Origin of the sequence: Microbispora triticiradicis, assembly GCF_005864065.1 — a bacterium.
GTDB lineage: Bacteria > Actinomycetota > Actinomycetes > Streptosporangiales > Streptosporangiaceae > Microbispora > Microbispora triticiradicis.
In genome coordinates this window covers 115343-173013 of the sequence record NZ_VANP01000014.1, presented here as the reverse complement: position 1 = coordinate 173013, position 57671 = coordinate 115343, and the positions used below count along the sequence as shown (strand labels likewise).

Below are 57671 nucleotides of genomic sequence, written 5' to 3'. Positions count from 1 at the left end.
GCATGAAGGTCAAACTGCGGACCGCGGGCGAGGCGTGCCTGGCGGGCGTGCCGCATGTCGTCCTCGGCGACGGACGCGGTCCCTCGCCGGTGCTCGCCGCACGGGCCGGAGCAGGAACCACCCTCGTCAAAGGAGCGCGATGACCAGCAGCGTGACCGGCGGTACGACGAGCAGGGCCGAGACCCTGCTGCGCCGGATGGTGGAGGTGCCGTCGCCGACGGGTGAGGAGGCCGAACTGGCCGCCCTGCTCGCGCGCGAACTGCCCGATTGGGGATTCCGCAGTCACATCGACGAGGTGGGAAACGTGATCGGCAGGCGGGGCGACCCCGACGCGCCTATGATCATGTTGATGGGTCACATGGACACCGTGCCCGGCGACATCCCGGTCCGGCAGGAGGGCTCCCTCCTGTACGGGCGGGGCACCGTGGACGCCAAGGGGCCGCTCGCCACGATGATCGCGGCCGCCGCCGCGGCGGACCTGCGCGGCATGCAGGTGGTGGTGGCGGGGGTCGTCGAGGAGGAGACCTTCGGCAAGGGCGCGCAGCACCTCGCCGAGACCTTCCGGCCGGACGTGGCCGTCGTCGGCGAGCCCAACGGCTGGGCCGGCGTCGGCATCGGCTACAAGGGCCGTGTCATGATGCGCTACGACGTCAGCCGGCCGGCGGTGCACACGGCCAGCCCGGAGGAGAAGGCCACCGAGGCCGCGGCCCTCTTCTGGGACCGGGTCCGGTCCTACTGCGACTCCTACTGCGAGGTGGTGGGGGCGGGCGACCGGGCCTTCGACCGTCCCATCCCCACGCTGAACGACATCACCGGCACGATCGAGCAGGCGCTGATGACCGTGTCCGTACGCACCCCGCCGGGGTTCGACCTGGCGGCCTTCGAGCGCTTCGTCACCGACGCCGCGAGGGACGGGACGCTGTACGTCGACGACCGCACACCGCCGGTGCGGGTGGACCCCGCGGGGCCCGCCGTACGGGCGCTGTGCGCCGGCATCCGGCGCCGGGGGGAGCGGCCGAAGCTCAAGCTGAAGACCGGGACCGCCGACCTGAACATCGTGGAGCCCCGCTGGCAGGTGCCCATGGCGGTCTACGGTCCCGGTGACTCCAGCCTCGACCACACCGATCGGGAGCACATCGACATGATCGAGTACGGCAGGGCCGTGGAGGTCCTGCGTGAGGCGCTCGGGATCCTCGCCCAGGCGGAGTGGCGTTGACGGCGGAGGTTCCCGGCGAGATCGTGGCCCGCCTCCGGGAGGCCTGCCTGCGTCTGCCCGAGGCGTACGAGGAGCAGGCGTGGGTGGGCACGCGGTGGCGGGTGGGCAGGAAGACCTTCGCCCACGTGCTCGTGGTCCAGGACGGCCGGCCTCCCGCGTACGCGCGGGCGGCCGGCACGTCCGGGCCGGCGGTCGTGCTGACGTTCCGGTCGTCCGGGGAGGAACTGGCCGCCCTGGGCGGCCTCGGCCATCCGTTCTTCCGGCCGCCCTGGTTCCGCGACATCGTCGGCATGGTCGTCGAGGAGGACGTGGACTGGTCCGAGGTGGCGGAGCTGCTCGCCGAGAGCTACCGCCACCTGGCGCCCAGGAGGCTGGCCGAACAACTGGACCCGCCGCCGGAGCGCTGAACCTCCCCGGCCCCGGCGGCTCGGCCGCCCTGGGGGCCGGGGTCGTCGTCACCCGTACCGTCGTCGCCGGCCGTGGCATCGTCACACGCTCGTGGCGACGAGCGGCTCGCGGAGTTCGGCGAGGTTGGGCCGCTCCTGGGCGAGCCACACGTCGGCGTACTGGGCGATGTCGCGGATGATGGTCCGGCCGATGCGCAGCACCGAGGCCGGCGCGGGACGCGACAGCCCGTTGCGGGGTGAGCGGAGGGCCACCCGCGCGTGCTCCTCCAGCCACAGGAACACGTCGAGGAGCCGGTCACGGGCCTTGGCGCGGGTCGTCGCGTCGAGCTCCGCGGTCGCGATCGCACGGGCCCGGATCCGCACCAGCGAATGGAACTCGTAGCGGGAACCGCCCAGGCCGTCCTCGCTCACCACGTCGAGCATCTGGTGGTCGACCAGGACGTCGAGCAGCCGCTGCGCCTCGTCCTCCGACAGGTCGGCGACCGCGGCCGCCGCCCAGGCCGACACGTGCGACAGGTTCATGACGCTCAGCAGCAGCCACAGCGTGCGGGCCACGTCGGGCAGCCGCTCCGCCGAGGCGACGAGCCGCGCGCCGGTGTCCAGGGAACCGTAGGTCAGCTCGGTGATCCTGCGGTCCTCGTCCGACAGGCGGTCGACGAACCGGTCGAGCCGGTAGGCCGGGCGGGCGTTGAGGCGGGCGCCGGCGGCGCGGATCGCCAGCGGCAGGTGCCCGCAACGCTCCACGACCAGCCGGGCGCTCTCCGGCTCCTGGGCGACGCGCTCCGCCCCCACGAGCTGGGCGAGCAGTTGCACGCCCTCGGCGGTGGTGAGCCCTTCGACGCGGCGCATCGCGACACCGGGCGCCTGGATCATGCTGGGCTGGCTCGTGCACAGCACCACGCTCCCCCGGTCACCGGGCAGCAGCGGCTCGATCTGCTCGTAGTCCGCCACGTCGTCCAGCAGGATGAGCAGGCGGCGCCCGGCGCTGACGCTGCGGAACAGCGTCGCGCGGCCGGACAGGTCCGGCGGGACGCTCCGCTGCGGCACCCCCAGCGCGTGCAGGAACTCGGCGAGCACGTCGGCCGGCTGCCGGGGTTCGGTGCTGCCGCGCAGGTTGGCGTGGATCTGCCCGTCCGGGTAGTGGTCGCGCACCTTGTGTGCCGCGTGGACGGCCAGCGCCGTCTTGCCCACGCCGCCGCGGCCCACCAGGGCGATGACCCGCGGCCGGTCGGCCCGGTCGTGGTTGAGCTCCCGGCACAGCCAGTCGACCTGGTCGAGCCTGCCGGTGAAGTCGCCGACGCCGGCGGGCAGCTGCGCGGGGATCTTCGCCGCGTGCCGGGCACGCTGCGGGAACGGCGAGGGGACGGGGTGCCCGGAGATGATCCGGCGGTGCAGGTCCTGCAGGCGCGCGCAGGGATCGAGGCCGAGGTTGTTGACCAGCGCGGTCCGGCCGGCGCGGTACACCGCCAGCGCGTCGGCGCGCCGGTCGGACAGGTACAGCGCCGTCATGAGCTTGGCGCGCAGATGCTCGCGCAGCGGGTGCTCCTCCACGAGCAGCCTGAGCTCACCCACCAGTTCGCGGTGCCTGCCCATGGCGAGTTCGAGGTCGAGGCACTCCTCCAGCACCGACAGCCTTCGCTCGGCCCAGTAGGTGGCGACCGCCTCGATCACCGCGCTGTCGAGTTCCGCGAGCGGCTGGCCGCGGAACAGCGACAGGGCCGCGCGGTACTCCTCCGCCGCACCGCCGAGATCACCGTCCTCCACCCTGCTCCGACCACGGGCCACGGCCCGCTCGAACAGCCACGCGTCCAGGCCCGACTCGCCGAGGCGCAGCCGGTATCCCCCCTGGGTGGTCTCGATGATGTTCGCGGGCGCGCCGGCCGCCTCGAAGACCGAACGCAGCCGCCACACACAGGTCTGGATCTGCTTGTCCGCCGTGATCGGCGAAGCGTCCCCCCAGACCGCGTCGATGATTCTCCCCACCGACACGATCTTGTTTGCCTCGGTCGCCAGAAGCGCGAGAACGGTCAGCTGCCTGTTCTTGGCAAGCTTGACGACCGTATTTCCCACACTCACCTGAAAAGGGCCCAGTATTCGAAAGAATACTTCGCCCTCATCTGTCTCGGTATTACACTCGGGTCCCATCGGCTACGCCTCCAGCTCCGCCTGCCCGGGTATGTTCAGAGGTGTGGGGTCCGATCGACGTTCCCATGATTCCGGCCTCCAGCCGGCAGGCCTCGTCGATGAGGAGAACGGCCACCTGGACCAGAAGGTCCGGTGACACGCCCAGCTCCCGCGCCCGGCCGGCGTAGGCTTCACGAACTGCGGTGACGCGGTCCGGCTGCATCATGGAAATTCCCTCGGCCAACTTCACGTGAGCCACCTGAGCACACAGCCCGAGACGTTCGGCGATAATTTCCGCCAATTTCCGGTCGAGGCTGTCTATTTGCGCTCTGAGTACGTTGAGTTTCGCCACGGGAAACGTCCCTTCGAACCAACGGATGCGCCGGCGGCGCACCAGGATGAGGCGCGCACTCGGCAAAGTTAGGTGTCGGATCTCTTAGGGCGGTATCACGGTGTTCCCCCCTTAGTCCTGGTGTGCGGCAACTTCCCGGTATGTGGAGGATCGTCCGGGAGGCCTGGGGGGTCGTCAACGGATATCCTCAAAATCCGTCATGTCTGTGGTAAGGCAGATTTCTCAAGATTATCGCCATTTCAGCCAACTTTGGGGCCCACCGCACACAGTGACCAGGGACTGTCTCCGCCAGGCCCTCCGCCGACCGGCCGGCACCGGACCGCGGGCCACGCCGCCGCCCCGCTCCCACCGCCGCGGGCCGTACGGAACACACCGGGGTGACCGTGCCACACGCGCACACCCGCCCGGCGTCCGCCCGTGGTGGCCCGGCCACACTCCGGACGAGTGACCGGAGCGAGAAGGTCTCGGGCCTGGAAGCGCGAAAAGGGCGCGGGGTGACGGCGTCACCACCGCGGACGGCCACATGAGGGCGAGCGCATCTAGGCGCGCGCCGCGCCCGCGGCCGATGGTGGAGGCGACACGTCCGCCCGCCATTCGCCCGGGGTGACCCACCATGCGCGACACGCGCAGCGCAGATCCGGACCGCATCCTGCCCGACGAGATCCTGCCCGCCGAGCTCTGCGCGGCGCTCTTCGCGCCTCTTCGCCGCCGCGACCAGCGCAGCAGGGGAATGGACTACCTGTACGGACTTCTCACCGCGACCGGACGAAAGTCGATCAGGAACATCGCCGGCGTGATCGGCGGCCCGGCCACCGAGCAGAGCCTGCACCACTTCGTCTGCGACTCGACCTGGGACTGGATGCCGGTGCGGCAGGCGCTGGCCGAATACGTGATCGGTGTCGCCCCGCCACAGGCCTGGGTCGTGCGGCCGGTGCTCATCCCCAAGGCGGGCGAGCACTCGGTGGGCGTGGACCGGCGTTTCTTCCCCGGTCTCGGCCAGGTGGGCACGGCCCAGCTGGCCATGGGCGTGTGGCTGGCGTCCGAGCAGCTGTGCAGCCCGGTGAACTGGAGACTGCACCTGCCGGAGGCGTGGCTGGACGACAAGCGGCGGCGCAGCCGGGCCGCCATTCCCGAGGGCGCCGCCGCCGACACGCCGTCCGGCTGCGCGGTGAACGCCTTCCTGGACCTGTCGGCGTGGGACCTGCCCGTGCGGCCGGTCGTGCTCGACGCGCGGGAGCTCGACGTCCACGTTCTCGCGCGGGGGCTCGGCGACGCCGGCGTCCCGCTGCTCGCCAGGATCGACGGCGATCAGCAGCTCTGCCTTCCCGGCCGGGCGCGTGCCCTCTCCGCCCGGCAGATCATGTCGGCGGCGCGGCACACCCGGCGCCGCGTCGAGATGCCGGACACCGACCCCGGGCGGCACACCCGCCTGGTGGCCACGGCCTCCGTCGTGGCGCCGCACCGCCACGACGGAGGCACCGCCCCCCATGTTCCGAATCCGGGGGCCTCGAATGCCGGGGCCCTGAATTCGGGGGCCTTACCGGCCGGGGCCGTACAGTCGGGGGTTGTACGGCCCCGCGCCGCGCGGCCGGGTGGAGTTCCGGTGAGCAGGGCCGGCGGGACCGCCGACACGGGCGGCCACGACCGGGAGCTGCTCCTCCTGGGGATCTCCGGAATCGGCGAGGCACGGCCGGGCGAGCTGTGGCTCACCAACCTGAACACGCCGGATCTCACCACGCTGGTCAGGCTGACCCGGCTGCTTCGGCTCGTCGACGAGGACTTCGCCGACGTATCCGACGACGTGGGGATGAGGGACTTCACCGGCCGGTCGTTCTCCGGATGGCACCGCCACACCACGCTGGCCTCGGCCGCCTGCGCCGTCTCGGTCCTCACCGAGCGGGACAGGACCGCGGCGCGCGGCTCACCCGCCTTCCCTCCCGGTGCCGGGTGTGATGGAACCACCGAGCAGGTGGCGTAGGCGCACGAGCCGGAGCGCCAGCTGGATGTCCAGGGAACGCTCGGTGTCCTGCCAGCCCGGGCCGAGCAGCTCGCCGATGCGTTCCAGACGACGGGACACGGTGTTGGGGTGGACGTGCAGCTTCTCGGCGGCGTACGTGGGACTGCTCCCCGACTCGAAGTACGCCCCGAGAGTCTGGACCAGTTCGGTCGACCGCTGCCGGTCGTACTCCAGCACGGGCCCGATCGCCACGGCGATGAATCCGTCGATGTCCGGGCTGTCGGCCAGCAGGACGCCCAGGAAGCCGAGATCGCCGACCGAGGCCGCGGAGCCGCCGGCCCCGAGGGTCGTCATGGCCTCCAGACAGCGCAGCGCCTCGGCGAACCCGGACCGGACCGACGCGGGGTCGGAGACCGGACCCGCCGCCGCGACCGTCACCGGAGTGTCCAGCAGAGGGGACAGCTTGGCGGACACGGCCCGCGCGGCCTCCCCCGGGTCCGACCCCATGAGCAGCAGCACGTTGCACCCGTTCTTGACCGTGTGCAGGCCGCCCATGCTGTGGGCGTACGACGCGGCCCACACCGCGGCCTTCCCCCTGGCGGCGCCGTCCGTACGGCTCAGCACGACGACGTGGTCGGTGTCGAGGTCCATGCCGAGCCACCGGGCCCGCTTGCGTAGCCGCTGGGCCGGACGCGGGGGGTTGGCGAGGAGGTCGTCGAGCAGTTCGCCACGGTCGCCCGCCTCAAGCATGCCCGGTTTGCGGTCCAGCAGCACGAGCACCGCGGCGACCTGCGCGACGATGCCGAGCAGCCGCCGCGCCCATTCGTCCAGCGGCTCCGTGGGGAACACCAGCAGGGTGCCGAGGTGTCCGTCGCCGGCGAGGACCGGCGCCGCCCACATGCCCTCCAGGTAGAACGGCTCCCGCGCGGCGTGCGCGTTCATCCGGGCCAGCAGGACGAGGTCCTCGCGTTCCGGCAGCCGTCCCGCCGTGGCCAGGACCGCGCCGTCCGCGGCCCGCAACTGGACCGAGGCCCGCAGGCGGTGCCCGGCCTCCTCGGCCAGCGTCTGGAAGTTCCCTCCGGAGAGGGCCATGTCCATGAGCCCCTGATGCACCTCGGCGAGGTCCGCCAGGCTGCCGAGCTGGCTCTCCGCCTCCTCCACCCGGATGCGCAGCGACTCCGCCCGGCCGGTGGCCACCTCCAGCCACCGGGCTTTCTCGATCATGGCGCTGGCGAGGCTCGCCAGCGAGCTCAGCAGCGAGATCTCGTCCACCTTGAAGTGGCGGACGTTCCGGTCGCCGACGTACAGGATGCCGAACGGCGCCTTCTCGTACACCAGCGGCGCGGCCATGATCGCGTGCAGCCCCTCCGCCCGCACGACCTCGTCGGTCCGCTCGCTGTGCACGAAACGCTGGTCCACCAGGTAGTCGGGGGTCCAGAACGGCAGGCTGTCGGTGAGCACCTTGCGCCCGACGCCCCCGGTGTTCGGCAGCCGCAGTCCGACGCTGAGCATCGAGGTGTGGCCGTCCGCCGCGCGGATGCACACCTCCTTCAGGTCGTCGTCCGGCATGCCGATGTAGGCCATGTCCACGCGCAGCAGCAGCCGCGCCCGCCTCGTCGTCACGTTGAGCAGGACGTCGAGATCCGGCGGCTTGGCGAGCTCCCTGGCCGTGTCGACGAGCGTCGCGAAGGTCCCCTCACGCTGCTGGTGCCGTTCGAGCTGGGCGTGCACCGCGAGGCTCAGGCGCTTGGCCCGCTCCAGTTCCTCGAGCCCTTCACCGGTCACCCCGTTTCTCCGTGCCACGGCCACGACCATCTCGAACTCGTCCGGCGACCCCTCCCGCGCCAGGAGTTCGAGAAAGGACAGCGTGTCAGCCATACATCGCCTCGCAATCGGGAAACTGGCGGGGCTCGCGACCGTCCGTGCGGGGGTGGCGGAGGAGCCCGTGTGGCGGACACGGGGACGAAACGGCGAGTATAACCCGTTGACTCGTCGTCACAGCAGGGCCCTTTCCTGGGGGTGATGGAGGCCGGGCACGAGGGTGCAGGCTGGTCACTCGATAGGCGAAATGTCCGTCCTTACGGTCCTACATGTCAACTAGATGTCAAGTTGACACGGACCTTAACCACGCGTCGGATCGACTGGCGGATGGCGCTTCCATCGCCGCCGCCAGGTCCGGTTGAGGTGATCATAACTGCCGCCGGCCGCCTCGTGACCCCGGCGAACACCCCTGCCTGCCTCCTGTTCAGCGCCGCCGCCTCGCCCGCTCCCGGGTTCCCGCCATCGGGCGACACGGTGACTCCGTCACCATCCGAGACCGGAAAGTGTGTTGTGCCACAACCTTTCCCGGCCTCCCCTCACCGGGTGAAAGTTAGCATAAGCCGTATTGCCGACAAGGAGGGAGAGAAACAACGTGACCCTGGAGGCAAAGAGTTACTTACGTTCACTAGAACGAAGTCAGCGCTCGCGAACACGAACCGACCGTCCGAGCGTGTTCAGCATGTACGACCGCGAATGGGACCTCCTGCCCGAGGTTTTCGCTCCGATCTATTCTCCTTCGACTCAGATCGCGATGGGATTCCTGGGACTCGTGGAAGACCCGGACGTTCCCCGCTGGGGCTCCCTTCTCGAAATGGGATCGGGCACCGGACTGATCTCCGTGTCGGCCGCGCTGGCCGGGTGCGCGCACGTCGTGGCGCTCGACATCAACCCGGAGGCGGCCCGCAACACGGCGATGAACGCCACGCGCCACGGTGTGGCCGACCGGGTGGACGCCCGATGCAGCGACCTGTTCACGTCACTTGGGGAAGGCGAGCGCTTCGACCTCGTTTTCTGGAGTTCGAATTACGTGCTGGCCCCGCCCGGATTCGAATACGCCAACATGCACGACCGGGCGTACGTCGACGCGGGTTACCAAGCGCACCGCCGATTTCTCCAGGAAGTGCCGAACTGGCTCACCCCGGACGGCGTCGCACTCATTCATTTCAGCACCCGCGGCGATCTGGTGGCCCTCCTGCGGGGCGCCGGGGACGGCGACCGCAGCCTGCGCCTGCTGGCCGACCGGACGGTGCGGGAAGGAGAACTCGACATAGAGCACATGCTGCTCGAAGTGACGGTGAGCGCGCCGCGGCGGCGGGATCTCGCCTTCGCCGGCTCGAACGGCACCGCGCACGTGTGATCGGCTGAAGTCGGTCCAGGATTCACCCAAAGCCTCTCCCTCCCTCCTCGCGGTTCTCCCCATGCCACGCGCCTTGTTCGCGAATCTGGGCAGGACACCGCATCGACCCTCCTGGCCCACGCGACCCTCCGCGTGTTCGGCGCCTCCATTCGCGTGCGGCGCGGACAATCGCCCTGACGCCTCACCCGGTTCATCGTCGCCCGCGGGCCGCCACGCCGTTTCCCCGAACCCGGCATTTCTCCCTGCGACCTGAGAAAGCGCCGCACGGCCGCGGTGCCCCTTTCCTGACGATCCACCCGTAGATTCCCCGATCCGCGCGGGGCTCCGTCCGGGTTACCGCCATCCCGGCACGTCACGAGAGGTCCGCCCCCGATCCGTACGGCGCTGTTCGCGCGGCGCCGTACGGCGGGGACGGGCGGCAGGGACGGGCGGCGGGTCAGCGTTCGGCGCGTGCCGCGACGCCGATGTCGGTGTTGTCGGTGAAGACTCCGTCGACGCCCGCGGCGAAGAACCTCTTCAGCTCGCCGAACAGGTCGCCGTAGTCGCCGTCCCGGTCCGACGACCGGAAGTCCTTCGGCAGGGTGTCGTTCTCGGCGCGGAACGTGTACGCGTGCACCACGAGGCCCGCGCGGTGGGCGTCCCGGACCAGGTTGGTGGCCTGGCCCAGCGTGCCGTCCGGGTTCCGTCCGATGACCATGTCCTTGTCCGGGCCGATGCCGGCGGCGTAGGTGGCGATCTCCCGCAGTCCGGCCGGAGTGACCAGGTCGGCGTAGGTGCGCGGGTCGCCGGACTCGGCGAAGTCGGGCGGTGCGCCGTCCTTGTAGAGCAACTGGATCAACGGCACCCGCAGCCGCTTGTGGAGTTCCTTGAGATTTCCCACCTCGAAGGACTGCACGATCACCTTGGCCCGCGGCGTGTTCAGCCCGTTGGCCTCCAGCGCGCGGACGAGCTTGGGTTCGATGGGCATGCCGAGCTTGCGGTAGTAGGTGGGGTTCTTCGTCTCCGGATACATGCCCACGTCCCGGCCGAGCTCCCGCGAGAGCCGCCGGGTCAGGTCGATGATCTCCTGGAACGTCGGGATCTGGTAGTGGCCGTCGTAGATCGTGGTGTGCTGGCGGATCGACGGCTCGTCCTCCCTGCAGCGCAGGGTCTTCAGCTCGGCCAGCGTGAAGTCCTCGGCGAACCAGCCGGTCATCTCCCAGCCGTCGAGGCTCCTGGTCTTCATGCGCCCGGCGAACTCGGGGTGGTCCGCGACGTCCGTCGTCGAGCCGATCTCGGGCGAGTGCGAGGCCACCAGGACGCCGTCCTTGGTCAGCACCAGGTCCGGCTCGATGTAGTCCGCCCCCATGCGCACCGCCAGTTCGTACCCGGCGAGGGTGTGTTCGGGCCGGTACGCCGAGGCGCCGCGATGCGCGATGATCACCGGCCCGGACGTCTGGCCGCCCAGGACACCGGTGCGCTGCGCGGTGGCGTCCGCGGCGGGCAGCACGGCGACCGTCGCCAGCACGCTCATCGCCACGGCCGCGCCGGCGCGCGCCGCCCTCCCCCGCCGTGACCGCAGGCGGACGGGCGCCGAGTTCGCCGGTTCTGAGGGAGCGGGTGGCGCAGGAAGCCTCCGCGGGTTCGATGTCATGACGCGATCTCCTCGACTGGACGCTTCCGGGTGGCACGTCCGGCCCACGCGCGGCAGGCGGCGGGCGGACCGGCGATGCAATTGCACCAGCGCCCAGGCTCGACGTGCTCTCGTGACGTTCTCGTCCCGCACTGCACTGCACTGCTCTGCGCTGGCCTGCACCGGTCGGCTTGCGGCGGATGACGGCCTGATCGCGGGCGGGGTCTCGCGCCGGGACCTGTGACCTGCGCGGAGGGCGTCTCCCGCAGGGCGGCGAGAGCTGGATGATAGGCAGCCCCGTTACGGTCGGAGGGTGATCATTCGACGGGATGACCCGAGGACGACACCCCTGCCGCACATCGCCCCGTCGGTCGACGGCGACACCTTCCGCGAGGCGATGGCGCAGATGGCGGCACCGCTGACGGTGCTCACGTGCTACGCGCCGGACGGCCGGATGTGCGGCCTGACCGTGAACGCCGTGTGCTCGGTCTCCCTGTCTCCGCCCATGCTGCTCGTCTGCCTGAACCGGGCCAACCTGAGCCATGACGCCGTCGTCGGCGCGCGGGAGCTGTGCCTGCACGTGCTCGAACCCGGCCAGCAGGATCTGGCCCTGCGGTTCGCCTCGCCCGTCGACAGGTTCCGCGGCCTGGACGTCCACCCCGGCCTGGCGCCGGAGCTGACCGACGTACGGCTGCGCGTGAGCTGTGAGCCGGCCGGCGCGCTGGACGGCGGCGACCACACGATCCTGCTGGCCCGGGTCGTCCGCGTGGTCAGTCCGGACAGGCGCGACGGCGGCGGGCTCGTCTGGCACCGCCGGAGCGCCGCCCGCGTCTCGCCGCTGCGCCGCCTCAACGACACCATCGGAGAAGGGTTCGGCGAAGGGCTCGGCGCCACCGCCTGACCATTCCCCAGGCGTCTTCCAAGCGTTTCCCAGTCGTCCTTCTGACGCCGGCTTCTCAAGCCGCCCTCGCAAGGCGCCCTCGAAGGCGCCTCTGACGCTGCCTGTGGCGGCGCTCTTCGCGCCCGCCCCTGGCGCCCGCGTCGCACACCGTCCCTGAAGGCGGCTCTGACGCTGCCTCGCCTGGTGGTCAGGTCGTGATGTCCTTACGGCTGAACCGGTAGGCGGCGAGTACGCCGAAGACCAGCGCGTACACCAGCGAGACCAGCAGGCCGTCGGCCATGCCGGTCACGTCGGCGTCGGTGGCGAACAGGCCGATCCACGCCCAGGCGTGGTGGGTGGGCAGCAGGTCGCGGAAGGACCCCAGTGCGGTGATCTGGTCCAGGATCTGGGAGAGCACCGACGCCAGTGCGGCGCCGCCGACCGCTCCGAGCGGGGCGTCGACGGTCACCGACAGCCAGAGCGCGAGGGCCCCCACCCAGGCGAGCTGCACCACGGTGTAGCCCACGGCGACCGCCAGCATGACCACGCTGCGGCCGAAGGGGACCGCGTCGCCGGCCGGGCTGGTCGCGTCGCCCGGGCCGTACCAGATCACGCCGGCGATCAGCGCCACCACGGGCAGCAGGCCGAGCGCGAGGAGGGAGAGCAGCGCTGCCGTCACGGCCTTCTGGCGCAGCAGCCGGAGCCGGGGCACGGGGATCGCCAGCAGGTATTTCAGGCTCGACCATGACGCCTCGCTCGCGACCGCGTCGCCGAAGAACAGCGCGACCACGACCGGCAGCAGCAGCGAACCCGCCAGGTAGAGGGTGAAGACGACGAAGTTCGGGCCGCTCGTGACCGCGAGGTCGGCGTAGGTCACCGCGCTGCGCGCCGGGTCCTGCCCGCCGATCTCGAAGGCCGCGACCAGCACGAGCGGCAGCAGCGCGATCAGTGCGAAGACAAGCTGGGTGCGTCTGCGGCGCCACTGCCTGCGCAGCTCGACCAGGACGCGGAGGGTTCCCCGCGGCCGGTATCCCGCCGCCGCGCCGGTCCTGGCGTCCGCACCGCCCCCGACGTCCGCACCGGCCTCGCTGTCCGCGCCGGTCGACGCACCGTTGGAAGCGCCGAAGGCGGCGCCGAGGTCCCCGCCCGCGCTCCGGCCGGTGGTGCGGCCGGTGCCCGGGCCCGGGCCGATGTTCTGGCCCGCGCTCCGGCCCGTGTCGCGGTCGGAGTTCTGGCCGACGTCGCGGCCGGTGCGAGGGGCCGTGTTCTGGCCGGTCGTCGCCGCGTCTCCGTCGTACGGCGGCGCGTCGCGGACCGGACCGCCCGCGTCCTGCCTGGTCACATCCTGGCGGGTGGTCGTCGCCTCGCGTTCCGGAGCGGTCACCGGGTTACACTCCTCACGATTCCTCCTGGACGAGCCGCAGGAAGGCTTCCTCCAGCCGTTGCCGCGGCGCCACCCGGTCGACGGCCACACCCGCGAGAACCAGCCGCTGCACGGTCTCCCCACGGGCGACGCCGTCGAGGTTGGCGTACACGGTGCCCTCCTCGACGCGTACGTCGGACACGCCGGGCACCGCGCGGAGCAGACCGGCGGCGACGTCCGGGCGGTCCACGGCGAATCCGGTCTCCCCCGAGCCCGCCGTGATGGCGCCCACGGCGTCGTCGGCGATCACGCGGCCCCGGTGGATGACCACCACCCGGTTCGCGGTCTGCTCGACCTCCGCCAGCAGATGCGATGAGACGACCACCGTACGGCCGGTCGCGGCGTACCGCCGGAGCACCCCGCGCAGGTGGTGGATCTGCGGAGGGTCGAGACCGTTGGTGGGCTCGTCGAGCACCAGCAGATCCGGCAGCCCCAGCATGGCCTGCGCGATGGCCAGCCGCTGCCGCATGCCCTGGCTGTAGGTGCGCACCCTGCGCTCCACGGCGTCGCCCAGGCCGGCGATGTCCAGCGCCTCGTCCAGCCGGGCCTCGGCGGCCGGCCGGCCGGTTGCCGCCCAGTAGAGGCGCAGGTTCTCGGCCCCCGACAGGTGCGGGAGGAAGCCGGCGCCCTCCACGAAGGCCCCGATCCGCGACAGCACCGGAGCGCCGGACGTGACCCGGTGCCCGAAGACCCGCACGGTGCCCGCCGTGGGCGTCACCAGCCCGAGCAGCATGCGCAGGGTCGTGGTCTTGCCCGCGCCGTTCGGCCCGAGCAGGCCGAGGACCTGGCCGCGCCCGACGCGGAAGGACAGTCCGTCCACCGCCTTCACCCCGCCGGGGTAGCTCTTCGTCAGCCCTTCGACCACCAGCGGGGTGCCGGCCAGCGCGGGATCGAAGTCGGGCTGGCGACGGCGCACGCCCGCGAGCACGCTCAGCAGCAGTCCCACACCGAGGACGGCGGCGATGCCGAGGAGTTTGCCGACCGGCCAGGCCGTCTCCATCGCCGTGCCCGGCACGACGGGCGCCCGCAGCGCGCCGATCACTGCCACCCGGTAGACCGCCGGGGCGGTCGACGGGCGGTACGTCTGGTCCGTGGTCGCCACGGTCAGCTCCAGCTCGTGCCCGCTCACCGCGGAGTGGACGATGCCGGGCAGGCTCACGTTCACCTCGACGGGGGATCCGTCGGCGGGCAGCGACGGCAGCCGGACGGCCGCGACCCCGTTTCCGGGCAGAGTCCTGGTCCCGTCGGGGCCCTTGTCGTACAGCTTGACGAACAGCGCGCCGTCCCCCGGCGCGCCGACGGCGGAGACCCGCAGCCGTACGGTGGGCGCGCCGGCCACCAGCAGCGGCGCCTTCAGCGCGGCGGTGGAGAACTTCGCCGACTGCCCGGGCAGGTCCATGCCGACCATCGAGGCGAGCCACGGCGTGCGCGACAGGTAGCCGTTCAGGCCGGGGATGCCGCTCACGGCGGCCGGCTGGCCTCCCGGCGGGTTGACGATCGTCTGCTCGCCGCCGATGAGCTGGGCGGACCAGCTTCCGGTCGCGCCGGAGAGCAGGCCGGGGTAGGCGCGGGCCCGCACGGTGCGCACCGCCGCCGATCCGTCCGGCCGGATCGAGCCCTGCACCTGGTATTCGAAGGGACCGAAGGGATCGGTCCCCCGGCCGAGCAGCCGCAGGCGCAGCCAGTCCGCGATGCGCGCCCGCAGCGCGGCGTCGGGACGGTCGCCGTCGTGGCCGCCCGCGTACCACACCATCTGCACCGAGGTGCCCGCGCGGGCGATCTGACGCGCGGTGACGTCGGCGTGGTCGAGCCCGAACAGCGTGTCCTGCTCGCCCTGCACCAGCAGGGTCGGCGCGGTGATGCGGCCCACCACCGACGTGGGCGAGAGCCGGTGCAGCAGCCGCTCCAACGCCGGGGTCGGCGTGCCCGTGGTGGCCAGTTCGGTGTAGGCGCGGCAGATCTCCGGCGTGAACCGGCCGCACTGGGGGGAGTCGCCGAACTGCCCGCCCCCGCCACCCGGATCGCTGCCGAAGCCCATCGAGTACAGCCAGCCGGCCCACGAGCTCTTGAATACGCCGCCCGCGGCGAAGGCCGTCGCGGACGGCGTGGCCGCCGCCGGGGCGCCGGCCGAGTTCGGCAGCAGCGCCTGCATCAGGTCGTTGTAGGTGATCACCGGGACGAGCGCGTCGATCCGGCGGTCGAGCCCGGCCAGCAGCAGGGACAGCGCTCCGCCGTACGACGCCCCGGAGACCGCCACCTTGGGGTCGCCGGGGCCGTCCTTGAGCACATCGGCCCTGCGGGCCAGCCGGTCGAGCAGCCGCCGCGCGTCGGCGACCTCCAGATCGGGGTCGTTCAGGCCGATCCGCCCGCCGCTGCGGCCGAAGCCGCGCGCCGTGTAGGTCTGCACGACGAACCCGGCCTCGGCCAGTTCGTACGCCTCGGCGTCCACGCTGTGCTTGTCGCCGCCGAACCCGTGGGCCAGCAGGACCGCGGGCGCGGGGGTGCGCGTCGGCAGGTAGAGGCTGGTGTCCAGGCTCACCTGCCCGGACGCGCCGGGCCCGGCGGGAACCTCGACGAAGGCGCTCTCCACGCGCACTTCGGCGGGCCGCTGGGTGTGCAGGGTCAGGGCGGTCACGCCGAGCGCGGCGACGACGAGCGCGGCGACCCGGAATCGCGCCCGCTGCGGTTTCAGCCACCCGAGAAGTGCCACGGCTGCGACGCTAGACATACGGGTTATCACCTGGGTCTTAGGTCGTGCCCGACGGGTCGTGGACGGGATGTGCCAGATGTCCCATGGTCGATGTCGCCACGGGTCATCCGAACAGCAGGCCCCAGTAGGCCGCCCAGGGCAGCAGCACCGCGCCGCCGCCGAGGAGCAGGCCCAGCCGTACGCGCTCCGCCCGGGTGATGTGCCGCCGGGCGCGCCACCATGCGGCCGCGACGAAGGCCATCGCGGCGACGGCGAGCAGGACGACCCCCCGGAGCGCCAGGTAGGGCACCACCACCCCGCCGACGGCGCCCGTACTCTGGGTGAGCAGGAGGGCGACGACGTAGCAGACGAGGCCGAGGGGGGCGAGCAGCCCGCAGACCGCCAGGAGCCGGGCGGTCCGGCGCATGCCCGGATCCCGCTCCGGCCCCCGCGCGGCCGCGGCCCGGCGCCGGCGCCTCCGCCCGACGAGCCCGGCGCCCAGGTAGGCGGAGAACAGCACCGCCATCAGCAGCAGCGCGCCGCCCTGCGCCCAGGCGGACTCGTACCAGGTGTGCGGCTCGACGGGCAGACTGGTCCGCTCCTGCGAGGGCGGCGCGTCGGACCGCCCGGCCGCCTTCGGGCTCTTCAGCCACGCCGTCACCAGGTCGTAAAACTCGGGGACGATCCAGGTCGTGCCGCGGGCGAGCGGGTGGGTGGCCGAGGAGACGACCCGCATCGTGTAGTCGTGGTTGCCGCCCTGCTCCAACGCGTTCCGGACGACCGCCATCGACTCGGCGGGCGGGACGGTGTGGTCGTCCGCCCCCCACACGGCGAACACCGGCTGACGCACCCGGGTCAGCGCGGGCGCGGGATCGAAGGCGGCCTCGGGGAACTGCCCGAGGCCCTCGGCCAGCCGGACGCCGTTGAGCGCGAGCGGGCCGGACACGCCGTCGTGCCGCAGCAGGTTGTCGAGGTGCCAGGCCGTCTGCCGGGCCGGCTGCACGCCGCTGGCCGCCAGCAGCACCACGAAACCGACCTCCGGCGAGCGCGCGGCCACCAGCGGCGCCACCCAGCCTCCCTCGCTGATGCCCCACAGCCCCACCCGATCCGGGTCGACGTCCGGGCGGGCGCGCAGCAGCCGCACCGCGGCCAGCGCGTCGTCGGCGAGCTGGGAATAGGACCGCTGCGTCGCCGAATATCCGGCCGTCCGCTTTTCGTAGACGAACGTCACGACGCCCGCCTCGACGAAGGGCGCGACCATCTTGTGCAGTTCCTCGCGCGGCAGCCAGCCGGACACGGAGACGAGCACCAGGCCGGGACGCCGGTGGCCCGTCCCGGGAGGAGCGAAAACGGTGCCGTTCAATCGCGTTCCGTCGCTGGTGAACGTCACCTCCTCGGCTCCGGCCGGTCCCGGCTCGAGCGTGAGCGCGGCCGTCATCAGCAATACGCCGACAAGGCCCAGCAGTTTCCGGGCAGCAAACATGGATTCTCCCGTCCATTGTTTGTCGATTCGCCCTGCGGAAGAATTGACGGCCCGGCTGTGCCGGGTCTCCGATTCTCCGTACGCCCGCGCATAACCGGCAATTCACTGAGACCCGGATGATAGGACGTCCTCGTACCGTCGCCCCATGAATGTCGACGAGTGAGACATTGGGGTTCGCTACATGAAGGACTACTCCAAGCAGGTGCTCACCGGCGAGGGTGACACCGATTACGCGAGGTATATGCGGACCGATACCTTGCTGTCCTTGCAACGCGGCCCGGACGAGGTCGTGCACCGGGACGAGCTGCTCTTCCAGGTCGTGCACCAGACCACCGAACTGTGGCTGAAGCTCACCTGCGCCGACCTCGACGAGGCCGCCGAGCGCATCGGCGCGGAGGAGCTGGAGAGCGCCACGGGCCTGCTCGGCCGGGCGTCCCTGGGCATCGAGCTGGTGACCGGCCAGCTGGAGATGATGCGGCACCTGTCGCCGTGGGACTTCCAGCTGATCCGCACGGTGCTGGGGCACGGCTCGGGCGCGGACTCACCCGGCTGGCGGGCCATCCGGGGGTGCGGGCGCCGGCTCGAAGCGGCGTTCGCCGCCATGGTCCGGCGGCGCGGGCTCGACCTCGCCGAGCTGTACCGGAGCGGGCTCCACAGCCCCGAACACCGGCTGGCCGAGGCGCTCATCGAGTGGGACGAGCGCATCTCCCTGTGGCGCGTACGGCACTACAAGATGGCGACGCGGGTGATCGGGCATCAGGTCGTGGGCACCCAGGGGACCCCCGTGGACGTCCTGGCCAGCCTGATCAACTACAAGTTCTTCCCGGAGCTGTGGCAGCTGCGCGACGAGCTCACCCGCACCGGCCCCATGGCAGAGACCGCGTTATGAGCGGCACGAGCAGCGCCGCGGCGGCGTTCCGGCGGCGCTTCCCGATGCTGGAACGCACCGTGCACCTGTCGAGTTGCAGCCTGGGCGCCCGCTCCGCCGACCTCGACCACGCGCTTGGCCGGATGGCGGCGGACATGACCCTGGGGGCGGGCGCGTGGGAACGGTTCTCGCGGCAGGTCGACCGGGCGCGCGCCCGGTTCGCCCGGCTCATCGGCGCCGACGCCGACCGGGTGGCCGTGGTGCCCAACGCCTCCGTCGGGGCCTACCAGGTGGCCTCCACACTGGGCCGGCGGCGGGGACGGCACCGGATCGTGAGCAGCACAGCGGAGTTCCCGTCGATCTCCCACGTGTGGCTCGCGCAGGGCCGCGACGGCACGGAGGTCGTCCACGCCCCCTGTGCCGGGAAACCCGTGGACGCGACCGCCGACGGGTACGGCGACGACGGTGCCGGCGACTGGGCCGGCGACTGTGTGGCCGACTACGCCGCGCTGATCGACGAGCGCACCCGGCTCGTGTCGGTGCCGCTGGTGACCTACGCCGAGGGCCGCGTCATGCCGGTCGCCGAGATCGCGGCGATCGCGCACGCCGCCGGTGCCCCGGTGTTCGTGGACGCCTACCAGGCCGTGGGGGTCCGGCCCGTACGGGTGGACGAACTCGGCTGCGACTTCCTGGTGGCCGGCACGATGAAGTACCTGCTCGGCCTGCCCGGCCTGGCCTTCCTCTACGTACGCGCGCCGGGGTCACTCGGTCTCGATCCCGTGCTGACCGGGTGGTTCGGGCGCGTCGATCCCTTCGCCTTCGACGTAAGCCTGCTGGACTTCCCCGCCGCGGCCACCCGGTTCGAGACCGGGACGCCCGCGGTGCCGGCGGCCTACGCGGCCAACGCGGGGTTCGACCTCGTCGAGCCGCTCGACCTCACCGAGGTGCGCGACCACGTGCTGGCCCTGACGGACCTGGCCGCCGGCGGCCTGCGCGAGCGGGGTGAACAGGTCGTCCTGCCGCCCCGGCGGACCCGCGGCGCGCACCTGTGCCTCTTCGACCCCGAGCCCGAGTCGCTGGCCCGGTTCCTCGCCGAACACGGCGTCAGCGTAAGCCCACGCGGCCGGTACGTCCGGATCTCGTGTCATTTCTACAACGACGCCGGCGACGTCGCGGCTCTGTGCGCGGCCGTCTCGGCGTACCGAAGCAAGCATGGATCGTGCGGTGGTGTCCGTGTCCACAGCTGAGCTGAGCTCCTGGCTGCGCAATCCCGACCTGATGAAGTTCCCCTACGCCGCGGTGGTACGCGAGTATCACCACGTCGGCAAGCACTTCGTGCCCCCGGAACTGCTCCGGATGCTGGCGGAGGCGCGGACGCTGCTGCCGTCCCTGCACGGACCGTGGCCGCACGTCCACACGCTCGCCAGTTTCCTCGACACCGCCCTGGACAAACCCGACCAGCGCTACGACTACCCCACGTATCTGGCGCTGTCGCTGCTCCAGCTCCCCGGGCCGGACGACCCCCTGGAGCAGGCCCTCTTCGCGCGGCCGCGGTGCGACCGGCTGATCGCCCAGCTCGTGGCCGACGCGCTGGCCTTCGAGCTGGCCGCCCAGGACGGCCGTACGACGCTGCTGCCCCGCATGCGGCCGGACGCGGCCGTGGTCGGCAAGCGCTACCGGCACGGGCTGCGGGTGCTGCGGCCGGTGCTGGGCCGGATGGCGCTCGACTCGGGGCTGACCGAGGTGGGCCCGGCCGACCAGGCCCGCCAGGCGTGCGCGGCGGTCCGCGGCGACATGTCCTTCGCCGAGCGGAGGGCCATGAAGCTGAGCATCCTGCCCGTCGACACCATCCACGACGAGTACCTCTTCCTGCGCGTGCTCCAGGCGTTCGAGACCACCTTCGCGCTGCTGTCCACGCACCTGCGCGGCGCGATCGCGGCGCTGCGGCAGGGCGAGGTGGACCGGGCGGTGTACTTCCTCGACGGCGCCCGGACCGCGCTGGAGGAGTCGGGACCGCTGTTCTCGATGCTCGCCACCATGCAGGTCGAGGCGTTCCGCACCTTCCGCCAGTTCACCGAGGGCGCCAGCGCGATCCAGTCGCGCAACTACAAGCTGGTCGAGTCGCTGTGCAGCATGCCCGACCCGGGCCGGATCGACTCACAGGCGTACTTCTCGGTGCCGGACGTGCGCATGCGGGTGCTGGCCGGTCAGGAGACCCTCGACGAGGCCTGCGCCGCGCTGCTCGGCACCGGTGTGCCCGAGCCGGACCGCGTACGGCTGGGCGCGGCGATGGAGTCCTTCGCGCGGACCCTCGCCCGCTGGCGCCAGACCCACTACCGGCTGGCCGTACGCATGCTGGGCGAGGCCTCCGGCACCGGATACACGCAGGGCACGCCCTACCTGGCGGCCGTCCGCGACCTGCCGGTGTTCCGCACCCTGCAGAACGGCGTGCCCGGCGGCGGCCTGCACCCGAACGGTGTGCACGCCAACGGCAACGGCAACGGCAACGGCAACGGGCTGCACGACAACGGCCTGCACGGCAACGGCGAGAACGGCCTGCACGCGGACGGCGAGGCCGTCCTGGAGGCCGACAAGGAGACGAGGAGGGCGCCGTGAGCGGAATCGAGGCACCGGTCGGCATCGTCGGCGCCGGGCCGGTGGGACTGGTCGCGGCGCTGCGGCTGGCCGGCCACGGTGTGCCGTGCGTGCTGCTGGAGGCGAACCCGCACCTGGTCAAGCAGGGATCCAAGGCGTGCCTGATCCAGGGCGACGTCCTGGAGGTGCTGGACAAGTTCGGCTGCGCGGACCCGATCGCCGAGGAAGGCGTGACCTGGGACGTCGCCCGGACCTACGTGCGCAACCGGGAGATCAGGGCGGCTCGGTTTCCCCGCGGACCCGGCTTCGGGCCGTTCGTCAACATCTCGCAGCACCGCATCGAGCAGATCCTGGTGCGGGCGGCGGAGGCCGAGCCCCTCTGCGAGCTGCGGTGGGACCACGAGGTGATCGACGTGCGCCAGGACGAGGACGGGGTCACCGTCCGCGTGCGCACCGGCACGGGTGAGCGGGAGCTCGCCTTCTCCTACCTCGTCGCCTGCGACGGCGTGCGCAGCCGGCTCCGGGAGCTGATGGGCGTCCGGTGGACCGGCTACACCCACCGCGACCGGTTCCTGATCACCGACATCAAGGCCAAGCTGCCGCTGGCGCAGGAGCGGCACTTCCACTACGACCCGCACTTCAACCCCGGCCGGCAGCTCGTCATGCACCCGCAGCCGCACGACATCTGGCGCATCGACTGGCAGTTGCCGCCGGACGCCGACATCGACGCCGAGCGTGCGGACGGGCGATTCGACCAGCGGGTCAGGGCGGTCATCGGCGACATTCCGTACGAGGTGGACTGGGTCAGCACCTACCGCTTCCACCAGCGGGTGGTCGAGCGGCTCCGGGTGGGCCGGGTGCTGTTCGCCGGCGACGCGGCGCACGCGCTGCCGCCGTACGGCTCGCGCGGCATGAACAGCGGCATCCAGGACGCCGACAACCTCGCCTGGAAGCTCGCGCTCGTCCTGTCCGGCCGCGGTGGCGAGGAACTGCTGGACAGCTACCACACCGAGCGGTACGCCGCCGCGCTGGAGAACCTGCGGGTGACCGAGGCGACCATCCGCTTCATGGTGCCGCCCAACCTGGTCAGGCGCTGGACCCGCGCGGCGCTGCTGCGCCTGTCGCGCATCCTCGGCCTCGCCCGCCGCCACGTCAACAGCGGCAAGATGGCCGAGCCCTACACCTACACCGACTCCCCCATCGTCGAGCGGGGACACCCGCTGCTGGGAGCGTTCGCGCCCGACGGCGAGGTCACCGTGGACGGCGTGCCGACCCGGCTGCGCCGGCTTCTCGGCGCGGGATTCACCGGGCTGGTCTTCGCGCCCGGCGTGGCCGAGGCGCTCCCGGTCGTCGAGGCCGCGCGGGCGCGGCCGTGGGACCTCCCCGCCCGCCTCGTGATCGTGGTCCCCCCGGACGCCCCGGCGGCCGCGGCGCCCGCCGGGACCACCCTCGCCCGGGCCACCGGGCCGGCGCTGCCGGAGACGTACGGCGGGCTGGACCAGCCGGTGTGGTGGCTGGCCCGGCCCGACGGCCACCTGTCCGCCACCGGCGGGTCCGGCGAGCGGTTCGCGGCCGCACTGCGCGCCTCGGCGTCCGCCGGGGAGCTTTCGCTCGCGAAGGGCTGACCGCCCCCTCCTCTCACCTGTCCTCCCACCCGTCCTCCCGACCAGGTCCGATTCCTCCCCGCCGGAGGCGGGGTTCTTCCCCGGAGGTAACCGATGAGCCCTACCTACAGCCGACGCGCCGTACTCGCGGGGACGGGCGCGGCCGCCGCGGCCGCCGCGCTCTCCGGGTGCGAGGTCGCCCGTACGGCGGACGCGCCGCCGAGCGGCACCTCCCTCGGCCGGACCGGCGACGTGCCCGTCGGCGGCGGGCACGTGCTCTCCGATCTCGACGTCGTGGTGACGCAGCCGGAGGCCGGCACATTCAAGGCGTTCTCCGCGCTGTGCACCCACCGCGGCTGCCGGGTGGACGAGGTGTCGGACGGCGAGATCGTCTGCCCCTGCCACGTCAGCAGGTTCGCCATCACCGACGGATCGGTCACCTTCGGCCCGGCGGACCAGCCGCTGCCCGCCTTCAAGCTGAAGGTGTCCGGCGACGAGATCGTGGTGGCCTGACATGGGGCTGCTCACCGAGCTCGTCCACGCGATGCGCCGCGGCGTCGTCGAGGTCGTCGACCTGACCGCCCCTCTCTCCGAGCAGACGCCGATCATCAAGCTGCCGCCGGAGCGGGGCCAGCCGTGGCCGTTCTCCCGCGAGGTCATCAGCGACTACGACGCCGCCGGGCCCACCGTCTACTGGAACAACATCCGCCTGTCGGAGCACACCGGCACGCACTTCGACGCGCCCGTGCACTGGTTGTCGGGCAAGGGCACCCACGACGTGTCGGAGGTGCCGCCCGGGCGTCTCGTGGGGCCGGCCGTCGTGCTCGACTTCACCGCGGAGGCGGCGGGCGATCCCGACTTCCTGCTGCGCCGCGAACACGTCGAGCGCTGGCAGGAGAGCCACGGCGAGCTTCCGGAGGGCGGCTGGCTGCTCTACCGCACCGGCTGGGACGCCCGCCGCGAGGACCCCGCGCGGTTCCTCAACGAGGGGCACACGCCCGGCGTCGCACCGGAGTGCGCGCGCTGGCTGGCCGAGCAGACCCCGGTCATCGGCATCGGCGTGGAGACCGTGGGCACCGACGCCGGCCTCGCGGGCGAGTTCGCGGACCGTCCGTACCCGTGTCACTGGTACTTCCACGGCGCGGGGAAGTACGGCCTGACGCAGTTGCGCAACCTCTCTCTGCTGCCGCCCACCGGCGCCGTGCTGATGGTGGGGCCGCTGCCCATCGTGGGCGGCTCGGGCAGCCCCACCAGGGCGCTCGCCCTGGTGGAGCATCAGGGACCGGCCTGACGGCGCTCCCTCAAGGGACCAGGCGAGGGGGCCGGACGGGGATTCAGCCGATCCGCACCAGGCCGACGCCGGTGAGGAACGGCGCCCGGTACGGCCCCAGGTCCTGATCCGGGTCGGTGGTGTCCTCGCCGGTCAGCACGTCCAGGCGCAGCGGGGTGTCGAAGGTGATCTCGCCGGCTCCCGCGTCGTCGGCGATGGCGTACGAGATCAGCAGCGACGGCTCGGTGAGCGTGTCCAGGCGGAGCACCCGGGTGGCCTCGTCGGGGTCGTCCATCGTGCCGAACAACCGCGCCGGGATCGGGGTGAAGCCCAGCCGGCTCTTGAAGCGGAACAGCCCCGGCTTGGCGATGTGGCCGTAGAGCGCGGGGTCGGTGCCCAGGGAGACGCTCTGGTACCCCAGCTCGCGGGCCTTCGCAAACACCCGCATGTACATGGCGCGGACGATGCGGTGCTGCCGGCTGTCCTGGGTCGTCGTCACGAACCGGATCACCACGGTCGAGGCGTCGGCGCGCTTGCGGCACATGCAGCACCCCACGAGCGTGTCGTCCTCGAACGCCTGGACGGCGAAGTAGTCCTCGCGCATACCGAGGATCTCCTCGCGCTCCATGCTCGCGTACGGCACGCCGTGCCGCATGCCGCCGATGTGCGGCTCGTACAGCTTGAGGAAGTCGTCGAAGACGAGGTCGTCCACCGGGTCGGCCACGTCCATCCGGACGTCGCGCCCGGCCGCGTAGCGCAACCCGAGACGCACGTTGCGCCGCTCCTGCACCGACAGCCGGCTCAGGAACTCCTCCTCCGACGCGGCGACCGGGGCCATCCACGTGATCCACGAGGGGTGGACGGCGAAACCCGCGGCGCGCAGCCGCGGCCACGACTCCGGGGGCGGGTCCACGACCCGGACCAGGTCCAGCTCGCCCCGGTGGCGCTCCCAGTCACCGTTCTCGGCTTCGCCGACGTCGACCAGCCCAATCGTCAGGCCGTTCACCGTCTCGATCTTCACTGTCTCCTCCTGGGCCGGTCGTGACCGTCCCGCCGGGCCGCGCCGCCCGGCGGGACGGGACGACGGTTCACGCCGCGGACGGAATCCGCCGGGTCGCGGGGATCTCCAGCCGGCGCTCGGCCGTCCCCCTGCGGGTCCGCAGGATGACGGTCGGGGCCGCGCCGTCGGGCACGACCTGGATGGTGCGCTCCTCCGTCCAGCCGGTGAAGCGGAACTCGCCCTCGCCCACGTGGACGAGACCGAAGGTGGGCTCACCGTCCAGCGTCAGGACCAGGCGGTTACCGTCGTCGTCGCTGTTCACGGTCGCCGCGAGCTTCGGCTGGGGCAGCAGGAACTGGCCCTCCGCCTCCTCCCAGTCGGCGAAGGACGCGGGGATCTCGAACGCGCAGTGGTAGCGCTCGGGGTCGTCCAGCGGCGCCGTGGGACGGGCGTAGAGCACCTCGTCGGCGGACAGCGTCTCGAGGAAGTCCGGGGGGAACAGGCTCAGCGTCTCTGGTGTGATCAGCGTGTCGATGATCATGTGGATGCGCTTGTCCTGGCCGGTGTTGAGCACCTGGTGCCACCGGCCGAAGTCGCCGAACCAGAACGTGCCCGGCTGCCACCGGTGCTCCACCCCTTCGATGATCAGGGCGGCCCCGGGGTTGGTCGTGATCGGCACGTGCAGCCGCAGGTTCCCCCACGGGAAGCCGACCTTGGTGTCGAAGTGGACCTCGCCGATCGCGCCCGGCCCGAGCGCGAGCAACCGCACGCAGCGCAGGGGGGCCGGAACCGAGGCCAGGATCTCGGCGAAGTAGGGGGCCTGGGCGAGCCAGGGCGTGTCGGCGAACTCGTCCAGGCCCGCACCGCCGGGGTCGGTGCGCTCGGGACGGCCCGTCGGGCTGCGGAGCGGCAGCGCGCGCCAGTCGTAGGGCGCCCGCTCGGCCAGCCCGGCGGAGGTGAAGGTCTGCTGCAACGACCACTGGTGGTCGTCCAGGCGGTCCAGATCCTCGAGAAGCCGCGCGACGTCGAAGGTGGGCAGCAACCGGGCGGCCGCGGGATGACCGCAGACGATGGGTTCCAAGACCTGCTGGTGCGTGACACTCATGAGCTCGATCTCTCCGCATTCTGCTCGACAAGTCCGACGATCACTGTCACCCGAGCCGATATCAGGATGGTCTCTGCGAGGTCTCCTGCGCCGCCACCGCCGCCTCCGTGCTCTCGGGGGTCGGGGCGGTTCCGGTGGTCTCGGCGGTTCCGGCGGTCGCCGTGGGTTCGGCCGCCCGCGGGCCGCGGAACCGCCCGGACACCGCCGCCAGCCCCACCAGCGCGACCACGCAGAGCACGCCGAGCAGCAGGAAGGAGGTGGCGCCGGTCCAGCCGAACAGGGCGACACCGATGATCGGGCCGATCACGTTGCCGGAGTCGCCGATGAAACCGAACAGCCCGAACGCCTTCCCCTGACGGCTCATCGCCGAGCGAAGCTCGATGAGGCCCCGCCGTGCGGTCAGGTAGAGCACCGCGGCACCGGCCATGCACAGGACGAAGGACGCCGCGACCGGCACCACCTCCGCGCTCAGGGTCAGGCCCGCCAGGCCGAGTGCCATGAGCGTCATGCCGGCGCGGATCAGGGTCATCAGCCGCAGCCGCTCGGTGTAACGGCCGAGCGCCCAGGTGAACAGGGCGAAGGTGGCCAGGCCGACGGAGAAGACCACCGAGATCGTGCCGCGTACCGAGCCGTCCCGCCCGGCGCTCAGGTAGAGCGGCAGCATCGGCTCGAAGGCCGAGTAGATCACGTTGGCGAACAGGTCCAGCGCGCCCAGCGCGAGCACCCACAACCACCAGGGGCCCGCCGAGCCCGCGCCCGCGCCGTCCGCCGCCGGCGCGTCGTCCGCCTCGGCCTCCTCGGGCCCTTCCTCGCCGGACCGGGGAATCGCCTGGAACAGCCCGAAGGCGGTCACCGCCGTGACCGCGGCACCCGCGAAGAACAACGCCTCCAGCCCCAGCGGCGCGGCCACCCCGGTGACCAGCGGGCCGATGAGGAAGCCCGCCATCGCGGCGGTGCCGAAGTTGCCGATCAACCGGCTGCTCGACAGGCCGTACCGGCGGCACAGCAGGCCCATTCCCGCGTAGAGAGCGGGCGTCACGAGCCCCTCCCCCAGCCCCCAGCAGACGCGGCCCGCCAGCAGCGTCTGCGGGTCGCGGGCCACCGCCGTGATCACGATGCCGGCGGCGGCGATCAGCTGGGCGACGAACGCGACGTGCCCCGGCCGCCAGCGGTCCACCCACAGCCCGCCCAGCGGCTGGGACAGCGTCTTGGCCGCGGCGAACAGGGCGAAGGTCAGCGCGATCACCGTCGGGTCGGCTCCCGCGCGGTGCTGGAGCTCGGGCACGAACGGGATGAGCACGGTGTAGGAGGCGTTGACGCTCATGACCGCGATCAGCAGCAGCGCGGCACGCCTCCGGGCAGGCGTCATCAATGCGCCTCGATGTAGTCGAACAGCACCCAGTGCATGTGTGCGATGTCCACGCTGAGGTCGGGTTGCGGCCGCGGCGTGTAGACTAGGGCGTACAGGTTGGTCCCGGTCAGGCCGTGCCGCTCCTTGAAGCGGTAGTTGTCCCGGCCCCACTCGATGCGGCGCATGCCGTTCTCGTAGGCCCACCGGGTGCCGCCGTACATCAGCGCGATGTAGGTGCTGTATTCGTTCAGCGTCGCGTATTCGACCCCGCCGCACATGTACGTGACCTCGTCGCCGCGGCGGAACGCGAAGAACGCGCCGACGAGCCGATCGTCGAGCTTCGCGGTGAGCAGCATCGCCCCGGGCACGCGCAGCATGGAGTGCAGCGCCTCCTGGTCGAACAGCGCCGGCCAGTCGTTCTTGTCGCTCGTGTCGACGGTCAGCGGGTAGGCCGCAGGGACCAGGTCGTGCGCCGCGTCGCCCTCGACCATCTCGACGCGCAGCCCGCGCTCGGTTGCCCGGCGCAGCCGCCGCGCGACGTCCCGCCGGATCTTGTTCGGCAGGCGCTCGTGCACGTGGGCCTCGTAGTCGCGCGACATCTCGCAGGAGTACGTGCGCTCCAGCAGCACCCGGCCCGTCGGGGGGCCCACGGTGGCCACCCAGTCGGCCACGCCCGCCTTGGTGAGGTTGGGCACGACCAGCGTCTCCGCCTCGCCGTCGGCGATCCACTCCATCGCGGTGTCGTACGCGCCGCGGATCAGATCGGCGGACACCGGACCGCGCTTGCTGTACATCGAGTACGTCGACCCGGCGAAGATGATCGGGTTGCCGAACCTGCCCACCAGGTCGACCTGCACCTCGTACCCGTGCCAGAAGGGCGACCGGGTGGTGAGGTAGAGCGGCAGCACGGACGACCCGTCCGCGCCCTCGGGCCGGGTGTGGACGTAGGCGTGGCGCACGCGGTGCTCGATGGGGTTGTTCTCCCACTCGCGCAGCCACCCCTGGGAGTCGTAGAGGCAGCTTGCGATCACCTGGTCCGGCACGTGGTCGGACAGCGACCATCCGGAGGCGACATCGGTGAGCGTCGTCATACCGGTTCTTCCTCCTCAGCCCGGCCGTGTTTCGCCTTCGACGGCGACGTCTTCTTCCACGGCGACGCCCGCGAGTCGGAGCGCCGCCACACGCTAACGAGGGGGGCTCTCACCCCGGTCTCCCCGCCGCCGTCCGAGGCGGACGGACGGTCAGCGATATCCCGTCGTGTCGGCCGGCAGGCCGCGGTCCTGCACCTCGACCAGGTAGCGCCACGCGTCCGGCTGACTGCCGTCGACGTCGGTGAAGTCGTAGACCTTCGCGAGCTGCCCGCTGGACAGCGACTGGCCGTTCCAGCGCGCCACCTCGGGGTCGCCGGCCAGCGCCGCGACGGCGCGCCCCACGTACGCGGGGGTCTCGGAGATGGCGAAGTGCGGGGAGAACTTCGTGGCGTCACGCCAGTTCTCCTCGCTGACGCCGAACTGCTCCAGCATGAACTCCGAGCGCAGCCATCCGGGGGTGAGCAGCACGGCCGTGCAGCCGAACGACTTCAGCTCGTGCGCCAGCGCGAAGGCGATGCGGCTGACCGCGCCCTTGGCCACGTCGTAGAAGAAGGAGACCCGGTAGTTGGCGGCGTTGTACTCGTCGGTGCCGTCGGTCACCTCCACCACCAGGCCGCCCGGGTTCTTGATCAGCAGAGGCAGCGCGAAGTGGCTGGTGATCGCGTGGGTGTCCACGGCCAGGCGGAGCTGGTGGAGCCCGTACTCCAGGTCCGACTCCCAGACCGGCTTGTCCCACTCCATCTTGGTCGCGCCCCAGATGTCGTTGACCAGGACGTGCAGGGCGCCCTGCTCCTTCTCGATGCGGGCGACCAGCGCCCGCACCTCGTCGGGCACGAGGTGGTCCACCCGCACCGGGATACCGTGGCCGCCGGCCGCGTCCACCAGGGCCGCGGTCTCCTCGATGGTCTCCGGCCGGTCCATCTCCGAGCGCCCGGATCCGCTCGACCGCCCGGTGCAGTAGACGGTCGCGCCCGCGGCGCCCAGTTCGACCGCTATGCCTCTGCCCGCTCCTCGGGTCGCTCCGGCGACCAGCGCGACCTTGCCCGTCAAGGATCCAGTCATGGAGCAAACCGTACGACGAGGTCGGCCCCGGCAAGGGGGAATGACCCCTAGTCTGTCAGGTCCGGTGCGGGTGCCCGCCACACGCCCTCTCACCTGCGACTCCGGCCGATCTCGGGACGGTCTCGGCGATTGGTCACCCCCGCGCGCACCTGTCAGCCTCGGCCTCATGGACGGCGTGATGGAGCAGCCGGCGGAGGACGCGCGGATCCGTTCGGCGAGCGGCGTGCCGTTGCCGGAGGTCGCGGTCCCCGGTACGGCGCAGCGGGACCCCGTGGACCCCGCCCGCGGACCGGACGGCGGACCGGACGACCGGCTTGGCCTGCCCGGCGGGTTCCCGTACACCCGCGGCATCCGTCCGGGGATGTACCGCGAACGTCCCTGGACCATCCGGCAGCTCGCCGGGTTCGGCACCGCCCAGGAGACCAACGCCCGCTACCGGATGCTGCTCGACGGCGGGGCCACCGGGATCAACGGCGTCTTCGACTATCCCAGCCTGCGGGCCTTCGACTCCGACGACCCCAGGGCCGGGGCCGACGTCGGCCGCGGCGGCGTCGCCGTGGACCTGCGCGGCGACTTCGACACGCTCTTCGACGGCATCCCGCTGGACGAGGTGAGCGTCTCCCTGGTCTCCTCCCAGCCCATCGGGGCGGTGCCCCACCTCGCCATGTACGTGCGGTCGGCCGAGCGGCGCGGCTTCGCGCCCGCCCGCCTCGCGGGCACCAGCCAGAACGACTTCCTGATGGAGACGGCGATCACCATCGCGCCCGAGGCGCTGCCGCCCGCCGGGTCCTTCCGGCTGGCGTGCGACCTGGCCGAGTTCGCGCTGCGTACGATGCCGCGCTGGAACCCCGTCAGCGTGAGCGGCTACAACTACCGCGAGGCCGGCGCGGACGCGGTCCTGGAGATGGCCCTGTGCCTGGCCCACGGGCAGGCCGTCGTACGGGCGCTGCTCGACCGCGGTTTCGCCGCCGAGCCGGTCCTGGCCCGGGTCACCTTCTTCCTCAGCGCCCACAGCGACTTCTTCGAGGAGGTCGCGAAGTATCGCGCGCTGCGCCGCATGTGGGCGCACTGGGTGCGCGACGAGCTCGGCGTCCGCGACCCGCGGGCGCAGCTGCTGCGCTACCACGTGCAGACGTCGGGGGTCACCAACAGCGCCCGCCACGCGCACGTCAACATCGCGAGGAGCGCCCTGCAGGGCCTCGCCGCGGTGTGCGGCGGCACCCAGTCACTGCACGTCAACGGGTACGACGAGGCGGTGTGCATCCCGAGCGAGCACGCCGCGCTGACCGCGCTGCGCACGCAGTACGTGCTGCTGCACGAGACCGGGGTGGCGAAGGTCGCCGACCCGCTCGGCGGCAGCTACCTCGTGGAGTACCTCACCGACGAGCTTGAGGAGCGCGCGCGGCGCGTCCTGGAGCGCATCGGGGAGCTCGGCGGGATCGTGGCCGCGACCGAGCGGGGATGGGTGCACGCGGAGCTCGCACGGACCGCCTTCGCCGACCAGAAGGCGATCGAGAACGGCGAGCGGCTGGTCGTCGGCGTCAACACGCAACTCGACGGCGACGCCGAGGAGCTGGACCGCTTCGAGCTGCCGGAAGGCAGCCTCGAACGGCAGGTGGCCGCCCTGGAGCGGGCGCGGTCCCGCCGCGACCGGGAGGCGGCCGGCGTCGCCCTGAAGCTGGTCGCCCGCGCCTGCCGGGACGGTGAGAACGTCATGCCGGCGGTCCTCGACGCGGTCGACGCGGATGTCACGTTGGGCGAGCTCGGCCGGGTGTTCCGCGACGAGCTGGGACGATGGGAGTTCCCGTTGTGGCAGGAGTGCTGAGCGGCCGCAAGGGCGTCGTGGCGAAGCTGGGGATGGACGCCCACTGGCGGGGCGCCATCGTGGTGTGCAACGGGCTGCGGGAGGCCGGGATGGACGTGGTCTATCTCGGGCACACCACCCCCGCGGACCTCGTGGCCGCCGTCCGCCGGGAGCGGCCCGACCTGGTGGGGCTGTCCTCTCTGACGGGCAACCACCTGCAGGAGTGCCGTCGCCTGATGAGCGCCCTGGACGCCGAAGGGCTGGGGGATCTGCGGGTGGTCGTCGGCGGCACGATCCCGGCCGAGGACCGGGACACGCTGCTGGCCCTGGGCGTGGACGGCATCTTCGGCACCGGCAGCCGCCTCGACGTCATCGTCGACGACGTCGCCGCCCTGCTCGGCCACTGAGCTCGACCACCTCGACCACCGAGCTCAACCACGAAGCCCCGCCACCGAGCTCTACCACCGCACTCTGCCACGGGGCTCTGCAACCGAGCCGGTGGCGCTCCCCGGCGCCCCGGGGCCTCGCGGGTCGCGTCGCGTACGCCGGGCGCCGGGGGTGGCGACCGCGCGAGGCCTTGGGGTTGCGCTCAAGCGCTTCAGGTCGCGCTTCAGGCGTTGAGGGACTCCGTCGTCGCGAAGCGCTCGGCGTAGCAGGCTCCCGGCGACCGGTCCAGGTCGATGCCGAAGATGTCGCGGTAGGCCGCCACGACCGCCTGCTCGTCCTCCAGCGTCACCTCCGTCGTACGGCCGCCCGACGTCGTAATCAGCCGGTTGCCGTGCAGCGTCACCCGGCCGTCGGGGGTGCTGAGCGAGCAGAGGTCCATCGCGTTCCAGAACGACTCGGGCGACACCTGGTGCCAGTCCCAGGACGGCACGAAGTCGCGCAGCCGCCGGGGGTGCGCCTCGACCCGGTAGCGCGGGCTGCCGTCGCAGTACACATCGAGGTCCCCGTGGCCGGCCTCGACCACCCGGAACTCGCCGCCGGGGTCGCGCTGCGGCTCGTCGGTGTCCATGCGCAGCGGGAACACGTTGAACTGGCCGAACCCCACGTCCACCAGCCAGGGGCCGTCCAGGTCGACCCGCAGGACGAGGTGGTCGAGCGGGAAGACGGGCGTGCCGTCCTCCTCGAACACCGCCGCCGCCAGCAGCGTGACCTCGTACCCGATCTCGCGCAGCAGCGCGGCGAAGGCGCCGTTGAGCTCGTAGCACCCGCCGCCGCGGCGCAGCCGTACGAGCTTGTCGAGGAACACGTCCTCGTCCAGCGTGACCGGCGTGCCGAGACGGGTGTAGATGTTCTCCCACGGCACGTGGTAGAGGTGCCGCTGGTGCAGCTCACGCAACGTGTCGAGGTCGGCCGCGCGCGGCGCCGGCGCGCCGATGCGGTCGAGATAGGCTCGCATCATCCGCTGGTCCATGCGTTCGATCGTGCCATCGCGCGCGCGCCGAAGGCGGCCCGCGAGAGCCGTCCGAGACCACGCGGAGGCGGGTCTGAGGCCGCGGCGGCGGTGAGACCACCCTGATAGCGCGCTCGGCTACGGTGCGAACAGCCCTGTTGGCCCCTGTGGTCCTTGGCAGGAGGACGACCATGCGCACCTTGTCCTGTTCCGGCCCGGACCTGGCCGGGCGGATCGCCCGGCGCCACTTCGTCGGGCAGGACAGGGTCGCCGTCGCCGCGGACGCCGACGAGCTGATCCGCCTGCTCGCCGCCTCGCGCCGCGCCGATCCCCGGCCCGTCGTGATCAACGCGCAGACGCGGCGCGGGCACGCCGACAGCCTGCGCGCCGCCGGGGTGCCGTTCGTGGAACTGCCCCTGCGCGACTACCGGATCTGCGCCGAGGAGCTGTGCGCGCGGATGGCGCGCGGCGCCGGCATGGTCATCGTGGCCAACCCGCACGATCCCACGGGCGGAGTGCTCGGCGCGGATGCCGTACGGTCGCTCTGCGCCGCGGCCCGGCGGTACGGCACGCTCGTCGTGTTCGACGAGTCGAGCGCGGAGTTCGCGCTGGGCCCGGATTTCACCTCCGCCCGGTGGGGCGCGCGGTACGGGACCGACGTCTGCGTGCTGCGGACCTACGGGTCGCCGGGGTTCGGCTATCTGATCGGGGCTCCCGCGGTGGTGGGGCGTCTGGCCGCGCCGCGTCCGCCCGCCGCCCCGCCCTCCCACGACATGGTCCTGCTGGAACGCCTCCGCGCCGCCAACCGGTCCGCCCGGGAGTCGCTGTGCCGGGGGCTGGCGGAACTGGGCGTCGAGTTCCTCCCCTCCGCCGCCGACTTCGTGCTCGTCCGGCTGCCCGGGGTGGCGTCGCGGGTCGCGGACGAGCTGCGGGCGGGCGGCCACGCCTGGGCCGCCGACATGGCTCCCATCGGGCTGCGCGACCACCTGCGCGTGCCGGTCGGGCGGGAGGACGACGTGGCCGCGCTCCTCCGGCGGCTCCGGACGATCCTGGCCGCCTTCCCGGCCCCGGGTTGATCACGCGCTTCCCCCGCTACGGCGAGCGTGCTGAAACTTTCTCCGTATTCCGGTCAGAGCATCGCGCCCTCGGCGCCTTTCACTCGTACCGGAGATTTCGTCATTTCGCCTGTCAACGGCCCCGGACGAGGCAAGATCGCTCCTCGGCGCCGTGACGGGCACGCATGAGTTCATTGACCGACATCTTGGGTTCACCTATCGTTCCGGGCGAGTTCTCGAAAAGTTTCCCTGCTCTAGCGAAAACTTTCGACGCCCTGTCCGCCCGCTGCGACGACGCGGGCGGCGCGGGGCGGCCCGGCAGCGACTCAGGAGGAACGAACGTGGTGTCGCAGCTCGTCCTGTTCGCCATCGACCTCTGCGCGGTGGTGGTGCTCGTCTTCGGGCTCTACTTCCCGCGCCACCGCCGCCGCGATCTGGTCGTCTCCTACCTGGGGGTCAACATCGGGGTCCTCGCGGTGGCGAGCGCGCTGAGCGCCAGCGACACCGGCGCCGGGCTCGGGCTGGGCCTGGCGTTGTTCGGGGTGCTGTCCATCATCCGGCTGCGCTCGACGGAGCTCGACCAGCACGAGGTCGCGTACTACTTCTCGGCCCTCGCCCTGGGCATCCTCGGCGCGCTGAGCACCACCTCGGCGTGGCTCAGCGGCGGCCTGATGGCGCTCATCGTCGTGGTGATGTTCCTCGGCGACCATCGGCGGCTGTTCCGGCACTACCGCCACCAGATCCTCGTGCTCGACTCGGCGATCACCGATCACGGCGTGCTCGTCGCGCACCTGGAACGGCTGCTCGACGCCCGCGTGCACGCCGTCACCGTCCAGCGGCTCGACCTGGTCAACGAGACGACGGTGGTCGACGTCCGGTACGCGCTGGCCCCGCCCTCCCTGGCCGCCGAACCCGGCACGCCCGCGCACGCGGGAGCGCGGGGATGACCGCGGCGTCCATCGGGCCTGCCCTGGCCCGGCTGGCCCCCGTCGGGCTCGCCGACCTGGTCGAGCGCGCCGCCCTGCAGACCCGGGTGGACCGCAAGTACCTCGTCGCCGAGGACGCGCTGCCGCGCCTGCTGGAGCGGCTCACGCCGTACGCGCGGGTGCTGGAGATCGACGGCGAGCGCGCCTTCCGGTACAGGTCGGTGTACTTCGACACCCCTGAGCTGACCAGTTATCACCGTACGGCGTACCGCAGGCGGCGGCGCTTCAAGGTGCGCACCCGCACCTATCTCGACTCCGCGGAGTGCTGGCTGGAGGTCAAGGTCAGCGGCGCGCGGGGCAGCGTCACCAAGCACCGCCTGCCGTACCACCCGGGAGACTGCGACACCGTACGCCCGGGGCGCGGCTTCGTGGACGAGACGCTCGCGCGCGAGTCGGCCGGCCCCGTCGCCGGGATCTCCCTCGACCCGGTCCTGATCACGGAGTATCGGCGCGTCACCCTGCTGCTGCCGGACACCGCGAGCCGGATCACCATCGACACCGGGCTCGCCTGGCGGGCCGCGGGCTCCGCGCTGCGCCTGCCCGGCCTCGTCGTGGTCGAGACCAAGAGCACCTCGGCCGCCACGCCGGTCGACCGCCTGTTGTGGCGGGCGGGGACGAGACCCGCCCGCATCTCGAAGTACGCCACCGGCCTGGCCGCTCTGCGCCCGGACCTGCCCGCCGTGCCGTGGCGGCGGACCCTGCGCCGCCACTTCCGGGACGCCGCACCGGCGGCGGACCCGGCGCCCGTCATCTCCCAACACCCAGAACAGGAGGCATCGTGCGTGTGACCCTCCCCGGCACCGGTGCCGCCGCGACCCGCCGCGCCACCAGGGTCTCGGCCGCCGCCGTGCTTCTCGCGGGACTTCTCCTCCCGTACGCGTCGAGCGCGCCGGCGCAGGCGGCTCCCCCGCCCCGGACCACGAGCGGCGCGACCGCCGCGGTGCCCGCGGCGTCCACGGCGGCCGCGGCTGACGACCTGACCGGTGACATCGCCTTCTCCGTGCCGAGCGGCACCTTCCAGGGACAGGTGTCGGTGTCGCTGAGCACCGCCATCGCGGGCGCCGAGATCCGCTACACCACCGACGGGAGGCCGCCGACCGCGACGTCCGCGCTCTACCAGGGCACGCCGCTGCGGTTCACCCGTACGACCGAGTTGCGGGCACAGGCCTTCACCGGCGGCTCGGCGTCCGGTAAGCCCGGGACGGCCGTGTACGCCGCCCGCGACACCACGACGGCCCACGACCTGCCTGTGGTCCTGATCGACTCCTACGGCGCGGGCAAGCCCGGCCGGGACTATGTCGACACCGCCACCATGATCTTCGACCCGGGCGGCGGCGGGACGACGTCACTGGCCGCGGCTCCGGCCGTCGCCACCCGCGCCGGGGTCCATTTGCGGGGCCAGTCGTCGGCCTCGTACGAGAAGGCGCCGTACCGCGTGGAGTTCTGGGACAACGACAACGACGACGCCGACTACCCGGTGCTGGGGATGCCCGCCGACTCCGACTGGGTGCTGCGCGGGCCGTACCCCGACAAGTCGCTGATCCGGGAGGCCCTCGTCTTCGACCTCGGCAAGGAGATGGGGTTGCAGGCTCCGCGCTACCGGTTCGTGGAGCTGTACCTCAACACCGACAGCGGCCCGGTGCGCTCCGACGACTACATGGGCGTCTACATGCTCGTCGAGACGATCAAGAACACCAAGAACCGGCTCGACCTAAAGAAGCTGGACGAGGACGACACGACCCTGCCGAAGATCCAGGGCGGATACATCTGGAAGTTCGAGTGGATGGCCGCCGAGGAGCCGACGTTGCCGTGCGGCGGGGCGTCGTCCACCTGCTGGAACTACCTTGAAGTGGTCGACCCGTCGCCGCTGCAGCCGCAGCAGAAGGAATGGCTGCGCACCTACATCCAGGATTTCCACAACGTGCTGCACTCGCAGAACTTCGCCGACCCGAACACCGGCTACCGGGCGTACATCGACGTGAACTCCTTCGTCGACCAGCTCATCGTCTACGAGCTGAGCCGGAACATGGACGCGAACTACCGCAGCGCCTACTTCTACAAGGACCGGGACACCAAGATCTTCGCCGGCCCGCTGTGGGACTACGACCTCACGTTCGGCGTGGGCGGGTTCTTCCAGAACGACCAGACCTCGGGCTGGCAGTACCAGCAGACCCGGCAGCCGGTCGCCAACGACTGGTTCACCCAGCTTCTGCGGGACCCGGTCTTCGTCGACCAGGTCAGGGCGCGCTGGCAGACGCTGCGCCGCGGCCTGCTCTCCGACTCCGCGCTGCAGAGCCGTATTGACGCGCTCTCACGGCCGCTGACCAACGCCGCGCAGCGCAACTTCCAGCGCTGGCCGAACCTCACGACACGGACCATCGGCTTCTTCACCACCCCGACCGCGTCCACCTGGCAGGGCCAGGTGCAGTACATGCGGGACTGGATGCTGCGCCGAGCGGCCTGGCTTGACACGACGGCCGCGTGGGGTGGCCCGACCACGTCGCCGAGCCCCTCCCCCAGCGCGTCACCCAGCTCCTCGCCCAGTGCTTCGCCCAGTGCGTCACCCAGCCCTTCGCCCAGCCCCTCTCCCAGTAAGTCGCCCAGTCCCTCTCCCAGCCCGAGCCCTTCGCCGTCGGGCGGTGCTCCCGGCGCGTGTTCGGCGACGATTCGGGTGGTCAGTTCGTGGCCCGGAGGCTTCCAGGGCGAGGTCACGGTGCGCGCCGGCAACTCGGCCGTCAACGGCTGGACCGTCAGCTGGTCCTGGCCCGGTTCGCAGGCCGTCACCCAGGTGTGGGGCGGCACACGCTCAGGCTCCGGATCGACCGTGACGGTGCGCAACGAGTCGTGGAACGGCTCGCTCGCCGCTACCGCGAGTACGACGTTCGGCTTCCTCGCCAACGGCTCGGCGGAGACCCCGACGGCCACCTGCACCAGCCCGTGACCCCACCGTCCACCTGATCCCGTGGCGCGTCAAAGGCGCCGCGGGATCACGTGCCACTGGAGATCCGGCCCCGGCCGGGTCCCCGCCCTGTGCGGACCTCCCCTCGCCCGGTTGGCGGAGGAGATTCACCGCATTCATTCGGAATCGACCCCGCAGCCGCCGGGAAAATCAGCGCTCTGCTTTTATCCGGCTTTCCGAATGGACGACCCGCGCCTAGACTGCCTTTCCGTCATCGGGCCGGCGAGTGGTTCATCAGGCCGAAACAGCGCAGGCCATGACACCCCCTGGCTTGTCGTGGACTTGGTACGGAATTTCACCGCGTACGCCGAATGGAACTGCCTGGGTCGGGAGGTAATGCGATGAATGTTGTGCCGTCTCTCGATCCCGCGTCCCCGAGAGTGCGCTTCGGCGCCGAGCTACGCCGCCTGCGGGAGGCCGCGCAGCTCTCGCAGGCGGCGGTGGCCGCGCGCCTCGGCCGCACCCAGACCCAGGTGAGCCGCCTGGAGAAGGCCACCCGGACCCCCGTCGAAGTCGGACGCGGAACGGCTGGACCGGCTCTTCGGCACGCCCGACGGGGTCTCGTTCACGCGGCTCTATCAGCGCATCGTCGGCCAGCCCGGCGCCCCGGTCTGGTTCCGCAGCTGGGTCGAGGAGATCGAGCCCACCGCCCGCGTCCTCCGCTCCTGGAACGCCCTCCTGGTGTGCCTGGCCGGATTGCTGGGCGCATTTATGATCGCGGAGCTTCCGGACGGGCAACCGGACGCCGTTCACGTGGACTCTTCCGCAGCAGGGAAAGTCACCACAGAACATGACACCGTGAGCGCGATCTGGAAGCGTTATGAGGCGATTCGCCGGTGGGCCTATCCTGCATCCATGTCCATCGAAATGATCGAGGAAGCGAGACGGGGATGGACCTGAGCGCCGCCGAGTGGCAGACATTCATCAGCGGCGTCAAAACCGGAGAGTTCGACTCCCTGATCTGATGGAGGTCAGGCGGTGACCGCCGCCGGCGCGACCTCCCCATGAACGCGCCGGAGTGGGACAGAGACGTGGGGGGGGGGGGGGGGGGGGCCCCCCCCCCCCCCCCGGGGGGGGGGGGGGATTCGGCGGGGGGGGGGGGGGTTTGGCCCCCCCCCGCCACGAGTGCCGTGTAGCGGGGGGGTCAGCTCGCCGAGCAGGAGACCGACGGCCAGGTCCAGTTGCCGTTGTGCTGGATCGTCACACCCCAGTTGTTGCCGCTGCCGTTGGGCCTGGCGACAAGCTGCTGGGAGCTGGGATAGCTGGTGCTGACGTTCCAGGTGGAGAGGACCTTCGCCGGGGACGGCACGTTCATCGTCACGGTCCAGTTGCTCGAACCGCTCACCGAGACGTTGAGGTTGTACCGGTCGCTCCACTGCTGCCCGGCGGAGAGCGTCGCGGTGCAGCCGCCGTTACCGGGGGGCGGAGTGGTCGGGTTCGACGTGGGGTTGCCGGAGCCCCCGATGGTGATGTTGGAGTTGCCGCTGCTCTGGTAGCCCTCGGTGGCGAGGATCTGGTAGTCGTGGCTGCCGAGCTGCATGCCGTAGCGGGCCCAGGCGTCGAAGTGGTTGCCGACGGTGATGGTGCCACCGGTCCGCTTCTGCTGGCGGACGCTCCAGTACTGGTTGAACGTCTGGTTGCCGTCGATGGACGGGGCGTTGTAGCGGGTGGTCTGGTAGACGTCGTAGGTGCCGCCGTCCGAAGTGACCGTGCCCTTGTACGTCCCCGTCGGGCGGTAGGTGCCCCAGTTGTCGACGATGTAGTACTCCACCAGCGGGCCCCGGGTCCAGCCGTAGACCGCGAGGTAGGCGTTGCCGGACGGGTTGAAGCTGCCGGAGTAGGTGATGGTCCGGCGTCCACCGGGCTTCCAGCCCTTACCGGCGACGAAGTTGCCGGTGTTACGCCAGGAGGTGCTGTAGTTCCCGCCCGATCCCAGGTCCATGGAGACGGTGCCCTGGCTGTCGGTCCAGAACGAGAAGAAGTAGCCGTTGTTGGTGCCGGTCTGGTTCGTTGTGACGGCCGCGTGGGCCACACCGGGCAGCAGTGCCACCGCCGCGGCCAGCACCACCGCGGCCACACGGCCGAACAACGACCGCAGAGAGCCGCGTCCACGGCCCCTCGAATGGGCCATAACGTCGTTCATGTACGTACTTCCTCCTCATGAATAAGCCGAGAACGGCCGGGAGAAGAGTCGCGGCCGGCAATCGTGATCGGTCCGATCCCGAAAGTATCGGCGTATTGACGAAAGTATCGGCACGCCTGACTTGGGGTGTCAACGATTTCGGAGGGGACACAGACCCCTTTGGGCAGGTGGCGATTCACGTAAACGCTGGTCGCGGCCGATCGCCCCGTCGCACGAGGGCGAACTCCGGGCGGTGAAGAGCCGGTCAGTCTCGGTGAAAATTTCACGATTCCGGCCACAGCGAGCAACGAAGCGGGTGCATCGACTGATCGCACGATGGGATCATGTGCCGTTTTCGGGGGCGACCGGCCTCCTCCTCGAAATTTTCATCGTCCGCTCCGCGCCACGACCGGTCGCGAGGGGCGGTGGCCAGGGGTGATGACTCGGGCGAGATCGTCGATCTCGGCGCGTCTCACACGCGGCGTTGACAGCGGTGCAGACGCCATCTGACACTTTCGCCGTTCAACCGATAGTTTCGTCGGCGAGGGGCCGCTGCCGGAACCGGTCACCGACCGCGCTGTGGTCCTCCGGTTCGTCACCCACATGGCGACCGGTCACCCTCCGCCGCGTTGTGCGACGCCGACGTCCGGTGGCGACCGTGACCCGCACACGCTACCGACGGCCCGACGCCGCCCGGCCGCCTTCGGCCTTTTCACGAGGAGGAAGTACCTACATGAACGTGCACTCGAGAGGCCGCGGCCGTCTGCGGTCGTTGGTGGGCCGTATGGCCGCGGTGGTGCTGGCCGCGGCGGTGGCACTGCTGCCCGGTGTGGCCCACGCGGCCGTCACCACGAACCAGACCGGCACCCACGACGGCTACTTCTTCTCGTTCTGGACCGACAGCCAGGGCACCGTCTCCATGGACCTGGGATCGGGCGGGAACTACAGCACCTCCTGGCGCAACACCAACAACTTCGTCGCCGGCAAGGGCTGGAAGCCCGGCGCGCGGAGAACGGTGACCTACTCCGGCAGCTTCAACCCCTCTGGAAACGCCTACCTGGCCCTGTACGGATGGACCCGCGGCCCGCTGGTGGAGTACTACATCGTCGACAGCTGGGGCTCCTGGCGTCCCACCGGCACCTTCAAGGGCACCGTCACCAGTGACGGCGGCACCTACGACGTCTACCAGACCACCCGGTACAACGCCCCGTCCATCGACGGCAACCAGACGTTCAACCAGTACTGGAGCGTCCGGCAGCAGAAGCGGGTCGGTGGCACCATCACCGTCGGCAACCACTTCGACGCCTGGGCCCGTTACGGCATGCAGCTCGGCAGCCACGACTACCAGATCCTCGCCACCGAGGGCTACCAGAGCAGCGGCAACTCCAACGTCACGATCAACGGCACCACCACGAGCCCCTCCGCCTCGCCGTCGTCCTCGCCCTCCACCCGTCCCTCGCCCTCGGTCACGCCCTCGACCTCGCCCTCCTCGCCGCAGGGCGGCGGGCCGTGCCGCGTGTCGTACGTGAAGAACGAGTGGAACAACGGCTTCACCGCGAACATCACGGTCACCAACACCGGTAGCAGCGCCATCAACGGGTGGGCGGTGACCTGGTCCTTCTCCAGCGGGCAGCAGGTCACCAGCTCCTGGAACGCCGACGTCAGCCAGAGCGGCTCGTCGGTCACCGCCCGCAACGTGTCCTACAACGGCTCGCTGGCGCCCGGCGCCAGCACCACGTTCGGCTTCCAGGGCACGCACAACGGCAGCAACCCCACCCCCTCGGCCTTCAGCCTGAACGGCTCGGCCTGCACGATCGGCTGACCCGACCGGGCCGTACGCCACGACGTACGGCCGACGTGAAGAACAGAGGGGAGCGGGCGGTCACGCCCGCTCCCCTCTCCATGCCGTTCTCCATGCCGTCAGCGCCCGCGGTTCCCCGCGTTCACCGGCAGGCCCAGAGCATCCCCCGTTCGATGACGGTGCGCACGCTGTCGTTCCGCAGGACGTCGAGGTTGTGGCCCGGGGTCGCGACGAAGACCTTCCCGCTCCCCCATCGCCGGGTCCAGATCGCCGGTGAGGTGACCTCCCGGTGCCAGGGGTCCCACGGCCGGACCTTCTGGGTCGTCGTCGCCAGCACGTCGACGTACTCGTCGGTCAGCACCCAGTACTGCTCGGTGACGAGGTCGAAGTCGGCGATGCCCTCCGTGATGGGGTGCGAGGCCGCCTCGGGCAGGATGTTCACGGTATAGGGCACGAAGTAGTTCTCCTCCGCGCCCTCGCGCCACTCGGCCGGATCCTTCCCGGGATGGCAGGCGAACTGCCCCCCGATGAGATGCAGATAGTCGGAGGCGCTGCGGAAGGAGTCGGCGATGCCGCCGTGCCATCCCGCCATCCCCGTGCCCGCCCTGATCGCGGCGTCCAGCCCGCGCATCTCCTCGGGCTCGATGGTGCCCATCGTGTAGCACTGCACGATGAGATCGACGTCCGCCATGAACGCGCTGTCGGCGTACGGCGCCGGGGAGTCGGCCCGGACCACCTCGAACCCGTTCTTCTCCAGGAACGGAATGAACAGCTCGGTGGCCTCCACCGGGACATGCCCTGCCCAGCCACCCCGCACCACGAGGGCCCTGCGGCCCTGGTCACCTGTCATGCTCTCGCCTGTCTCACTCGGGATCAGCATCAGTGATCTTCACATTTCACACCACTGAGGCGACGAAGGCCACAAATCATCCACGACGCCGGCAGAGCGGCCGACGGCCGGAGCCGGATTGTCGGTCCCGCGCGCGATACTCGCGCTGACGATCACGAGGACGAGACATCCCGAGTCGGCGCGGTCACTCCGCCGTGCCACTCGAAGTCGCTCGGAGTCCCTGAAGTCCCCTGAAGTCCCTTGAGCGACGGGCTCTACACCAGACGCAGCGTGGAGGTATCGGCATGAGCGCGGGTCGGATGCTGACCTATGTCGGCGGTGGTTCGGCGAAGTTCTGGGAGGTGCGTCAGGACGGCACGGAGCTGAACATCCGCTACGGGCGGCTGGGCGCGGCCGGTCAGACGCAGGTCAAGTCGTTCGGCTCGGCCGCCGCCGCCACGGTGGCGGCCGACAAGCTGGTGGCGGAGAAGTTGCGCAAGGGCTACACGGAGGACGAAGCGGCCGCCGCGCCGGTGACGTCCCCGCCCGTGACCTCTCCGCCCGTGACATCTCCGCCGGCGACATCTCCGGCAGAGATCGCGGCCGAGGATGAGGACCGGCTGACGATGCCGGCCGCCTGGCTGCGCGCTCTTCATCCGCGGCGGGGTGGCGTGAAGGTCACCGTGAAGCGGCCGGACCCGGGCGCGCCTGCGGAACTCGCCGCAAGGGTGGACGGGCAACGTCAGCTGATCCGTGACTCCCTGGCGAAGTGCTCCGACCCGGAGATCGCCGCCGCGGGCGCGGCGTACCTCGCCGGGGAGCCCACGCCGCTGGGCGCGGCGGTGGCCGCCTCGGTGGTGGCCGAGTCCGTGCCGTGGAACGAGCGGACGTCGCTGACCCTGTTCGCCGATGCCTGGCTGGCCGAACGCGGCCCGGTGTTCGCGGCGACCGCCGTGATTGAACTGGCCTCGCTGGGTCTCGACGCCACCGTGTATCCCCGGCCGGTCCGGCGGCTCGCCACCGATGAGTCCGTCAACCACTGGTACGGCCGGCCCTGGATGGAAATCGCCAACCGAGTCCGTGCCGTCCTCTCGACCGCGCCGGACGACGAGTACGCCGAGGTCGTCGCGGCCCTGGCGGCGAGCCGTGAAGACGGGCTCCACCAGCGGGTGGCGGCCTCCTACCTGGCGCCCACCGAGGTGGAGTGGGTCACGGACGACTGCGCCGAAGTGAGCCGCGTCAACCCGGATCTCGCCCTCGAGCTCGTCGCCGCCGTCGGCACTCCCGAGCACGCGGCGCTCATCGCGAGCCATGTGCAGGGCTACTACTCGATGCACTCCCTCGCTCTGCCCGCCACGCTCGTCGACGGCATCGGGACCGCGGCCGTACCCGTGCTGGCCGGTTGGTTCGACGACCTCTACGACGCGGAGAGCCGGCGGCGGCTGCTGGGCGTGCTCGCCGAACTGCCGTCCGATGCGGCCATGCGGGCGCTCCTCGACCGGATCGACCACAAGCACGCCGAGCCGGCGTTCCTGCGCGCGGCGGCCCGCTTCCCACGCCGGGCGATGCGGATGCTGGCCGCCTCCGGTGGCACGTCCGGCGGGAAGGTCCCGGACACGCTGCTGCGCGCCCACGTGCTGGCCCATCCCGGCCTCGTGGCCGAGGTGCTCGCGAGCGTCGACGCCACCGCGGCCGGGCGGATCAACAAGATCACGGCCGCGCCGTCCGTCCCTGTCGCTCCGCTCGACGCCCTGCCCGAGGTGCTGGCCAGCCCGCCCTGGACCCGTCCGCGTACGGTCCGCAAGCCCGTCGTGGTGAATGACCTGGTGTGTACCGACGAGCCGGCCGTGGTGTGGCGGCCGGGCGAGCGGGACACCTGGAGTTCCGCCCGCCCGGAGCACCGTTCATGGGATCGGTCCCGGCACGAGTGGAAGAAGGTCGCCTCCCGGATCGCCGCCCAGATCGCCGCAGGCGGGCAGACCCCCTCATACGCGTTCGACGAGATCGCCCTGTTCGTCGCCGGGCCCGATGAGCTGGCCGCACCGCTCATCGGGAAGTGGCGCCCGGGCGACCTGTGGGGAGTCTCCGAGTGGATGCCGCAGGTCGCCGCGAGGTTCGGGCCGGCGGCGCTGCCCATGATGCTGGACAGCGCCCGGCGCGCGCCCGTCCAGGTCGCTCCGCTGCTGCTTCCCTTCGCCGGCCCGGAGATCGCCGTGCTGATGGCCGAGTGGCTGTCGCGGCTGAAGTCGGTGCGCGCCAGCGCGCTCGCGTGGCTGGCCCGCCACCCCGAGACGGCCGCGAGGGCGCTGATCCCGGCGGCTCTGGGCAGGCCCGGCGTGCCCCGGCGTCAGGCGGAGCGGGCGCTGACGGTGCTGGCCGCGGGCGGCGGCCGCGACGCCGTGACGGAGGCCGCCGCGGGTTACGGCCCCGCCGCCGAGGCCGCGGTCGCCGATCTGCTCTCGGCCGACCCGCTCGACGCGCTGCCCGCCAGGATGCCCGTGCTGCCCGAGTGGGCGGAGGTCGCGGTCTTCTCACCGGTCCACCTGCGCGGCGGCGCGGGTGTGCTGCCGCCCGAGGCGGTCCGCCACGTGATGACGATGCTGGCGATCTCCCGGCCCGGCGATCCGTACGCCGGTCTGACCCTGGTGAAGGAGGCTTGCGACAGCCGCGGCCTCGCGGACCTCGGCTGGACGCTGTTCCAGCGCTGGCAGGCGGCCGGCTATCCGTCCAAGGAGAGCTGGGTGATGGACGCGCTGGCACTGATCGGCGACGACGAGACCGTCCGGCGGCTGACGCCGCTGATCAGGACCTGGCCCGGCGACGGCGGGCACGCGCGGGCGGTCGCGGGTCTGGACCTGCTGGCCGCCATCGGCTCCGACGTCGCCCTGATGCACCTGCACGGCATCGCCGAGAAGGTCAAGTTCACCGGGCTCAAGAACCGGGCCAGGCAGAAGATGAACGAGGTCGCCGCCGAGCTCGGCCTGACACCGCAGGAGCTGGCCGACCGGCTGGTGCCCGACTTCGGACTGTCCGCCGACGGCAGCCTGACCCTCGACTACGGCCGCCGGCGATTCGTGGTCGGCTTCGACGAGCAGCTCAAGCCGTACGTGACCGACGCCGCGGGGAAGCGGCTGAAGAATCTGCCCAAGCCGGGGGCGAACGACGATCCGGAGCTCGCGCCCGCCGCCTACCAGCGGTTCACCGGGCTGAAGAAGGACGTGCGCGCCGTGGCCGCGGACAGCATCCACCGGCTGGAGCAGGCCATGGTGAACCGGCGCCGCTGGACCGGTGCGGAGTTCAGGCGGCTGCTCGTCGGCCACCCCCTGCTCTGGCACATCGTGCGGCGGCTGGTGTGGGGACTCTACGACTCCTCGGGCCGGCTCACGGGCGCCCTGCGGGTGGCCGAGGACCGCAGTTTCGCCGACGTCGAGGACGACACGCTGACGTTGCCCGACGAGGCCGTCGTGGGGGTGGCGCACCCGCTGGAGCTCGGCGAGGAGCGGGCCGGGTGGGCCGAGGTGTTCGCCGACTACGAGATCCTGCAGCCGTTCCCCCAGCTGGGCCGGGAGACCTACGGTCCGGACGAGACGCTGCTGGCCGAAATCATGGCCGCCAGAGTCCCCACGGGCAGGGTGCTCGGCCTGGAACGGCGGGGCTGGCGGCGGGGCTACCCGCAGGACGCCGGTTGGCAGGGCTGGATCGAGCGGGACGTGCCCGGCGGCGGGACCGTCACGGTCGGTCTCGATCCGGGCATCTCGATCGGCTACCCCGAGTTCGCCGACGAGCAGACCCTGATGGGCGTGGCCCTCGACGGCCTCGATCCGATCACCGTGTCCGAGGTCCTGCGCGACCTCAGGGAGATCACCCGTTGACATCCGCTCCCGCCCCACCCTGCTCCGCAGGGGGTCCGAATCCTCCCCCGCCTGAAGGCGGGGTCTCCTCGGAGGCTTTGATGAACGAGCACGCCCAGCGGCCCCCGGCCGAGATCCGCTACGCCGACGAGCTGGCCCGGCTGCGGGACAGCGACACCGACGCCCGGCCGCCCGGCTGGGCGCTGAGCCTGCGGGCCGCCCGGCGCTTCGTCCTCGGAGACGAGAAGCTCGGCGTCAGCCGCAAGTTCGTGGGTGATCCTTCGCTGATCGACCGATCGCTGGTGACGCTCGCGACCAACCGCGGGCTGATGCTGGTCGGCGAGCCGGGCACGGCGAAGTCGCTGCTGTCCGAACTGCTCGCCGCGGCGGTGAGCGGAACCTCGACGCTCACCATCCAGGGCGGAGCGGCCACCACCGAGGACCAGATCAAGTATTCGTGGAACTACGCGCTGCTGGTCGCAGAGGGCCCGTCCACCCGGTCGCTGGTGGCCGCTCCGCTGCTGCGCGGCATGGCCGAGGGCAAGGTGGTGCGCTTCGAGGAGATCACCCGGTGCCCGCTGGAGGTGCAGGACTGCCTGCTGTCTCCCTTGTCGGACCGCGTGCTCGCCGTACCGGAGCTGACCGGGCCGGAGGCCATGGTGTTCGCCCAGGAGGGGTTCACCGTCATCGCCACCGCCAACACCCGCGACCGCGGCGTCAACGAGATGAGCGCCGCGCTCAAGCGCCGGTTCAACTTCGAGACGGTCTTCCCCATCGCCGACTTCGACACCGAGCTGCTGCTGGTGGAGGCGGAGGCCACCGCCCTGCTGAGGCGGTCCGGCGTCGCCGCGCCACCACGGCGCGACGTGCTGGAGGTCCTGGTCACCGCGTTCCGGGAACTGCGTGACGGGCAGACCACGCGCGGCGACGCCACCGACCGGCTGTCGGGGGTGATGAGCACCGCCGAGGCCGTCTCGGTCGCGCACGCCGTCGGGCTGCGCGGATGGTTCCTGCGCGGAGAGCCCGGCACCGCCGCCGACCTGGTCTCCTGCCTGGCCGGCACGGCGGCCAAGGACAATCCGGAGGACCTTGCGAAACTCCGCAGATATCTGGAGCAGCGGCGGTCCGGGAAACAGTGGAAGGCCGTGTACGAGGCCCGTCACCTGCTGCCGGGCTGACGATGGCGGTCACGTTCCTCGGCGTGCGGCACCACAGCCCCGCCTGCGCCCGGCTGGTCGCCGACACCATCCGTTCCCTGCGGCCCGCGTACGTGCTGGTCGAGGGCCCGGCGGAGATGAACAACCGGATGGACGAGCTCCTGCTGGGGCATGAGCTGCCGATCGCCGTCTACACGAGCTACCGGGACGCCGAACGACGGCACGGCTCGTGGACCCCGCTGTGCGACTACTCCCCCGAGTGGACGGCGCTGGTCGCGGGCCGGGACGTCGGCGCCGAACTGCGGTTCATCGACCTGCCCGCCTGGCATCCGGCGCTGGCCGGGGTCCGCAACCGTTACGCCGACGCGGAGGCCCGCTACACCGAGGTGACCGGACGGCTGTGCCGCACCTTCGCCGTGGACAACGTGGACGCGTTGTGGGACCACCTGTTCGAGATCGAACCGGCCGACGGACTGGCCGAACGGCTGGCGACCTACTTCGACCTGGTCCGCGGCGACACACCGACCGGTCCGGACGACACGGCCCGCGAGGCGTACATGGCGCGATGGGTCCGGGCCGCCGTCGCCGACGCGGGCGACCGGCCGGTGGTCGTGGTCACGGGCGGCTTCCACCGCCCCGCGCTGGTCCGGCTGGCTGAGCGGGGCGACCGCAACTGGCCGGAGGTGCCGCGGCCGCCCGCGGACGCGGTCGTCGGCAGCTACCTGGTGCCGTACTCGTTCCGGCGGCTGGACGCCTTCGACGGCTACCAGTCGGGGATGCCGTCGCCGGGCTACTACCAGCGCCTGTGGGAGTCGGGCCCGGCCGAGGCCGCCCGCGGGCTCACCGAGGCGGTGACCGCCCGGCTGCGCGCCCGGCGGCAGCCCGTGTCCACCGCGGACCTGATCGCCGCCCGGGCCACCGCGGACGGCATCGCGTTGATGCGCGGCCACCCGCATCCGGCCCGGGTCGACGTGCTGGACGGCCTGGCGAGCGCGCTGGTCAGCGAGGCGATCGAGACCCCGCTGCCCTGGGCGGCGCGCGGCCCGCTGCCGGCCGGTAGTCATCCCGTGATCGTGGAGATGATCGCGGCCCTCAGCGGTGACCGGGTGGGCCGCCTGCATCCCTCGACCCCGATGCCGCCGCTGGTCCACGCGGTTCTCGCGATGCTGGGCGGTCCGGGCGAGGAACGGCTCGACCTCGGCGAGGACGCCGGCCGCGAGCGCAGCCGGTTGCTGCATCGGCTGCGGGTGCTGCGGATCCCGGGCGTGGTGCGCACCTCGGGCCCCAGCCCGGCAGGCGGCGCGGAGCCGGTCGAACGATGGACGCTGACCGAGTCCGACGACCGGCTGCCCGCGCTGATCGAGGCCGGCGGGTACGGCGTGGACCCGCAGGAGGCGGCGGCCGCCGCCCTCGCGGCACGGATCCCCGGCGCGGGCCTGGACGAACTGGCCGAGGTGCTGTTCGACACGGCGCTGTGCGGCGTCGGCGACCTGACCGGGCAGGTGCTGGACGACCTGACGAGGGCCGTCGAAGCGGCGGCCGACCTGGGGGCGCTGGGCCGCGTCCTCGCCGTCGCCCTGGCGATGTGGCGCCACGACGACCTGTTCCGCACCAGCGGCGGCACCACTGTGGGCACGGTGGTCCGGGCCGCCACCCGCCGGGCGCTGTGGCTGGCCGAAGGCGTGCGCGGCGGCCCCGCCCCCGCCGATCTCCGGCGCGTCGACGCCATGACCGCCGTCCGCGACGCGCTCAGGCACGCGGGCCCGTCGCTCGGGCTGGACACGCCCGCGGCGCTGGGCGTCGCGGACCGGCTCGCCGCCTGCCGGGACGCGCCGCCCGACCTGCGCGGCGCGTCTCTGGGCCTGGGCTGGTCGCTGCGTGGTACGGCCGCCGCGGACCCCGTGCGGGCCGTGCGCGGCGCGTTCGTCCCCGCGTCGGCCGGGGACTGGCTGACCGGGTTGTTCGCGCTCGCCCGGGAGGAGGTGCTGCACACCCCCGGGATGCTGGAACTGCTCGACGACCTGGTCGGGGCGATGACGGACGACGACTTCCTGGTGGCCCTGCCCGCGCTGCGCCAGGCGTTCGGCTTCTTCCCGCCCCGCGAACGGCACCTCATCGCCACCCGCCTGGTCGAGCGGCGTACGGGCGGCGCGTCGGGATGGGACCTGATGCGGCTGGACGCCGCGCCGGAGCTGGTGGCCGCCGGTAGGGCTCTGGACGAGCGGGTCGAGGCGGCGCTGCGCCGGGAGGGACTGATCAGACCGTGACCTCGGAGGCTTCGATGACCGACCCCACTCTCGAACGGTGGCGTCTGCTGCTCGGCGAGCCGGGCGGCGCCTGCCTCGGCGGGCAGTCGCTCGACGCGGGGGCCGCCGCCCGTGACGCGGCCCTGGACTGGCTCTACGGCCGCGACGAGGACCTGCGCCGGCGTGGGGTGCGGCAGGGCGGGACGGGCGCGTCGGTGCTGACCACCGTCGACTGGCTCGACGACATCACCCGGCTGTTCCCCAAGGAGACCGTCGAACGACTGCAACGCGACGCGGTCGAGCGGTACGAGATCCACGACGTGGTGACCGACCCGGACGTGCTCGCGCGCATCGAGCCCAACCCCGCGCTGCTCAAGGCGGTGCTGCGGACCAAGCACCTCATGAACCCGCAGGTGCTGCGGCTGGCCAGGCGGATCGTGGAGCAGGTCGTCCGGCAGTTGACGGAGAAGCTCGCCACCGAGGTCCGGAGCGCGTTCTCCGGCAGCAGGGTGCGACGGCGCGGCCGGCTGCGGCTGGCCCGCAACTTCGACGTGGTCAGGACCCTGCGCGCCAACCTCGGCCGCTACCAGCCCGAGACCGGCAAGGTGGTGATCGAGACCCCGTACTTCTTCTCCCGCACCCGCCGGCACCTGGAGCAGTGGCAGGTGATCCTGCTCGTCGACCAGTCCGGCTCGATGACCGGCTCGGTGATCCACTCGGCGGTCACCGCGGCCTGCCTGTGGGGCCTGCCCGGTGTGCGCACCCACCTGGTCGCCTTCGACACCGAAGTGGTGGACCTGACCGCCGACGTCGACGATCCGGTGGAGTTGCTGATGAAGGTCCAGCTCGGCGGCGGCACCGACATCGCCCGCGCGGCGGCGTACGGCGCGGGCCTGGTGGACCAGCCGCGCCGCGCGATCGTCGTGCTGATCTCCGACTTCTACGAGGGCGGCGACCCGCGGCGGCTGGTGCGCGTCGTACGCGACCTGGTGACCCAGGGCAGCAAGGTGCTGGGCCTGGCCGCGCTCGACGAGCAGGCCAATCCCGACTACGACCGGGACCTGGCGCAGCGCCTGGCCGACGCCGGAGCCCACATGGGTGCGATGACCCCCGGTGAGCTGGCGTCCTTCGTCGCGGAGCACGTGGGCCGATGAGGACGGATCTGCTCGGGCTCACGGCCGACTCCCTCGCCGCGCTCACCAATCGCGGCCTGGTCAAACGGGCGGGCAAGGAGGCCGCGCCGGAGCTCCGGACCGACGACGACGGCACCGTGCACGGCGGCTTCCCCGACGGCGTGACCACGGCCGTGCCCACCGGCGGGCTCGACGCGGCCCGCTGCACCTGTGGTTCCGTCGGCGTCTGCCGGCATGTCATCGGGGTGATCCTCGCCTACCAGCGCCTGCCCGCCGAGGCCGCCCCGGTGCCTGCAGAGGATGACGTGCCTGTAGAGGCCGCTGCGGAGCCCTCGCCGCCCCCGCCGCCCTGGTCGCCGGGGCAGGTGACCGACGACGAGCTCACCGCCAGGATCGGCGCCCGGCTGATGGCCGCCGCCCGCCGTACGGAGCGGACCGGGTTCACCGCGCGGGTCCGCCGCGCGACCGCCGGCGATCCGGTGCCTCAGGTCGAACTGGCCACCGCGACCGTGCGCTTCCTGGTCCCCGGCGACCTCGGGTTCGTCCACACCGACGCCGTCGCCGGCAGCCGCGACGACGTCATCGCCCTGGCGGTGTGGGCGTTCCGGGTCGCCGACGCGCTGCACCCCGGCGCCGAGGAGGCGCGGGTCGACGTCGGCGGCGCGCCCGGGCCGGGCGCCGGATCCGGGCTGGAACGGGCCCTGGGCCTGGCCGGCACGGTCCTGCGCGAGGGCGCGGCGCATCTCGGTCAGGGCCTCGACGCCGCCATCGCCGACGTGCGGCGCCACCTGGACGCCGCCGGGCTGCGCTGGCCGCTGCTGGCCGTCACCGACCTCGCCGAGCAACTGGCCTCCTACCGCGACCGGAGCTCCCACTACCGTCCCGAACTGCTCGCGAGCCACCTCGCCGAACTCCACGCCCGGCACCGGGCGGTGACGCGCCCGGACGCCACCCTGCGCAGCAGCGTGCTCGGCACCGCCGAGGCCGCCGAGACCCCGTTGCGCCGGGCCCGGCTGGACGGCCTCGGCTGTCGGATCCGCACCCTCGGCGACCAGCGGATCTCCGAGGTCTACCTGGCCCACGGCGACAGCGGCATGGTGCTGGTCCTCCGCCGCCGGTGGGACGGCGACGACGACGGGGCGGCGCTCGCCCGGCGGCGGATCGCCGCGTCGACGCTGGCCGATTTGGCGACCGGCACCGTGGTCACGGAGTCGGCCGTGCGCAGCGCCAGCCGTACGGTGCGGCTGGCGACCGGGCGGATCTCGAAGACGACGGTCAGCGCGTCGCGGGGCGCCTGGGACGAGCTGCCGCCGTCCCTGCTGGTGACCGACCTCGCCGCGCTCGGCCGTGAGCTGGACGCTCTCCCGCTCCGGCCGATCCGCCCCCGGGTGGAGGCGGAACTGGTCCGGGTCGTCGCCGTCGCCCGGGTGGTGTCCGTCACCTACGCGCCCGGAGACCAGCGTCTCGACGCCGTCATCGCCGACCGGGCGGGTAACACCGCCACCATCAGGGCCACGCACACCGGCGCCACCCCCGGGCGTCTCGACTCTCTCGCCGCCGTGCTCGCCGGAGAGGAGGGCGAACCGCGTTTCGTCAGCGGCGTGGTCGGGCGGACCGCGGGCGGGGTCGTCATCGAACCGCTCGGCCTGTCGGCCGGCGGCCGGGTCGTCGTCCCCGACCTTCGGCCTCCCGGCGGCAGCAGCAGGCTCGCGGTCGCCGAGGACCACCGGCACGAACCACTCACTGCGGCACTGATCGACACCCGGGGGCTGCTCGCCGAAGCGGCCCATCACGGCCTGTCCCACCTGCCGCCGACGTACGACGACCGGCTGGCCGCTGCGGCGCGGCGGTTGACCGTGCTCGGGCTGCACCGCGTCGCGCGGGCCGTCACGGCCTTCGCGGCGGCGCGGGCCGACACCGGCGACGAGACGGCCGAGCGGGCCTGGGTCGACGCCTACCTCCGCCTGGACGTGGCTCTGGACCTCCACTGATCCACCGCGTACGCACCCGCGGAGACCGCCGTACGCACTTTCGCTGATGTCAGCGCGTGGACCGATCGCAAAAATGTCGTCATCGGGTGGATAAGTGCGGCTTTCAGTACTGCTGTCCCGTAAGAGCCGCGAGGAGGAGACGCGTGAGATACGAACTGCTCGGGCCACTGCGCCTCGTGGACGAGGCGACGCACACCATCAGCGCACCCAAGGTCGAGACCCTGCTGGCCGCGCTTCTCATCCGCGCCAACCAGCCGATCTCGACGGACGAGCTGCTCGACGAGCTGTGGGGGAACGAACCGCCGAAGCGGGCCCGCGCCGCCCTCCACGTGTACATCTCGCACCTCCGCAAGAACTTCGTGCAGCCCGCCGTGGACGGCGCGGCCATCCGGACGCACGCCCAGGGATACCTCCTGGAGGTCGACCAGGGATCGGTGGACGTGTTCCACCTCAAGTCCCTGCACGCGCGGGGGCGGGACACGCTGGACCGCGACCCCGAGAGCGCGCTGGAGGCGTTCACCGCCGCCGCGCGCCTGTTCCGGGGGCCCGTGCTCGCCGGCATCGACAACGGGCTCATCGTCGGCTCCTTCGCCCGCTGGGCGGAAGAGGCACGGCTGGAGTGCCTGGAGGTGATCGCGACGTGCTCGCTGCGGCTGGGACGGCACCGCGAGCTCATCGGCGACCTGTCGCGGTGGGTGGAGGAGTACCCCCTGAACGAGAACCTGCGCGAGCAGCTCATGCTCGCGCTCTACCGGGCGGGGCGGCGCGCCGAGGCCCTGGACGTCTTCCAGTCGGCCCGCCAGGTGCTGCGGGAGGAGCTCGGGCTCGATCCCCGCAAGACCATGCGCCGGCTGCAGTTCGCGATCCTCTCGTCGGACGCCGAACTCGCCATCGCCGGCTGAGGGTCACGTACGCCGCCTGCCGTGAAGCGCCGGGCGGGAGCACGTGAGGGGCGGGCCGGCTGCGGACGGCTCGCCCCTCACCACGGGACCCGGGGGGAACGGCCCCGTCAGCCCCGTCAGGCGGCGGAGGTGGCCCTCCGCGCTCCGGGGCGGTACCAGAAGACGAGCGCGACGAGCAGCGCGATCACCAGGGCGGCGGCGGCCCACACGAAGACCGACGAGATCGTCTCGGCGAGGCCGCCGGAGCCCTGGGTGAGCGGGATCAGCATCGCGGCCAGGCCGAGCGATCCGCCGATCGTGAGCGCCGTCTGCAGCACTCCGGCCGTCACACCGGCGTACTCGGGCGGTGCGGTGGTGAGCACGATCATGTTGAACGGGATGATCGCCACGCCGACCCCGAGCCCCATGACGATGAGGGCCGGGAGCACCCCGGTGAGGTAGGTGCTGCCACCGTCGAGCCGGGTCAGCCACGCAACTCCGGCCAGCACGACAACCAGGCCGGCCACCGCGCGGGTCTTGAGGCCGATCTTGGCGATGTACGAGGTGAGGATCTGGGTGCTGACGAGCAGCGCGAGGCCGAACGGCAGGATGGCCAGGCCGCTTCGCAGCGCGTCGAGGTGGAGCACGCCCTGGAGGTACTGCACCAGGTAGATCAGGAAGCTGGTCAGGACCGCCGCGAGCAGCACCAGGTTGAGGAAGGCCCCGGCCCTTTCGCGGCCGGCGAGGACCGCCAGGGGCAGCAGCGGCTCGGCCGAGCGCCGGTCCACCAGCAGCAGGATCACGGCCAGCACGACGGCCGCGCCGAGCGCCGCGAGTGTCCAGCGGTCGCCCCAGCCCTTCTCGGCGGCGTGGACCAGGCCGTACACGGCGGTGGTGAGGGTGGCGGTGCTCAGCAGCGCGCTCGGCAGGCCGAGCGAGCGCGACCGCCTCGTCTCGTCGCGCAGGCCGAGGGCGCGGGCGGCGACCACGGCGAGGACCAGCCCGATCGGCACGTTGACCAGCAGGCTCCAGCGCCAGTCACCGACCCAGGTGAGCAGGCCGCCGAGGACCATTCCGGCGGAGGCGCCGAGCCCGGTCACCGTGGAGTAGAGCCCGAAGGCGCGCTGCTGCCGCTCCCCCTGGAAGACGATCGCCAGCAGTGCCAGGCCGGTGGGCCCGCAGATCGCCGCGCCGGCGCCCTGCAGGATCCGGCCCGCGAGCAGCACTTCGAGGTTGGGCGCGAGACCGGCGATCAGCGACGCCACCACGACCAGCCCGATCCCGGCGAGGAAGACCCGGCGGTGGCCCAGCACGTCGCCGAGGCGTCCGGCGAACAGCAGGAGCCCGCCGAAGGCGAGGAAGAAGCCGTTGGGCACCCAGGATCCCCCGGCCACCGTCAGGTGGAGGTCGGACTGCAGGGTCGGCAGCGCGACGTTCACGATGGTGCCGTCGAGCTGGAGCATGAACTCGGCCCCGACGATCGCGGCGAGCGCGAGGGCCCAGCCGCGGTCGGGGACGTCCCGGGGTGTGCCGGAGACGCTTTCGGGGGTCGTTTCGGTGGCCATGGAACCTCCACGGTCCGCTGATGGGGGGCAGGGGTGAGGCGCGATCGGATTGCAGGCCGCACCTATACTGAGGTCGTCTCAGGTTAATCGGGAGCATTCAAACTGAGGCACCCTCAGGATGTCAAGCGGGAGGTAGCCGATGGACGGCAAGCCCTACATCGCCCAGCGCCCCAAACGGGCGGACGGACGGCGCAACTACGACGCGATCCTGGCCGCGGCCCGCAAGGCGTTCGAGAGCACCGGGGCCGACGCGTCGCTGGAGGACATCGCGAGCCAGGCCGGGGTGGCGATCGGCACGCTGTACCGCCACTTCCCCACCCGGGCCTCGCTGGTCGAGGCCGCGACCCGGGACGGCCTGGAGAACCTGGTCTCCCACGCCGAGCGGCTGTCCGGCGCTCCGGACCCGCTCGACGCGCTCACCGCGTGGATGCGCGAGGCCGTCGCGCACTTCAGCACCTTCCGCGGCCTGGTCGGCATCCTCGCCCGGAGCATGTACGACGAGGGGACGCCCTCGCACACGATGTGCAACGCGATGCACCGCAGCGGCGCCGACCTGCTGCGCGCCGCGCAGGCGGCGGGCAGCGTACGGCCCGACCTCACCCCCGACGAACTGTTCGACCTCCTCAGCGGCGCCGCCTGGGTGCGGGAGCAGGCGGCCGGCGGCAGGGACGGCAGCCCGCGCTTCCTGCGACTGGTGCTGGAGGGCATCACGATTCCCCGCGCCTGACCCCCACCGGAACGGCAAGGGGAAAGCGACTGGTGTTGACAAAACCGACTAAGGCGCTAGGTAATGTAGAGTAAGTCGGAGCTTCTCTCGCAGGCCGGATTCGAGAAGGAACCGGCGCCCGATCCTTCACTCTCCGCTACCACTGGAAGTTTCGGCCCAGAACGCGAGAAAGGAGCGACTTACGGGCCGAAATGCTCTTTTCGGTCACGAAACGCCTGGGGTCGTCACAGACAATGAGCGTGTATGAAGAACGAATCTCCGAGACCGCATCGGCCACAGTGGTGCGCACGGCCGAGCTCGACCTGCTGCGGGCCCTGACCCAGGAGCCGGGCTCCGAGGGACGGCTCGTCGCCGTCCTCGGCGAGCCGGGCTCCGGCAAGACCCACCTGCTGTCGGCGCTCGTACGCGAGCGGCAGTGGACCGCCCTCCCCGCCACCGTCCACCGATGCTCCTCCGGCGACCGGGAGCGGGCGATCGACGCCGTCCGCAAGGCGCTGTGGCGGGCGCGCCGGGCCGGTGAGCGCGAGGAGCCCGCCCGCCCTGTGATCGGTCTCGCCCGGCGGCGGAGCCGGCCGGACCGGGAGCTGGTGGTGATCGAGGACGCCCACCTCGCCGACGACGAGACCATCGGCGAGCTGGCCGCCATCGCCGGGGGCGATCCCGTGCCCCTGGCCGACGTCGTCGTCTCGCTGCGCCCGCGCCAGACCCCCGATCTCCTGGCCGAGGCCATCGCCGCCACCACGGCCTTCGGACGCACCGCGCGGATCGAGCTCGCCCCCCTCGACGACGAGCGGATGCTGGCCATGTCGCCCGTTCCCGCGCCGTACGAACTGCGCCACCGCAGCGGCGGGAACCCGTTCAACCTGCGCGCGCTGCAGGCTCTGGAGCGCAGTGCACGCTCGGGCGGCGACGGCGCGCTCGCGCCGTTCGAGTTCGCCGTGATGAGCGAGGTGCGCGACCTGACGCTCACCGAGCGGTACGCGCTGCACGCCGCGGCGATCCTGCGCTCCCGGTTCGACGCGGACCTGCTCGCCGAGGTCGCCGCACTCGACCCTCTGGTGGCCTCCGCCGCGCTGCGCCGCCTCGTCCGGCGGGACCTGGTGCGGGTGGAGCCCGTCGGCACCCTGTTCTCGATCAGGGACGAGGTGTTCGGCTCGCTGCTGCGGCAGATGATCGATCCCTGCTGGGCGGCGCTGGCCCACCAGCGGGCGCTGCACCGGCTCTCGGCCCGCGGCCAGGCCGGCACACAGATCGGCTTCCACCTGGTCAGCTCGCTGTCGAGGGCGCGCGCCGGCGAGCTGACCCAGATCGTCGACGCGTCCCAGGAGATCATGGAGACCGACGTCAGCGAGTGCGTCTCCTGGCTGACGCCCGTGCTCGCCGAGGCGCCGCCCTCGACCGAGATCGGCGCGCGCGCCCGGCTGGCGCTCAGCACCGCCTTCGGCCGTCTCGGCCGGATGCCCGAGAGCCGCGACCTGCTGTTCCTGGTGCACGAGTCGGACGCGCCGGTGGACCCGGCCGTGTTCGCCGAGCACGTCGCCTTCGTCTCGGTGGTGGAGGGCGTTCTCAGCCAGGACGTGCAGATGCTCGACCTGCTGGGGCACCTCCTCGACCGGCCCGGACTGCGGGACTCCCCGGTCTGGCCGCGCCTGGTCCTGGCGCGCAGCTTCCGCGTGTCGATGCTCGGCCGCGCGGTCGACAGCGCGGAGGCCGACTCCGCGCTGCGGGCCGCCCGGGCGGCCGGCGACGACCTCGTCGCGGCGGGGCTGCTCGGGCTCAGGGCCCTGGCGTCGGTGGCCGCCGGGGACGTGGAACGTGCCCTGGCCGACGCCGACGCCGCCGCGGAGTCGCTGGACCGCACCCCCGAGCATCTGGTGGCGCGTCACGTCGAGTGCCTGCTG

Annotated in this window: 44 protein-coding genes (2 of these 44 running past the window's edge); 28 read left to right on the top strand and 16 right to left on the bottom strand. The window is 72.0% G+C overall.

Annotation, left to right across the window (positions count from 1 at the left end; all coding sequences use genetic code 11):
* The 3 genes in view from FED44_RS28955 to FED44_RS28945 are tightly spaced (each overlapping or abutting the next) and all read left to right on the top strand, a layout consistent with a single transcriptional unit that may run on beyond the window.
* Positions 1–143: the 3' portion of a [LysW]-aminoadipate kinase gene (locus FED44_RS28955; protein WP_111701493.1), read on the top strand. 688 nt of this gene lie to the left of the window's left edge; the window shows 143 of its 831 coding nt (coding positions 689–831); its start codon lies beyond the left edge, outside the window; the stop codon is at positions 141–143.
* Positions 140–1216, top strand: a complete 1077-nt coding sequence (locus FED44_RS28950) for a [LysW]-lysine hydrolase (protein WP_138462690.1) — start codon at positions 140–142, stop codon at positions 1214–1216. Before FED44_RS28955 ends, FED44_RS28950 begins: the two co-directional genes overlap by 4 nt.
* Positions 1213–1623 carry an MmcQ/YjbR family DNA-binding protein gene (locus FED44_RS28945; RefSeq protein WP_208759242.1) on the top strand — a complete coding sequence of 137 codons (411 nt, stop codon included), beginning with the start codon at positions 1213–1215 and terminating at the stop codon, positions 1621–1623. The genes FED44_RS28950 and FED44_RS28945 overlap by 4 nt, the downstream gene beginning before the upstream one ends.
* Before the next feature lie 81 nt (positions 1624–1704).
* Here the strand turns inward: FED44_RS28945 and FED44_RS28940 are convergent, their stop codons facing one another.
* Together FED44_RS28940 and FED44_RS28935 are read right to left on the bottom strand one after the other, a co-directional pair.
* Positions 1705–3699, bottom strand: a complete 1995-nt coding sequence (locus FED44_RS28940; protein ID WP_165900741.1) for an AfsR/SARP family transcriptional regulator — start codon at positions 3697–3699, stop codon at positions 1705–1707.
* Positions 3700–3751: 52 nt separating this feature from the next.
* Entirely contained in the window at positions 3752–4099 is a 348-nt protein-coding gene (locus FED44_RS28935; protein WP_167521625.1) for a chorismate mutase, read from the bottom strand.
* A 613-nt stretch (positions 4100–4712) separates the two neighbouring features.
* Here FED44_RS28935 and FED44_RS28930 point away from each other — a divergent pair.
* A complete protein-coding gene (locus FED44_RS28930; RefSeq protein WP_111701498.1) occupies positions 4713–6077 on the top strand; it encodes an IS701 family transposase in 1365 nt (454 codons plus the stop codon).
* Here FED44_RS28930 and FED44_RS28925 read toward each other — a convergent pair.
* A complete protein-coding gene (locus tag FED44_RS28925) occupies positions 6021–7934 on the bottom strand; it encodes a helix-turn-helix domain-containing protein (protein ID WP_138462688.1) in 1914 nt (637 codons plus the stop codon). The two genes, FED44_RS28930 and FED44_RS28925, sit on opposite strands and share 57 nt — an antisense overlap.
* A gap of 622 nt (positions 7935–8556) precedes the next feature.
* Between FED44_RS28925 and FED44_RS28920 the strand changes: the two genes are divergently transcribed.
* Positions 8557–9234 carry a methyltransferase domain-containing protein gene (locus tag FED44_RS28920; protein WP_138462715.1) on the top strand — a complete coding sequence of 226 codons (678 nt, stop codon included), beginning with the start codon at positions 8557–8559 and terminating at the stop codon, positions 9232–9234.
* A gap of 436 nt (positions 9235–9670) precedes the next feature.
* On the opposite strand, the gene FED44_RS28915 is transcribed toward FED44_RS28920, so the two are convergent.
* Complete coding sequence (locus FED44_RS28915; protein ID WP_244302359.1) at positions 9671–10867, bottom strand: glycerophosphodiester phosphodiesterase; 1197 nt, start codon at positions 10865–10867, stop codon at positions 9671–9673.
* Between the two features lie 292 nt (positions 10868–11159).
* Here FED44_RS28915 and FED44_RS28910 point away from each other — a divergent pair, with 292 nt between their 5' ends.
* A complete protein-coding gene (locus FED44_RS28910; protein WP_138462687.1) occupies positions 11160–11747 on the top strand; it encodes a flavin reductase family protein in 588 nt (195 codons plus the stop codon).
* Positions 11748–11934: 187 nt separating this feature from the next.
* On the opposite strand, the gene FED44_RS28905 is transcribed toward FED44_RS28910, so the two are convergent.
* From FED44_RS28905 to FED44_RS28895, 3 genes are all read right to left on the bottom strand, one after another.
* Positions 11935–13110, bottom strand: coding sequence for an ABC transporter permease (locus tag FED44_RS28905; RefSeq protein ID WP_244302357.1), 1176 nt, complete (start codon positions 13108–13110; stop codon positions 11935–11937).
* A gap of 13 nt (positions 13111–13123) precedes the next feature.
* Positions 13124–15859, bottom strand: coding sequence for an alpha/beta fold hydrolase (locus FED44_RS28900; RefSeq protein WP_208759240.1), 2736 nt, complete (start codon positions 15857–15859; stop codon positions 13124–13126).
* A 103-nt stretch (positions 15860–15962) separates the two neighbouring features.
* On the bottom strand, positions 15963–17321 hold the full coding sequence (locus FED44_RS28895; protein ID WP_138462685.1) for an alpha/beta hydrolase family protein: 1359 nt from the start codon (positions 17319–17321) through the stop codon (positions 15963–15965).
* Between the two features lie 181 nt (positions 17322–17502).
* Here FED44_RS28895 and FED44_RS28890 point away from each other — a divergent pair, with 181 nt between their 5' ends.
* From FED44_RS28890 to FED44_RS28865, 6 genes are all read left to right on the top strand, one after another.
* Positions 17503–18210, top strand: a complete 708-nt coding sequence (locus tag FED44_RS28890; RefSeq protein WP_111701504.1) for a tryptophan 2,3-dioxygenase family protein — start codon at positions 17503–17505, stop codon at positions 18208–18210.
* On the top strand, positions 18207–19436 hold the full coding sequence (locus FED44_RS28885; protein WP_208759239.1) for an aminotransferase class V-fold PLP-dependent enzyme: 1230 nt from the start codon (positions 18207–18209) through the stop codon (positions 19434–19436). Before FED44_RS28890 ends, FED44_RS28885 begins: the two co-directional genes overlap by 4 nt.
* A complete protein-coding gene (locus FED44_RS28880) occupies positions 19423–20805 on the top strand; it encodes a tryptophan 2,3-dioxygenase (protein ID WP_208759238.1) in 1383 nt (460 codons plus the stop codon). Before FED44_RS28885 ends, FED44_RS28880 begins: the two co-directional genes overlap by 14 nt.
* Entirely contained in the window at positions 20802–22409 is a 1608-nt protein-coding gene (locus FED44_RS28875) for an FAD-dependent monooxygenase (RefSeq protein ID WP_208759237.1), read from the top strand. Before FED44_RS28880 ends, FED44_RS28875 begins: the two co-directional genes overlap by 4 nt.
* 93 nt (positions 22410–22502) lie before the next feature.
* Positions 22503–22901 (top strand): Rieske (2Fe-2S) protein, encoded by a 399-nt coding sequence (locus tag FED44_RS28870; RefSeq protein ID WP_111701505.1) that lies wholly within the window; start codon positions 22503–22505, stop codon positions 22899–22901.
* A 1-nt stretch (position 22902) separates the two neighbouring features.
* Positions 22903–23679, top strand: coding sequence for a cyclase family protein (locus tag FED44_RS28865; RefSeq protein ID WP_111701506.1), 777 nt, complete (start codon positions 22903–22905; stop codon positions 23677–23679).
* A gap of 43 nt (positions 23680–23722) precedes the next feature.
* On the opposite strand, the gene FED44_RS28860 is transcribed toward FED44_RS28865, so the two are convergent.
* From FED44_RS28860 to FED44_RS28840, 5 genes are all read right to left on the bottom strand, one after another.
* The gene (locus tag FED44_RS28860) at positions 23723–24679 is read right to left on the bottom strand and encodes a GNAT family N-acetyltransferase (RefSeq protein ID WP_111701507.1); all 957 of its coding nucleotides are present in this window, start codon (positions 24677–24679) and stop codon (positions 23723–23725) included.
* Positions 24680–24746: 67 nt separating this feature from the next.
* Positions 24747–25763, bottom strand: a complete 1017-nt coding sequence (locus FED44_RS28855; protein WP_138462684.1) for an aspartyl/asparaginyl beta-hydroxylase domain-containing protein — start codon at positions 25761–25763, stop codon at positions 24747–24749.
* Between the two features lie 61 nt (positions 25764–25824).
* A complete protein-coding gene (locus tag FED44_RS28850) occupies positions 25825–27132 on the bottom strand; it encodes an MFS transporter (RefSeq protein ID WP_138462683.1) in 1308 nt (435 codons plus the stop codon).
* Entirely contained in the window at positions 27132–28205 is a 1074-nt protein-coding gene (locus FED44_RS28845) for a GNAT family N-acetyltransferase (RefSeq protein WP_138462682.1), read from the bottom strand. The genes FED44_RS28850 and FED44_RS28845 overlap by 1 nt, the downstream gene beginning before the upstream one ends.
* Positions 28206–28355: 150 nt before the next feature.
* Positions 28356–29267, bottom strand: a complete 912-nt coding sequence (locus FED44_RS28840) for an SDR family oxidoreductase (protein WP_138462681.1) — start codon at positions 29265–29267, stop codon at positions 28356–28358.
* A gap of 166 nt (positions 29268–29433) precedes the next feature.
* Between FED44_RS28840 and FED44_RS28835 the strand changes: the two genes are divergently transcribed.
* Positions 29434–31092, top strand: coding sequence for an acyl-CoA mutase large subunit family protein (locus FED44_RS28835; RefSeq protein WP_167521624.1), 1659 nt, complete (start codon positions 29434–29436; stop codon positions 31090–31092).
* Complete coding sequence (locus tag FED44_RS28830) at positions 31077–31478, top strand: cobalamin B12-binding domain-containing protein (protein WP_165900744.1); 402 nt, start codon at positions 31077–31079, stop codon at positions 31476–31478. Before FED44_RS28835 ends, FED44_RS28830 begins: the two co-directional genes overlap by 16 nt.
* A gap of 203 nt (positions 31479–31681) precedes the next feature.
* On the opposite strand, the gene FED44_RS28825 is transcribed toward FED44_RS28830, so the two are convergent.
* Positions 31682–32488 carry an arylamine N-acetyltransferase family protein gene (locus tag FED44_RS28825; RefSeq protein ID WP_111701513.1) on the bottom strand — a complete coding sequence of 269 codons (807 nt, stop codon included), beginning with the start codon at positions 32486–32488 and terminating at the stop codon, positions 31682–31684.
* 170 nt (positions 32489–32658) lie between these two features.
* Here FED44_RS28825 and FED44_RS28820 point away from each other — a divergent pair, with 170 nt between their 5' ends.
* The 5 genes from FED44_RS28820 (at position 32659) to FED44_RS38575 (ending at position 38261) form a co-directional block, all read left to right on the top strand.
* The gene (locus FED44_RS28820) at positions 32659–33543 is read left to right on the top strand and encodes an aminotransferase class I/II-fold pyridoxal phosphate-dependent enzyme (protein WP_111701514.1); all 885 of its coding nucleotides are present in this window, start codon (positions 32659–32661) and stop codon (positions 33541–33543) included.
* 320 nt (positions 33544–33863) lie between these two features.
* A complete protein-coding gene (locus tag FED44_RS28815; protein ID WP_244302355.1) occupies positions 33864–34469 on the top strand; it encodes a DUF4956 domain-containing protein in 606 nt (201 codons plus the stop codon).
* Positions 34466–35296, top strand: a complete 831-nt coding sequence (locus FED44_RS28810) for a polyphosphate polymerase domain-containing protein (protein ID WP_111701515.1) — start codon at positions 34466–34468, stop codon at positions 35294–35296. The genes FED44_RS28815 and FED44_RS28810 overlap by 4 nt, the downstream gene beginning before the upstream one ends.
* Positions 35287–37449: a CotH kinase family protein gene (locus tag FED44_RS28805; RefSeq protein ID WP_138462679.1), complete on the top strand. Its 2163-nt coding sequence runs from the start codon at positions 35287–35289 to the stop codon at positions 37447–37449. Before FED44_RS28810 ends, FED44_RS28805 begins: the two co-directional genes overlap by 10 nt.
* Positions 37450–37778: 329 nt before the next feature.
* The gene (locus tag FED44_RS38575; RefSeq protein WP_416360976.1) at positions 37779–38261 is read left to right on the top strand and encodes a helix-turn-helix domain-containing protein; all 483 of its coding nucleotides are present in this window, start codon (positions 37779–37781) and stop codon (positions 38259–38261) included.
* A gap of 350 nt (positions 38262–38611) precedes the next feature.
* On the opposite strand, the gene FED44_RS28795 is transcribed toward FED44_RS38575, so the two are convergent.
* Positions 38612–39610, bottom strand: coding sequence for a glycoside hydrolase family 11 protein (locus tag FED44_RS28795; RefSeq protein ID WP_111701518.1), 999 nt, complete (start codon positions 39608–39610; stop codon positions 38612–38614).
* A gap of 712 nt (positions 39611–40322) precedes the next feature.
* On the opposite strand from FED44_RS28795, the gene FED44_RS28790 reads away from it, so the two are divergent.
* The gene (locus FED44_RS28790) at positions 40323–41411 is read left to right on the top strand and encodes a glycoside hydrolase family 11 protein (protein WP_111701519.1); all 1089 of its coding nucleotides are present in this window, start codon (positions 40323–40325) and stop codon (positions 41409–41411) included.
* A 121-nt stretch (positions 41412–41532) separates the two neighbouring features.
* On the opposite strand, the gene FED44_RS28785 is transcribed toward FED44_RS28790, so the two are convergent.
* Positions 41533–42240, bottom strand: a complete 708-nt coding sequence (locus tag FED44_RS28785; RefSeq protein ID WP_111701530.1) for a ThuA domain-containing protein — start codon at positions 42238–42240, stop codon at positions 41533–41535.
* Between the two features lie 284 nt (positions 42241–42524).
* On the opposite strand from FED44_RS28785, the gene FED44_RS28780 reads away from it, so the two are divergent.
* The 6 genes from FED44_RS28780 (at position 42525) to FED44_RS28755 (ending at position 53499) form a co-directional block, all read left to right on the top strand.
* Positions 42525–46091, top strand: a complete 3567-nt coding sequence (locus FED44_RS28780) for a DUF4132 domain-containing protein (protein WP_138462677.1) — start codon at positions 42525–42527, stop codon at positions 46089–46091.
* An 80-nt stretch (positions 46092–46171) separates the two neighbouring features.
* Entirely contained in the window at positions 46172–47248 is a 1077-nt protein-coding gene (locus tag FED44_RS28775; protein WP_117410214.1) for an ATP-binding protein, read from the top strand.
* A gap of 2 nt (positions 47249–47250) precedes the next feature.
* Complete coding sequence (locus FED44_RS28770) at positions 47251–49494, top strand: DUF5682 family protein (RefSeq protein WP_138462676.1); 2244 nt, start codon at positions 47251–47253, stop codon at positions 49492–49494.
* A 14-nt stretch (positions 49495–49508) separates the two neighbouring features.
* Positions 49509–50627 carry a VWA domain-containing protein gene (locus FED44_RS28765; protein WP_138462675.1) on the top strand — a complete coding sequence of 373 codons (1119 nt, stop codon included), beginning with the start codon at positions 49509–49511 and terminating at the stop codon, positions 50625–50627.
* A complete protein-coding gene (locus FED44_RS28760; RefSeq protein ID WP_138462674.1) occupies positions 50624–52597 on the top strand; it encodes an SWIM zinc finger family protein in 1974 nt (657 codons plus the stop codon). The genes FED44_RS28765 and FED44_RS28760 overlap by 4 nt, the downstream gene beginning before the upstream one ends.
* Before the next feature lie 143 nt (positions 52598–52740).
* Positions 52741–53499: an AfsR/SARP family transcriptional regulator gene (locus tag FED44_RS28755; protein ID WP_138462673.1), complete on the top strand. Its 759-nt coding sequence runs from the start codon at positions 52741–52743 to the stop codon at positions 53497–53499.
* 116 nt (positions 53500–53615) lie between these two features.
* On the opposite strand, the gene FED44_RS28750 is transcribed toward FED44_RS28755, so the two are convergent.
* A complete protein-coding gene (locus tag FED44_RS28750; RefSeq protein ID WP_138462672.1) occupies positions 53616–55043 on the bottom strand; it encodes an MFS transporter in 1428 nt (475 codons plus the stop codon).
* A gap of 139 nt (positions 55044–55182) precedes the next feature.
* On the opposite strand from FED44_RS28750, the gene FED44_RS28745 reads away from it, so the two are divergent.
* Together FED44_RS28745 and FED44_RS28740 are read left to right on the top strand one after the other, a co-directional pair.
* Complete coding sequence (locus FED44_RS28745; RefSeq protein ID WP_117409461.1) at positions 55183–55770, top strand: TetR/AcrR family transcriptional regulator; 588 nt, start codon at positions 55183–55185, stop codon at positions 55768–55770.
* A 239-nt stretch (positions 55771–56009) separates the two neighbouring features.
* A protein-coding gene (locus FED44_RS28740; RefSeq protein WP_133306130.1) for a LuxR family transcriptional regulator crosses the window boundary here: on the top strand, positions 56010–57671 show its 5' portion. The gene runs 1140 nt beyond the window's last position; the window shows 1662 of its 2802 coding nt (coding positions 1–1662); its start codon is at positions 56010–56012; its stop codon lies beyond the right edge, outside the window.

Coding starts and splice junctions, on each gene's coding strand:
- FED44_RS28950 (WP_138462690.1), top strand. CDS start 140: ATGACCAGCAGCGTGACCGGCGGTACGACGAGCAGGGCCGAGACCCTG.
- FED44_RS28930 (WP_111701498.1), top strand. CDS start 4,713: ATGCGCGACACGCGCAGCGCAGATCCGGACCGCATCCTGCCCGACGAG.
- FED44_RS28925 (WP_138462688.1), bottom strand. CDS start 7,934: ATGGCTGACACGCTGTCCTTTCTCGAACTCCTGGCGCGGGAGGGGTCG.
- FED44_RS28920 (WP_138462715.1), top strand. CDS start 8,557: ATGTACGACCGCGAATGGGACCTCCTGCCCGAGGTTTTCGCTCCGATC.
- FED44_RS28915 (WP_244302359.1), bottom strand. CDS start 10,867: ATGACATCGAACCCGCGGAGGCTTCCTGCGCCACCCGCTCCCTCAGAA.
- FED44_RS28895 (WP_138462685.1), bottom strand. CDS start 17,321: ATGTTTGCTGCCCGGAAACTGCTGGGCCTTGTCGGCGTATTGCTGATG.
- FED44_RS28890 (WP_111701504.1), top strand. CDS start 17,503: ATGAAGGACTACTCCAAGCAGGTGCTCACCGGCGAGGGTGACACCGAT.
- FED44_RS28885 (WP_208759239.1), top strand. CDS start 18,207: ATGAGCGGCACGAGCAGCGCCGCGGCGGCGTTCCGGCGGCGCTTCCCG.
- FED44_RS28870 (WP_111701505.1), top strand. CDS start 22,503: ATGAGCCCTACCTACAGCCGACGCGCCGTACTCGCGGGGACGGGCGCG.
- FED44_RS28865 (WP_111701506.1), top strand. CDS start 22,903: ATGGGGCTGCTCACCGAGCTCGTCCACGCGATGCGCCGCGGCGTCGTC.
- FED44_RS28855 (WP_138462684.1), bottom strand. CDS start 25,763: ATGAGTGTCACGCACCAGCAGGTCTTGGAACCCATCGTCTGCGGTCAT.
- FED44_RS28850 (WP_138462683.1), bottom strand. CDS start 27,132: ATGACGCCTGCCCGGAGGCGTGCCGCGCTGCTGCTGATCGCGGTCATG.
- FED44_RS28845 (WP_138462682.1), bottom strand. CDS start 28,205: ATGACGACGCTCACCGATGTCGCCTCCGGATGGTCGCTGTCCGACCAC.
- FED44_RS28840 (WP_138462681.1), bottom strand. CDS start 29,267: ATGACTGGATCCTTGACGGGCAAGGTCGCGCTGGTCGCCGGAGCGACC.
- FED44_RS28835 (WP_167521624.1), top strand. CDS start 29,434: ATGGACGGCGTGATGGAGCAGCCGGCGGAGGACGCGCGGATCCGTTCG.
- FED44_RS28825 (WP_111701513.1), bottom strand. CDS start 32,488: ATGGACCAGCGGATGATGCGAGCCTATCTCGACCGCATCGGCGCGCCG.
- FED44_RS28820 (WP_111701514.1), top strand. CDS start 32,659: ATGCGCACCTTGTCCTGTTCCGGCCCGGACCTGGCCGGGCGGATCGCC.
- FED44_RS28810 (WP_111701515.1), top strand. CDS start 34,466: ATGACCGCGGCGTCCATCGGGCCTGCCCTGGCCCGGCTGGCCCCCGTC.
- FED44_RS38575 (WP_416360976.1), top strand. CDS start 37,779: ATGGAACTGCCTGGGTCGGGAGGTAATGCGATGAATGTTGTGCCGTCT.
- FED44_RS28795 (WP_111701518.1), bottom strand. CDS start 39,610: ATGAACGACGTTATGGCCCATTCGAGGGGCCGTGGACGCGGCTCTCTG.
- FED44_RS28790 (WP_111701519.1), top strand. CDS start 40,323: ATGAACGTGCACTCGAGAGGCCGCGGCCGTCTGCGGTCGTTGGTGGGC.
- FED44_RS28785 (WP_111701530.1), bottom strand. CDS start 42,240: ATGACAGGTGACCAGGGCCGCAGGGCCCTCGTGGTGCGGGGTGGCTGG.
- FED44_RS28780 (WP_138462677.1), top strand. CDS start 42,525: ATGAGCGCGGGTCGGATGCTGACCTATGTCGGCGGTGGTTCGGCGAAG.
- FED44_RS28775 (WP_117410214.1), top strand. CDS start 46,172: ATGAACGAGCACGCCCAGCGGCCCCCGGCCGAGATCCGCTACGCCGAC.
- FED44_RS28770 (WP_138462676.1), top strand. CDS start 47,251: ATGGCGGTCACGTTCCTCGGCGTGCGGCACCACAGCCCCGCCTGCGCC.
- FED44_RS28765 (WP_138462675.1), top strand. CDS start 49,509: ATGACCGACCCCACTCTCGAACGGTGGCGTCTGCTGCTCGGCGAGCCG.
- FED44_RS28760 (WP_138462674.1), top strand. CDS start 50,624: ATGAGGACGGATCTGCTCGGGCTCACGGCCGACTCCCTCGCCGCGCTC.
- FED44_RS28750 (WP_138462672.1), bottom strand. CDS start 55,043: ATGGCCACCGAAACGACCCCCGAAAGCGTCTCCGGCACACCCCGGGAC.
- FED44_RS28745 (WP_117409461.1), top strand. CDS start 55,183: ATGGACGGCAAGCCCTACATCGCCCAGCGCCCCAAACGGGCGGACGGA.